The sequence below is a fragment of the Gilliamella apis genome, from assembly GCF_002142155.1.
Classification (GTDB): domain Bacteria; phylum Pseudomonadota; class Gammaproteobacteria; order Enterobacterales; family Orbaceae; genus Gilliamella; species Gilliamella apis.
Genome location: NZ_NASD01000022.1, coordinates 1 through 44,870 on the forward strand (window position 1 = coordinate 1; position 44,870 = coordinate 44,870).

At 34.8% G+C, this 44,870-nt stretch carries 34 protein-coding genes and 1 riboswitch; of the genes, 26 read left to right on the top strand and 8 right to left on the bottom strand.

Annotated features, from left to right (window positions below; translation table 11 throughout):
* Window positions 1–193: 193 nt before the first annotated feature.
* From B6C84_RS09550 to cspE, 4 genes are all read left to right on the top strand, one after another.
* Window positions 194–1,570: a hypothetical protein gene (locus B6C84_RS09550; protein ID WP_133052742.1), complete on the top strand. Its 1,377-nt coding sequence runs from the start codon at window positions 194–196 to the stop codon at window positions 1,568–1,570.
* Between the two features lie 141 nt (window positions 1,571–1,711).
* Window positions 1,712–2,266 carry a hypothetical protein gene (locus B6C84_RS09555; protein ID WP_131798795.1) on the top strand — a complete coding sequence of 185 codons (555 nt, stop codon included), beginning with the start codon at window positions 1,712–1,714 and terminating at the stop codon, window positions 2,264–2,266.
* Between the two features lie 71 nt (window positions 2,267–2,337).
* Complete coding sequence (gene proC / locus B6C84_RS09560) at window positions 2,338–3,147, top strand: pyrroline-5-carboxylate reductase (RefSeq protein WP_065579253.1); 810 nt, start codon at window positions 2,338–2,340, stop codon at window positions 3,145–3,147.
* A gap of 294 nt (window positions 3,148–3,441) precedes the next feature.
* The gene (cspE, locus tag B6C84_RS09565; RefSeq protein ID WP_065579252.1) at window positions 3,442–3,651 is read left to right on the top strand and encodes a transcription antiterminator/RNA stability regulator CspE; all 210 of its coding nucleotides are present in this window, start codon (window positions 3,442–3,444) and stop codon (window positions 3,649–3,651) included.
* Between the two features lie 426 nt (window positions 3,652–4,077).
* Here cspE and B6C84_RS09570 read toward each other — a convergent pair whose 3' ends face one another.
* The 3 genes from B6C84_RS09570 to B6C84_RS09580 all read right to left on the bottom strand — a co-directional run bounded on the left by B6C84_RS09570 (window position 4,078) and on the right by B6C84_RS09580 (window position 6,950).
* Window positions 4,078–4,560 carry a thermonuclease family protein gene (locus B6C84_RS09570; protein ID WP_065613298.1) on the bottom strand — a complete coding sequence of 161 codons (483 nt, stop codon included), beginning with the start codon at window positions 4,558–4,560 and terminating at the stop codon, window positions 4,078–4,080.
* A 93-nt stretch (window positions 4,561–4,653) separates the two neighbouring features.
* Window positions 4,654–5,175, bottom strand: a complete 522-nt coding sequence (gene fabA, locus B6C84_RS09575) for a bifunctional 3-hydroxydecanoyl-ACP dehydratase/trans-2-decenoyl-ACP isomerase (RefSeq protein ID WP_065579250.1) — start codon at window positions 5,173–5,175, stop codon at window positions 4,654–4,656.
* 137 nt (window positions 5,176–5,312) lie between these two features.
* On the bottom strand, window positions 5,313–6,950 hold the full coding sequence (locus B6C84_RS09580; protein WP_425319289.1) for an AAA family ATPase: 1,638 nt from the start codon (window positions 6,948–6,950) through the stop codon (window positions 5,313–5,315).
* 328 nt (window positions 6,951–7,278) lie between these two features.
* Here B6C84_RS09580 and B6C84_RS09585 point away from each other — a divergent pair, with 328 nt between their 5' ends.
* A complete protein-coding gene (locus B6C84_RS09585) occupies window positions 7,279–9,051 on the top strand; it encodes a DUF3413 domain-containing protein (protein ID WP_086354246.1) in 1,773 nt (590 codons plus the stop codon).
* Between the two features lie 25 nt (window positions 9,052–9,076).
* On the opposite strand, the gene lipA is transcribed toward B6C84_RS09585, so the two are convergent.
* Together lipA and lipB are read right to left on the bottom strand one after the other, a co-directional pair.
* Complete coding sequence (lipA, locus tag B6C84_RS09590; RefSeq protein WP_065579248.1) at window positions 9,077–10,036, bottom strand: lipoyl synthase; 960 nt, start codon at window positions 10,034–10,036, stop codon at window positions 9,077–9,079.
* 10 nt (window positions 10,037–10,046) lie between these two features.
* Window positions 10,047–10,667, bottom strand: coding sequence for a lipoyl(octanoyl) transferase LipB (lipB, locus tag B6C84_RS09595; protein WP_086354245.1), 621 nt, complete (start codon window positions 10,665–10,667; stop codon window positions 10,047–10,049).
* Between the two features lie 376 nt (window positions 10,668–11,043).
* Between lipB and aceE the strand changes: the two genes are divergently transcribed.
* The 8 genes from aceE (at window position 11,044) to B6C84_RS09635 (ending at window position 24,518) form a co-directional block, all read left to right on the top strand.
* Window positions 11,044–13,710: a pyruvate dehydrogenase (acetyl-transferring), homodimeric type gene (gene aceE, locus B6C84_RS09600; protein ID WP_086354244.1), complete on the top strand. Its 2,667-nt coding sequence runs from the start codon at window positions 11,044–11,046 to the stop codon at window positions 13,708–13,710.
* A 13-nt stretch (window positions 13,711–13,723) separates the two neighbouring features.
* Complete coding sequence (gene aceF / locus B6C84_RS09605; RefSeq protein WP_086354243.1) at window positions 13,724–15,316, top strand: pyruvate dehydrogenase complex dihydrolipoyllysine-residue acetyltransferase; 1,593 nt, start codon at window positions 13,724–13,726, stop codon at window positions 15,314–15,316.
* A gap of 16 nt (window positions 15,317–15,332) precedes the next feature.
* A complete protein-coding gene (gene lpdA, locus B6C84_RS09610) occupies window positions 15,333–16,757 on the top strand; it encodes a dihydrolipoyl dehydrogenase (protein WP_086320196.1) in 1,425 nt (474 codons plus the stop codon).
* A 423-nt stretch (window positions 16,758–17,180) separates the two neighbouring features.
* Entirely contained in the window at window positions 17,181–18,266 is a 1,086-nt protein-coding gene (gene prfA / locus B6C84_RS09615) for a peptide chain release factor 1 (protein WP_065579244.1), read from the top strand.
* Entirely contained in the window at window positions 18,263–19,099 is an 837-nt protein-coding gene (prmC, locus tag B6C84_RS09620) for a peptide chain release factor N(5)-glutamine methyltransferase (RefSeq protein ID WP_065579243.1), read from the top strand. Before prfA ends, prmC begins: the two co-directional genes overlap by 4 nt.
* Window positions 19,100–19,116: 17 nt before the next feature.
* Window positions 19,117–19,971: a 3-deoxy-8-phosphooctulonate synthase gene (kdsA, locus tag B6C84_RS09625; protein WP_086320205.1), complete on the top strand. Its 855-nt coding sequence runs from the start codon at window positions 19,117–19,119 to the stop codon at window positions 19,969–19,971.
* A 443-nt stretch (window positions 19,972–20,414) separates the two neighbouring features.
* A complete protein-coding gene (locus B6C84_RS09630) occupies window positions 20,415–21,830 on the top strand; it encodes an OprD family outer membrane porin (protein WP_086320195.1) in 1,416 nt (471 codons plus the stop codon).
* Window positions 21,831–21,839: 9 nt separating this feature from the next.
* A complete protein-coding gene (locus B6C84_RS09635) occupies window positions 21,840–24,518 on the top strand; it encodes a beta-N-acetylhexosaminidase (RefSeq protein WP_086354242.1) in 2,679 nt (892 codons plus the stop codon).
* 67 nt (window positions 24,519–24,585) lie between these two features.
* Here B6C84_RS09635 and rraB read toward each other — a convergent pair whose 3' ends face one another.
* Window positions 24,586–24,981, bottom strand: coding sequence for a ribonuclease E inhibitor RraB (gene rraB, locus B6C84_RS09640; protein WP_065579240.1), 396 nt, complete (start codon window positions 24,979–24,981; stop codon window positions 24,586–24,588).
* A gap of 70 nt (window positions 24,982–25,051) precedes the next feature.
* Between rraB and rnm the strand changes: the two genes are divergently transcribed.
* The 7 genes from rnm (at window position 25,052) to B6C84_RS09675 (ending at window position 33,324) form a co-directional block, all read left to right on the top strand.
* Entirely contained in the window at window positions 25,052–25,882 is an 831-nt protein-coding gene (rnm, locus tag B6C84_RS09645; RefSeq protein WP_065613484.1) for an RNase RNM, read from the top strand.
* Window positions 25,883–25,984: 102 nt separating this feature from the next.
* Window positions 25,985–26,605, top strand: a complete 621-nt coding sequence (locus B6C84_RS09650; RefSeq protein WP_065613282.1) for an L-threonylcarbamoyladenylate synthase — start codon at window positions 25,985–25,987, stop codon at window positions 26,603–26,605.
* 71 nt (window positions 26,606–26,676) lie between these two features.
* Window positions 26,677–27,681, top strand: a complete 1,005-nt coding sequence (rluB, locus tag B6C84_RS09655) for a 23S rRNA pseudouridine(2605) synthase RluB (protein ID WP_086354241.1) — start codon at window positions 26,677–26,679, stop codon at window positions 27,679–27,681.
* A gap of 284 nt (window positions 27,682–27,965) precedes the next feature.
* A complete protein-coding gene (locus tag B6C84_RS09660; RefSeq protein ID WP_086354240.1) occupies window positions 27,966–29,351 on the top strand; it encodes a hypothetical protein in 1,386 nt (461 codons plus the stop codon).
* A gap of 28 nt (window positions 29,352–29,379) precedes the next feature.
* On the top strand, window positions 29,380–30,543 hold the full coding sequence (locus tag B6C84_RS09665) for a hypothetical protein (protein ID WP_086354239.1): 1,164 nt from the start codon (window positions 29,380–29,382) through the stop codon (window positions 30,541–30,543).
* Between the two features lie 25 nt (window positions 30,544–30,568).
* Window positions 30,569–31,963 (top strand): hypothetical protein, encoded by a 1,395-nt coding sequence (locus tag B6C84_RS09670; RefSeq protein WP_086354238.1) that lies wholly within the window; start codon window positions 30,569–30,571, stop codon window positions 31,961–31,963.
* Between the two features lie 11 nt (window positions 31,964–31,974).
* The gene (locus B6C84_RS09675; protein ID WP_086354237.1) at window positions 31,975–33,324 is read left to right on the top strand and encodes a tetratricopeptide repeat protein; all 1,350 of its coding nucleotides are present in this window, start codon (window positions 31,975–31,977) and stop codon (window positions 33,322–33,324) included.
* A 97-nt stretch (window positions 33,325–33,421) separates the two neighbouring features.
* Here B6C84_RS09675 and B6C84_RS09680 read toward each other — a convergent pair whose 3' ends face one another.
* Window positions 33,422–34,438 (bottom strand): amidohydrolase family protein, encoded by a 1,017-nt coding sequence (locus B6C84_RS09680; protein WP_198197751.1) that lies wholly within the window; start codon window positions 34,436–34,438, stop codon window positions 33,422–33,424.
* Window positions 34,439–34,879: 441 nt separating this feature from the next.
* Here B6C84_RS09680 and B6C84_RS09685 point away from each other — a divergent pair, with 441 nt between their 5' ends.
* A complete protein-coding gene (locus tag B6C84_RS09685; RefSeq protein WP_086320186.1) occupies window positions 34,880–35,173 on the top strand; it encodes a putative quinol monooxygenase in 294 nt (97 codons plus the stop codon).
* A 59-nt stretch (window positions 35,174–35,232) separates the two neighbouring features.
* Here B6C84_RS09685 and argS read toward each other — a convergent pair whose 3' ends face one another.
* Window positions 35,233–36,966 (bottom strand): arginine--tRNA ligase, encoded by a 1,734-nt coding sequence (gene argS / locus B6C84_RS09690; RefSeq protein WP_065651861.1) that lies wholly within the window; start codon window positions 36,964–36,966, stop codon window positions 35,233–35,235.
* 161 nt (window positions 36,967–37,127) lie between these two features.
* Window positions 37,128–37,236: riboswitch (TPP riboswitch) on the top strand.
* A gap of 40 nt (window positions 37,237–37,276) precedes the next feature.
* Between argS and thiB the strand changes: the two genes are divergently transcribed.
* The 5 genes from thiB to B6C84_RS09715 all read left to right on the top strand — a co-directional run.
* A complete protein-coding gene (gene thiB / locus B6C84_RS09695) occupies window positions 37,277–38,275 on the top strand; it encodes a thiamine ABC transporter substrate binding subunit (RefSeq protein ID WP_086354236.1) in 999 nt (332 codons plus the stop codon).
* Between the two features lie 13 nt (window positions 38,276–38,288).
* Window positions 38,289–39,869 (top strand): thiamine/thiamine pyrophosphate ABC transporter permease, encoded by a 1,581-nt coding sequence (thiP, locus tag B6C84_RS09700; protein ID WP_086354235.1) that lies wholly within the window; start codon window positions 38,289–38,291, stop codon window positions 39,867–39,869.
* Entirely contained in the window at window positions 39,847–40,548 is a 702-nt protein-coding gene (gene thiQ, locus B6C84_RS09705; RefSeq protein ID WP_086320183.1) for a thiamine ABC transporter ATP-binding protein ThiQ, read from the top strand. The genes thiP and thiQ overlap by 23 nt, the downstream gene beginning before the upstream one ends.
* Window positions 40,549–41,475: 927 nt before the next feature.
* Window positions 41,476–42,861, top strand: coding sequence for a hypothetical protein (locus B6C84_RS09710; RefSeq protein ID WP_086361342.1), 1,386 nt, complete (start codon window positions 41,476–41,478; stop codon window positions 42,859–42,861).
* A 1,042-nt stretch (window positions 42,862–43,903) separates the two neighbouring features.
* The coding region (locus B6C84_RS09715) for an AbiH family protein (protein WP_086361343.1) at window positions 43,904–44,870 on the top strand (967 nt) is incomplete at its 3' end.

A 44,870-nucleotide genomic window follows, 5' to 3' on the forward strand; every position in this document is an offset into this window, starting at 1 on the left:
ATTTTTACAAAAAAAGATAGTTTCAAAATTTAATACATATCTATTTTCAATATTTAATTCTAACATCTATTTTTTATTCAGTAGCTTTCTGAGCGACAAAATTTATAAATTTTGCTTCATATTGCAAAAAAGGGGGGAAAATAAGCGAAAATTTTCAATTGCATTATTTATCTTACTATTACTAAACTTATTAATGATAGAAGAGGTATTTGCTTTAACTTCCCAAACTGCGAATGTGGTACATGGTAGTAGCCCTTATATTAGTTTTGACGGAGGATATACAGCTACGGATTCCGTCTTACCATTAATATCAATAACATTACCAGAAAATAAGGTAATAAATTCTGTAGAGGATAGATCAACACCTTCAAATCCAATATTTATAAATAAAGTATCTCCAATATTCAGCGATATTAATACTTATTTGCCCCATGATAAATACCCATCAGTGGGGTTGTCTAATATAATATTAACTAATGATTTTTGGGCTGATAATGATGGAGATGAATTAAGTTTTATTACCGGAAATTTCAATGTGAAATGGCAAAATTCATTAGGTGAGGATGTAACTGAGTTTATCAAATCAAATCCAAATAGTGATTTAGACGCTTGTAAATCTCCTTATAAATTAACAATTACTGTAGATGACGGAATTTTGGTTAGCAATTATGGTATTCCAAAACAAGGTAATTTTAATGGAGGTAGCCATAGTTATTATATTTCTACAAATTCACCGAAAGCATGTTATGCAAAACCAAGTATTTTAAATGGTACAGGAGTTTTTTTAGGTCCTCCTGAACAATGGGATGCAAATAAAGGTTTTAAACGTCAAAATATTGCAATTCCTGATAGCAATTTTCCGACTACTGGTTCACATGGTTTAGATTTTGAACTATTACTTGAGGGAGTAACTTCTCAACAAGTGATATTAGTTAATGGTACAACTATTTCGCCGATATTAGGAAATGGTGTTTCTATATTATTAACACCTAAAAGTAATAATGTTCTAAATATTAAATTACTTGGCCCTAATCATAAATCAGCATCTAAAATATTTTCACCATCATTATTTAAAATTTATGCTGATAATGCAAAAAAACAGCTATTGTATAGTTTTAATCTATCTCGTTGGTATATAGCTAATCCTGAAGGAGCAAGAGAAAAAGGGGAAGTCAATACAACCTTTGAGACTGCTAAAATTTATTGTCAGCAGTTAGGCGCCTATCGATTACCTAGTGTTCGAGATTATAGCAATGGTAATAGTGTAGACTGGCATGAAGGGATACCTAACTTTAATCATTTTGAATATCAACGCCGCATTAGTTATAAAAACACTCAATCACAATGGGTTGGTGGCATTTTTAACGAATGGGGGATGACTTATACTAATGAAGGTGAATATATAGATAGTGATTGGCTTTATTGGCATGGCTATTGGAGTAGTGATGTATATGTTGATGGAAATCCATATTATGTAGATCCAAGTGTTTTAGGTGGAGGTAGTGGTATTGTTCATGCCTATCCTGCTACTTATCCAAATATCAGAGTTGCATGTGTAAATGCATATTAGTATATCAATTAGTAAGCTTGTAGTGCGTAGCACACCAAGCATTGAATTTAGTAACAAATGTATTACGAACCTTATTGTGCATAGCACGGTAAGGTTCGCCATGTCATCTACTTAAAAAATATACAGTTAAAATAATTAGTAATGAATATTGAAGATAAAATTAAATTAACAGAACAATCTTTAGCAATATACTTTATCAAGGATAGTGGGATATTTTGTCGAATGTATAATGAGTCAGCGTATATAGTGACCCATTTACTAAAGCATAAACTAAAATTGCAAGTCAAACAAATTAAAAAAATGAATAACCAATTTATTATAAGTTGTGGGCTTCCAATAGATAGCGTTTTAAGCCGTTTTCCTGATGTAAAACAGACTGACTGGGGATATATTTTATCTAAAAAGTTTGATATGAGTTGTTATCAGGACTGGCGTTTATATCAAATTCATCAGGCTAAAGCTAAAATGGTAAAAGATAGCCAATACTCTCAATATGAGAACATATATAATAATCAAAAAATCAATGGGATAGAGTTATTAAGTGAAAACTTTAGATTAACAGCGGAACAAGTAGTATATTTATTAAAGCGAAAAGAGGGTAAGTATCCAACCAACTTTGATCATAACTTTTTATCGGAGCTAGCATTAAATATTAGATCATTTTCTCAAAAACATTTATCGGGTAAAACTAAATAGCAAACTTTGAGTATTTATTGAAAAATGTACTATAATTATCCAACTGACTTTTTTGATAGAGGTGTAAATAAATGGAACAGCGCATAGGTTTTATCGGTATAGGTAACATGGGGAATGCTATTTTACAAGGTATTTTGGTAAGTAATATTGTACCTGGCTCGCAAATTTATGTTTATGACCCTCACCTTGAAAAAGGCCAAGCTTTAAATCAGTCTTACTCAATTAATAATTTGGCTTCGGCAAGGGATGTGGCACGAGAATCGGATATTGTCTTTGTTGCCGTCAAACCTAACATTATTGCTGATGTATTAAGTGATATTCAAAAAGAATTAAAAAAGAATACTATTGTTATCTCCATTGCAGCTGGTGTAACAATTAAAACTATAGCGAAATGTGTTGGTTATGAGCAAAAAATAGTGAGGGTAATGCCAAATACTCCAGCATTAGTCAATGCCGCTATGTGTTCAATAACACCTAATACAGAAGTTACTGATGAAGAATTAGCTATTGTGCAGAAATTATTAAATTGTATCGGTGAAACAGAAGTCGTACCTGAATATTTAATTGATGCCGTAGTAGGAGCAAGTGGTTCCTCTCCCGCTTTTGTGTTTATGTTTATTGAAGCGCTTGCTGATGGAGCAGTTAAAGGTGGTTTATCTAGAAAACAAGCGTATAAATTTGCCGCACAGGCAGTATTGGGATCGGCAAAATTACTACTTGAAACAGGTAAGCATCCTGGCGAGTTAAAAGATATGGTTTGTTCACCTGCTGGTACGACAATTGAAGGTGTACAAATGTTAGAGGCAAAAGGATTTAGGGCTGCCATCATTGAGGCTGTAGATGCTGCTATTAAAAAATCTAAAGAATTAGCAGAAAAATAAAAAATTAATATGTTTAATAACAATTGGTTACTAATCATGTTAGGAAAATTTACAAATTAAAAAAAACATTGCTTGTATTGTTCATCTTTTTATGAGTTAATAGTCGCCAGCATATTACATGCAGATTTATTTTGTAACATTTAGATTTATGCAGTTTGTAGTTTACTTTAATCACGTTTGTATTAGTTTTCTTCAGTCTTGTCTTCTCTTTGTTAATAAGTAGTCTAGGTTTTATGTTTTCAAGTATTGCCTTTTATGGTAGAGATTAATTTATTTATTTATAGGAAGATTATTATGTCTAAAAAAACTGGTCAAGTTAAATGGTTCAATGAAAGTAAAGGTTTTGGTTTTATTTCTCCTTCAGACGGAAGTAAAGATGTGTTTGTTCACTTCTCTGCGATTTCTGGTGATGGTTTTAAAACTCTAGGCGAAGGTCAACAAGTAGAATTTTCTATCCAAGATAGTGCTCGTGGTCCAGCTGCTGCTGATGTTACAATCATCTAACTGATTGTTTAATCTTGCCAGTAATTTTTTACTGGTAAGATTCTCTTCTATTATAGAACTTACCTTATTCCATTCTTCATTCTTATATTATCCCAATAACATCAATAAAATTTTAATTTCATAAAATTAGTAATTTAGAAATAAAGATTCAAAAAAATAAGTCCTATTTTAACTTTATTTGGTTTATCTTCGGTCTGTATGGCTGAATTAATTGAAAATTGTAAAACTTATTTTGATAAAGTGGATAGTATCTGATGATGAACTTAATTAACGACAAACGGCTTTGATTGAGCAAAATTTAGAATTATCCAAATAACTGTTTTCGGCGATTCCAGCTGAAAAACAAGGGGAAGGTTATAATCAGACAAAAGAAACATTACAACCATTTGAAGCTATGTTATCTAGTAAAAAATAAAAAATTTAAAATCATTTATTACGATAACGAAATTCCCACGGCGCTATAGGATGTTTATCTTTCCATAGTCCTTTTTTATTTTGTTTAGCTTTTGACTCAAGTTTCAACATATCTTTATTTTTTACGACGCCTTTATAGCGATAAGCCCATGCAAAACCATTTTCTACCATTTTTGCATTAATATTGATTTTTGCTAGGTATATGGTTCCCAGTGTACGCTGATAGATATCTTTATTGCTTTCTTGAACAAAAACATTTTTTCCGGCAATTAATGAAGCTAAATATTTTCTTGACGCATTACCATATGCTTGACGGCTTTCTGGTGCATCAATATCAAGCAAACGAACGCGTATTTTTTGTTTTTTTAGCGTGAGTATATCTACAGTATCACCATCAATAACTTTAACCACTTTACCGTTAAAATCAGCTTGAACTTGACTAATTACAATTAAGGATAATACAAGTGAGAGTAAAAATTTTCGAAAAAAGTACATTATAGGCCAGCTTTAGAATAGCAAATAAAAAAATACTCCCTGCTAATATTCAGTTAATCACTGACACTAAACAAGGAGTTATATTTTCAGGAATTAAAATTCAGAAGTATCTTTAAATAAACCTACTTTAAGATCAGTTGCTTCGTAAATTAATTTACCATCAACATAAACTTCACCATCACCGATACCCATAATTAATTTACGGTTAATAACGCGTTTAAAATTAATTTTATAAGTAACTTTTTTATTATGAGGTAATATTTGGCCTTTTAATTTTAATTCACCAACACCAAGTGCCCGACCTTTACCTTTACCACCAATCCAGCCTAAATAAAATCCGACTAATTGCCATAATGCATCAAGCCCAAGACAACCAGGCATTACTGGATCATTTTTGAAATGACATTTAAAAAACCATAAATCAGGATTAATATCTAATTCAGCTTCAACATAGCCTTTACCAAAACTACCACCGTCTTCGTTCATTTCGATAACACGATCCATCATTAGCATTAAATCAGAAGGTAATGGCGGTCCATCATGGCCAAATAATTCACTATTGCCTGATTTAATCAAATCTGCTTTATCATACGAAGATTTACGTTCAAATGTCATAAAAAAACCTTTTATTTTGTTGTCATTACATGATTGCATATAAAATAATTATTAAATATAAAACAAATAATTATTATAATCTGTAAAATTTTACATTAATATTTGATTGATTCCATCAATGGAATTTGGGTTTCAGTTTATTGTGTATTGTTACTTTTTGCAATTTTTTTCCAGCGACTGAGCCAACCATCGTGTTTTCTATCTTGAACTAACATTGATTGCATACGCGCATGGATCAATTTATAAAGACTAATTTTGTTTTCATCCTTAAAAGGAATACCGGTTAATAAATAGAGTGCCTCAGCGACATGTTCTACAGCCCAAATTGAAAATTTATCATTGTTAATAGCCTCAATAACCTCATCACTTAAACTCAAATGACGTTGATTACTAGCAGGAATAATTACACCCTGTTGACCAGTTAAACCTTGATGCTGACAAACAGCAAAAAAACCTTCGATTTTTTCATTTACGCCACCAATTGATTGAACATGACCAAATTGGTCAACCGATCCTGTGACCGCTAATTGTTGATCGATAGGTTGATTAGACAGTGCGCTAATAAGAGCGCAAAGACCGGCAAGAGAGGCGCTATCGCCATCAATTTCACTATATGATTGTTCAAAAACCAAAGATGTAGAAAATGGCAGTTGATGATTAATGGCAAACTCCGACATAACAAATGCTTGCATAATCATCATTCCTTTCGAATGAATATTACCTGCAAGATCGGTTTTACGTTCGATATCAATCAATTCACCGTCACCAAAATGAACTAAACAGCTTAAACGTGTTGGTTCGCCGATGGCTTTAGGATAGCCCGGGTACTCAATAACCGATAAGCCATTAATCTGGCCAACTACTTGCGATTTAGTATCAATCATGATTTGATTGGTAAAGAATTCATCATGGAATCGCTCGGTTAAATAATTTTCTCGCCATGTTTGCTGTTCTAAAGCTTTGCTGACTGCTAATGTATCAATATTCTCATTTTGTACAAAATAAGATGAATTTATTAATAATGATTGAATCCACTCAATGCTGAGCGGTAGATAATACTGATCACCTGTATATCTTGTTGCATGCTTGTAAATTTTAGCAAAAGCTGTTTTTTCAATTTTTGGTAATGCTAGTTGGCGACTAATAAATTGTAAATAATTCATCCAATCATTGATTTGCCGAGATTCAGTTACTTTTAATTCACTTTCAAATTCAGCATAAATAGAAGATGAATAAAATTCAGGTTCAAATTCCTGTAATTCTGCTAAAGATAATCTATCACCAACTAAGATGATGCGTAGATCTAACGGCATGGCTGGAATCAATAATGGTAATGGGTGCGAATCATCTGCTGAAAACCATTCAAAGGTTTGCGACATAACCATTTGTTTTAATTTAGTCCAAATAATTGGTTGAGCAAGCAGAGAACGTAAGCCTAAAATTAAAACGCCACCATTAGCTTGGTGAACTAATCCCGCTTGTAATTTAATTGGACTGTTTTCTGGTTGGCGAACACAACCAAAAAGTTTTTCAATGTCAACTACTGTTGCCGTTAAACAGTCATCTTGAACAGCAAAATTATCTTGTTTACTTTTCGCTTGCGTTAATGTGATTTTATTTTCACTAAAGTAATAACTATAACCTAGCGTTGTAGCAGTTAAACTTGGTTTAACGGATTGTTTAAGGAGATCGAAAAAAAGTTCGCTTTCAGAGGCTTTTAGTAACATAAAACGCGAACGATAATGTGTATTACTATTTTTACATAATAGTGACACGGCAGCGGCAACTCGAGGTTGCCATGATAGTACATTTGTTAATCCTTCACTGAATAAATCGGTTTTAATATCGTTATTATTTAAAATGTAATTTATATCAGGTTGGACTTCTTGAGAGTTGAGTTGTTTGATTGCCAAAGTATTGTCTTTTCTATTAGCTATATTATTAAATTAAATTATAACAAGTATCGATTATAACGCCAACAAATAACCCATCCCTTTGTGCTAACAAATAAAAAAATTACAGAAAGATTTTTAAAAATCAGTTAAACTGTAGGGCAAATTTAGTTTAGTTTTTCTTGATTACTACCACTAACAACAATTAAATATGCTCAAACTCAAAAATAATCATATCAAAGACGACCAAACCTCGCAGATAGTCAGTTGGGGGCATTGGTTTACCCTATTTAATATTTTTGTTGTTATTGTCCTTGGTAGTCAATATTTGTTAATTGCTGACTGGCCTCGAACTTTTATGGGTCGTTTTTATGCAATCATTAGTGCTATAGGACATTTTAGTTTTCTCACTTTTATAGCCTATTTAATTTTACTGTTTCCACTAAGCTTTTTTATTCACTCTTCTCGTTGGCAGCGAATCATTGCTACTGTCGTCGCTACAATAGGAATTAGTTTACTTCTGATTGATATTGAAGTGTTTTCTCATTTTAGAATGCACCTTAATCTATCTATATGGCAATTATTTACTTCGGACAAAACCTCTTTTTTAAATAGTGCTTTTATTCTTATCCCTTTTATTCTTTTAATTGAGATATTATTTGCCATTTGGAGTTGGAAAAAGTTACGTAGCTTAAGTAAACGGAAACGTTATGCTAGACCAGTTGTTATCGGTTTTATTCTTTGTTTTGTTTCATCACATTTAATTCATATTTGGGCTGATGCTAATTTCTATCGCCCAATAACTATGCAACGTTCAAGTTTACCGCTCTCTTATCCATTAACTGCTCGTCACCTTTTGGAGCGTTATGGATTTATTGCCGAAAATGATTACCGAAATAGAACTATTCAGGAAGGTAATCCATTTGCAATTGCTATTGAATATCCATTGGATAGAATTAGTTTTGATGAAAAGCAAAATAAGAAGAATGTTTTAATAATCAATATTGATGGTTGGAATAATCAATTATTAGCGAACAATATGCCTTGGCTTAAGGAATTTGCTAATCAGAATATTAATTTTATTAATCATTATGCTGCCAGTAGTCAGGCTTATTTAAATAATTTCTCACTATTTTATGGTTTAGATCCTAATTACTATAATAGTATCCTTGCTGGTCATAAGACGTCGGTTTTATTCGATACAGTAACCAAACAGCATTATAACCTCGGTTTATTCTCTGCTGACGGTTTTTCTGAACCTCTTTATCGTTATGCATTATTGTCTAACTTCTCAATCCCTGATGGTAAAAAACAAAGCAATAAGCTTACTACTGATTATTGGATGGCATGGCATGACGAACAAAACAAACTTGAGAATCATGCGCCTTTATTTTCTGTCATACAATATTCTCTTGTTACTAAAAATAAAAAAATACCAGTAATGGAATTAGAATCAGAGGCTAAAAAACTCGATCAATATTTAGAATCTTTGATTGCTTATTTAAAATTATCCAATGCATATGAGGACACGATAATAATTATTACTGGTTCAAATGATCTAAAAATAGATGAAGCCAAAAAATTAGTATCGCATAATACTGAAAATAGCTTTAATCGTGAGGTATTGAAAGTGCCATTGATTATTTCATGGCCAGGTAGGGAAATAAAACAAATTAGTACTATTACCTCACAAACAGATATCTTAAGAACATTAATGCAAGATGCATTTAATGTTACCACTCCAGCGCAGCAGTACAGTCAGGGTCGAAATTTATTTAATCAGTCTAATCGGGAATGGATTTTAGCGGGTAGTGAAAATCAAATTGCTGCGCTTTATGATCATAATACTGTGGTTATTGATGCATTTGGGCGGTCTAAAATTTATGATTTAAACGGTAAACAATTGAAAGGCGAAAAAATTAGCTTACCAATCTTCTTACAAATTGTTACCGAAAATCGTCGCTTTATTGTTGTTGATAATTAATTGCTAAATTTGTAAGAGGTGATATTTATTTCACCTCTTTTCCCATTGCTTGCAAATCGGCATGATAAGAAGAACGGACAAACGGCCCACAAGCAGCATGAGTGAATCCCATTGCCAAAGCAGTCTGTTTTAATTCTTCAAATTCTTGAGGTGATACATAACGCTCCACTGGTAAATGATATTTACTCGGTTGTAGATACTGACCTAAAGTTAACATAGTCACGCCATTACTGCGTAAATCTTTTAGTACTTGAATGAGTTCTTCATTTGTTTCACCTAATCCAACCATTAAACCTGATTTTGTTGGAATATCTGGATGTCTTTCTTTGAAAGAAGCAAGTAATTTTAGCGATCCTTCATAATTAGCTCCAGGACGAATTTTTTTGTATAAACGAGGAATGTTCTCCAAATTATGGTTAAACACATCTGGTGGATTTTCGCTTAAAACCTCTACCGCTTCATCAATACACCCTCTGAAATCAGGTGTTAATGTTTCAACTTTGATATTCGGACTTAATGCGCGAATTTCTTGAGTACAAGATGCAAAATGGCTAGCCCCTCCATCTTTTAAATCGTCTCGGTCAACAGATGTTATAACTACATAACGTAATTTCATCTCTTGAATCGTTAATGCAAGTTTATTTGGTTCTTCACGGTCAGGTGGTAATGGACGCCCATGAGCAACATCACAGAAAGGACAACGGCGAGTACAAATATCGCCTAAAATCATAAAAGTTGCTGTACCGTGATTAAAGCATTCGGCCAAATTTGGGCAAGATGCTTCTTCGCACACTGAATGTAATCCATGCTTACGCATAGTGTTTTTAATATGGGCAATATTATCGTTATGAGCAGATAATTTAATTCTCATCCAATCAGGTTTTTTTAATGGAGCGACTTCCTCAACCGTAATGGTTGGGATGAGACGCGTTTTATCAGCGTCACGATATTTGGAACTACGGATTTGATTTTCAGTATTTTGCATATTTAATATCTTAGTTGTTTGGTAACTGATTAATAAAATTATCAGTTAATAACCGGTTAATCTCTTGACGATCAATTTGTGCAATATGATGCTTCATATGAGTCATTTTTAAACCTGCATAGCCACACGGATTGATATAATTAAACGGTGTTAAATCCATATCAATATTCAGCGCTAAACCATGTAATGTACATCCATGCTTAATATGTAATCCTAGTGAGCAGATTTTTTGTTGATTGATATAGACGCCAGGTGCATCCGATTTTGAATAAGCGGTAATGTTATAGTGTTGTAAAGTTTGAATAACACTATTTTCTAAATAACTAACCATATCTCGTATGCCTATTTTACGTCTTTTTAAATCAAACAAAATATACATAATTTGTTGGCCAGGGGCATGATAGGTAATTTGACCGCCACGATCAGTTTGTACCACTGGAATGTCAGTAGCGGTTAGTAAATGTTCAGGTTTACCAACTTTACCTTGAGTAAAAACCGGTAAATGCTCAACAAGCCAGATTTCGTCAATAGTTTGCGCATTACGCTGATTAGTAAAATTGTGCATAGCTTGATAAGTTGACAAATAGGGCATCGTTCCCAACTGTTTAATTATCACGTTGTTATTTGGCATAGTTTGCGTTTATTCAGTCATCATTTATCAATAAATTAACAACTATATAGCAGATTTTACTATAACTTGACAACCGCTAAGTATTCAAGGTATAACTCACAGGGTAATATTCTTTCCAATCTCATGAGTTAAATTGACTTATATCAAATAATTATCTATTAATCTAAATTAATGATTGAAATAGTTGATTGTTTTAATAGGAATTAACATTCTTTTCTAGACGGTGGTTTGCTTTACTTTTTAATGGAAAATGGCAGACTTATATCATTAAAGCATCCGTAATGCGAAAGTTGGAGCTTGTAATTTTAGTTATGGCGTCTGTTATAGCTAAGGATAGCAAAAACTGCATTTTTTAAAACAAAAAAGAGGTTTTTATATGTCGGACATGCAAATGAATGATATCGATCCAGTTGAAACTAAAGATTGGCTGGAAAGTTTAGATTCTATTATTCGTGAAGAAGGCGTCGAACGTGCCCAATATATTATTGAGCAAATTGTCAATAAAGCCAGAGATGGTGGAGTTCCTTTACTTTTCGGTTCATCAACTAGTAACTATATTAATACTATCCCTGTCGATGAACAACCAGCCTATCCAGGTGATTGGGAAATTGAAAGACGCATCCGTTCCATTGTTCGTTGGAATGCAATGATGATGGTTCTTCGAGCTTCTAAAAAAGATTTAGAACTGGGTGGTCACATGGCATCATTCCAATCTGCAGCGACATTTTATGAAGTCTGTTTTAACCATTTTTTCCGTGCTCGCAATGAAAAAGATGGTGGTGACTTAATTTATTTCCAAGGTCATATCTCTCCAGGTATTTATTCTCGGGCATTTATTGAAGGCCGATTAACCGAAGAACAATTAGATAATTTCCGTCAAGAAGTGCATGGTAAAGGATTATCATCTTATCCTCATCCAAAATTAATGCCTGAGTTTTGGCAATTTCCAACTGTTTCAATGGGATTAGGCCCAGTTAGTGCTATTTACCAAGCTCGCTTTTTAAAATATCTGAATCATCGTGGATTGAAAGATACCACTGAACAAACCGTTTACGCATTTTTAGGTGATGGCGAGATGGATGAGCCAGAATCAAAAGGTGCAATTACAATTGCTACACGTGAAAAATTGGATAACTTAGTATTTGTCATTAACTGTAATTTACAACGCTTAGATGGTCCAGTTACCGGTAATGGCAAAATTGTTAATGAATTAGAAGGCGTATTTGCTGGTGCTGGTTGGAATGTAATTAAAGTGCTTTGGGGTGATCGCTGGGATAAATTATTACAAAAAGATAAATCAGGAAAATTAATTCGCTTAATGAATGAAACGCTTGATGGTGATTACCAAACCTTTAAATCTAAAGATGGTGCTTATGTTCGTGAGCATTTCTTTGGTAAATATCCAGAAACTGCAGAATTAGTAAAAGATATGTCTGATGAAGAAATATTCAGACTTAATCGTGGTGGTCAAGATCCTGAAAAAATGTTTGCAGCATTTGCTAGAGCAAAAGAAACCAAAGATCGTCCAACAGTGATTTTAGCACATACTATTAAAGGTTATGGTATGGGTGCAGCAGCAGAAGCTAAGAACATTGCGCACCAAGTGAAAAAAATGAATATGGATGGTGTTCGTCATGTTCGTGACTTCTTCAATATTCCAGTTACTGATGATGCACTTGAAAAATTACCTTACATTAAATTTGAAGAACATACTCCTGAATACAAATATATTCATGAACGTCGTCAAGCCCTACATGGTTATGTGCCGTCAAGATTGACTAAATTCTCAGGAACTGTATCAATTCCTCCTTTAACTGAATTTGCACCATTACTTGAAGCGCAATCGAAAGAAATTTCAACCACAATTGCCTTTGTTCGTGCACTTAACATTATGTTAAAAGATAAAGAATTAGCGCCTCGTTTAGTGCCGATTCTTGCTGACGAAGCTCGTACCTTTGGGATGGAAGGCTTATTCCGTCAGATAGGGATTTATAATCCACATGGTCAACAATATACGCCGCAAGATAAAGAACAAGTTGCTTACTATCGTGAAGACGAGAAAGGCCAAATCTTGCAAGAAGGCATTAATGAATGTGGCGCAACTGCATCATGGATTGCCGCGGCAACATCGTACAGCACTAATGATTACCCAATGATTCCATTTTACATCTATTACTCAATGTTTGGTTTCCAACGTATTGGTGATTTGATGTGGGCAGCTGGTGATCAACAAGCGCGTGGCTTTATGATCGGCGGTACTTCTGGCCGAACAACCTTAAATGGTGAAGGCTTACAACATCAAGATGGTCATAGTCATATTCAAGCGTTAACTATCCCTAACTGTGTATCTTATGATCCGGCTTATGCATATGAAGTTGCTGTTATTATGCAAGATGGTTTACGTCGCATGTATGGTGAACAAGAAAATGTTTACTATTATATTACTACACTTAATGAAAACTATGCTCAACCTGCAATGCCAGAAGGGGCAGAAGAGGGTATCCGTCGTGGTATTTATAAATTAGATACTGTTGAAGGACAACAAGGTAAACCTACTGTTCAATTATTAGGTTCTGGTTCAATATTACGCCATGTTCGTGAAGCTGCAGATATTCTAGCTAAAAATTACGGTATTAGCTCAGAAGTGTATAGTGTAACTTCGTTCACCGAATTAGCTAGAGATGGTCAAGATTGTGAACGTTACAATATGTTACATCCGAGTGAACCAGCGAAAGTTCCTTATGTTGCTCAAATAATGAATAATAATCCAGCAGTTGTTTCAACTGATTATATGAAACTTTATGCAGAACAAATTCGTGGATTTGTACCCGCAGAAAGCTACAGAGTATTAGGTACTGATGGATTTGGTCGCAGTGACAGCCGAGAAAATTTACGTCATCATTTTGAAGTCGATGCATCTTATGTTGTGATTGCCGCATTAGGAGAACTAGCTAAACGTGGTGATATTCAAACAAGTGTTGTTGAAGACGCGATTAAAAAGTTCGACATCAATGCTGATAAGCTCAATCCACGTAATGCATAAGAGGTAAAAAATAATGACTATTGAAATAAAATTACCCGATATCGGAAGTGATGAAGTTGAAGTAACAGAGATTTTAGTTAAAGTTGGCGACAAAGTGGATGTAGATCAATCGCTATTGACCGTCGAAGGTGATAAAGCGTCAATGGAAATTCCTGCTCCACAAGCAGGAATTGTAAAATCAATCATTGTTAAAATCGGCGATAAAGTTACCACTGGTGTAAGTATTATGGAATTTGATGACAGCGAAACAGAGGCTGCAGCAGATAAACAACAAACGACCGCACCAGTTGCCGCATCATCAGCAGCCCCAAGCGCAAGCCAAGTGGTTGATGTTAATGTACCTGATATTGGTGGTGATGAAGTTGAGGTCACTGAAATTTTAGTTAAAGTTGGTGATTCAGTTTCCGTTGATGATTCTCTTATAACAGTAGAAGGCGATAAAGCCTCAATGGAAGTGCCTGCTACTATTGCCGGTGTTGTGAAAAGCATTTCAGTAAAAATTGGTGATAAAGTTAAAACTGGCTCAAAAATTATGGAATTTGAGACAGTAGCTAGCAGTGCACCAGTAAAAACTGATGTCGCACCTGTGGCAGCAGAAAAACCAGCTACTGCAGCTCCAGTTGTGAATACTAACAATAATTCTGCTGCGCCAGCCACACCTGCAAATACCAATGAATTTGTAGAAAATGATGCTTATGCACATGCAACTCCTTCTGTTCGTCGTTTAGCTCGCGAGTTTGGTGTTAACCTTGCTAAGGTACAACCGACTGGCCCTAAACATCGTATTTTACGTGAAGATATTCAAGCTTACGTAAAAAATGCTGTCAAACAGGTTGAAAATGGTGGCGCTGGCGGTGCATTACCTGGCTTATTACCGTGGCCAAAAGTTGATTTTAGTAAATTTGGTGAAGTTGAATCATTGCCATTAACTAAAATTCAAAAAGTATCAGGTGCCAACTTACATCGTAATTGGGTAATGATTCCACATGTTACTGAGTTTGATGAAACAGATATCACTGAATTAGAAGCTTTCCGTAAACAACAAAATGCCGAAGCGGAAAAGAAAAAACTGGATCTGAAAATTACGCCACTAGTGTTTATTATGAAAGCAGTAGCCAGCGCTTTAACCGCTTATCCTCGTTTTAATAGTTCATTGTCTGAAGATGCACAAACTCTTATCATCAAAAAATACATTAATATCGGTGTAGCCGTTGATACGCCTAATGGTTTAGTTGTGCCGGTATTTAAAGATGTGAATAAAAAAGGCATTATTGAACTTTCTCGGGAACTTGCAGAAATTTCCAAAAAAGCTCGTGATGGCAAACTAACCGGTAGTGATATGCAAGGTGGTTGTTTCACCATTTCTAGCCTTGGTGGTATCGGAACGACTTCATTTACACCAATTGTAAATGCACCTGAAGTAGGTATTTTAGGTGTATCTCGTTCTAGTATGAAACCAATTTGGAATGGTAAAGAATTTACACCACGTCTAATGTTACCTTTATCATTATCATTCGATCACCGAGTAATTGACGGGGCTGATGGTGCACGCTTCTTAAGCCATATTGTTAATGTTTTATCCGACTTACGTCGATTAGTGATGTAGTGGGGGGAAATTAATTATGAGTCAAGAAGTTAAAACACAAGTTGTTGTCTTAGGAGCTGGTCCAGCGGGTTATTCTGCTGCCTTCCGAGCAGCCGATCTTGGATTAGATGTTACCTTAGTAGAACGTTATTCAACTTTAGGTGGTGTTTGTTTAAATGTTGGTTGTATTCCATCTAAAGCATTACTCCATGTTGCCAAAGTAATGGATGAAGCAAAATCATTGACTGAACATGGTATTCATTTTGGTACGCCTAAACTTGAATTAGATAAAGTTCGTGGTTGGAAAGAAAAAGTTATAAATCAACTAACTAATGGACTTGCAGGCATGGCTAAAATGCGTAAAGTCAATGTTATTCAAGGTGAAGCACAATTCACTGGTAGTCATACCATGGATGTTACTTCATCCAAAGGTATAACTAAAATTACTTTTGATAATGCTATCATTGCCGCTGGTTCAAGACCGATAACTTTACCATTTATCCCACATGAAGATCCTCGCATTTGGGATTCGACAGATGCATTAGCATTAACTACTATTCCTAAAAAACTACTTTTAATGGGTGGTGGTATTATCGGTTTAGAAATGGGGACGGTTTATCATGCATTAGGCTCAGAGGTAGATGTGGTTGAAATGCTTGATCAGGTCATTCCAGCAGCCGATAAAGATGTGGTGAAAGTCTTTACTAAACAAATTCAAAAGAAATTTACTTTAAGATTAGAAACTAAAGTAAGTACTGTTGAAGCAAAACATGATGCAATTTATGTCACCATGGAGAAAAAAGACGGAACCATTGAAACTCATACTTATGATGCGGTACTAGTGGCAATAGGTCGTACTCCAAATGGTAAACTGATCAACGCTGAAAAAGCCGGTGTAAATGTGACTGATCGTGGCTTTATCGAAGTCGATAAACAGATGAGAACGAATGTGCCTCATATTTATGCTATTGGTGATATTGTTGGTCAACCGATGCTAGCGCATAAAGGTGTTCATGAAGGTCATGTGGCAGCAGAAGTTATTGCTGGTAAAAAACATTATTTTGATCCAAAAACTATACCATCAATTGCTTATACTGAACCTGAAGTTGCTTGGGTAGGTTTAACTGAAAAAGAAGCAAAAGCAAAAGGTTTAGATTATGAGGTTGCTATATTCCCATGGGCGGCATCAGGTCGAGCGATTGCTTCTGATTGTTCAGAAGGGATGACTAAATTAATCTTTAATAAAGCTGATAATCGTCTTCTTGGTGGTGCTATCGTAGGGGCAAATGGTGGTGAATTGCTTGGTGAAATTACCTTAGCTGTTGAAATGGGATGTGATGCAGAAGATATTGCCTTAACCATCCATGCTCACCCAACGTTACATGAATCAATAGGTTTAGCGTCTGAGATTTATGAAGGATCGATAACTGATTTGCCGAATGCGAAAGCAGTTAAAAAATAGAGACTTTTTATTTTATTGTTATCATTGAAATAATGCCGTTAGTTTGCTAACGGCATTTTATTTTTCTAATCAAGATTTTTAAAAATTTAAAATATTCAATATATTGGGTTATGGCTTAAAAAGCATCCAAATCAATAACATCATCAATCATAATGATGTTCATCATAGGGATAAACATTAAAGCCAAATTAAATACTACAGAGTCCTACGAAATTATCTGTACCAAACTCATTTAATCTTAATAGAAAATTTTGAGGAAAGGGGTTTTTTAATCAAAAATAACCAACTAATTTTAAAATAAATATAAAAAATAACCTTATATTAATGATTATTTCGCTATTATAAGTAGGAACTGTATTTTAAAGGCAATTAAGTATATAATGCCGGGCTAATTCATTTAATCATTAGCCAAAATACAGAGTTATGAAACCTTCAATTATCAGCAAGTTGGAAACGTTACAAGAGCGTTACGAAGAGGTTCAAGCATTACTATCTGATGCAGCGGTTATAGCCGATCAAAACCGATTTCGTACCCTTTCAAAAGAATATGCGCAGTTAACCGATGTGGTTAAATGCTTCGCTAATTGGAAGCAGACACAAGAAGATATTGAAACTGCCAAAATGATGCTTTCTGATCCAGAAATGAGTGAAATGGCTCAAGAAGAGTTAAACGAAGCATTAAGCCAAGTAGAACAGCAAGAAAAACAATTACAAGTTCTATTGTTACCTAAAGATCCAAACGATGATTACAACTGTTTTGTTGAAGTCCGAGCCGGTACTGGTGGTGATGAAGCGGCTATTTTTGCTGGTGATTTAGCCAGAATGTATACTCGCTATGCTGAATCTCGCAATTGGCGTGTCGAAATCATGAGTTCAAATGATGGAGAACATGGCGGATACAAAGAAGTTATCATGCTAGTGAGTGGTGATGGTGTATATGGACAGTTAAAATTTGAATCTGGTGGCCACCGAGTTCAACGTGTACCAGAGACTGAATCACAAGGACGAATACACACATCGGCCTGTACTGTTGCTGTTTTACCAGAAATTCCAGAGGCTGAAATGCCAGAAATCAATCCTGCAGATTTGAAAATTGATACTTATCGATCATCAGGGGCAGGTGGTCAGCATGTTAATACTACTGATTCAGCAATTCGTATTACCCATATTCCAACTGGCATTGTAGTTGAATGTCAGGATGAACGTTCACAGCACAAAAATAAAGCTAAGGCGATGTCGGTATTGGCTGCCCGTATTCAAGATGCTGAAATGCGTAAACGTCAACAAGAGGAAGCATCAACCAGACGTAATTTACTTGGTTCAGGTGATCGTTCAGATCGTATTCGAACTTATAACTATCCTCAAGGTCGAGTTACAGATCATCGTATCAATCTTACTATTTATCGTCTTGATGAGGTCATGGAAGGTAAATTGGATATGTTGATTGAACCAATTGTACAAGAATATCAAGCAGATCAACTTGCAGCGTTAGCGGAACAGGATGAATGACCTATTTACAATGGCTTAAATCTGCATCACAAACTTTAACCGACAGCGAAAGTCCAAAACGTGATGCTGAAATTTTATTAAGTTTTGTCACACATAAAACACGAACCTTTTTGATGGCTTTTAGTGAAACATTATTAACTGATGATGAACTAATTGCTTTAGATGGTTATTTAAAAAGACGTCAAGAAGGGGAACCCATTGCCTATATCACTGGAGAAAAGGAATTTTGGTCATTGAAGTTTAATGTTTCCAATTCGACCTTAATTCCAAGACCAGATACGGAAAAAGTTGTTGAATTAGGTTTAGAGTATTTGCCTAAAGTCCCTTGTGAAGTTTTAGATTTGGGAACAGGAACCGGTGCTATCGCGATTGCTATGGCCACTGAGCGACCAGATTGTTTATTTACTGCGATTGAGAAAAATAAAGATGCTTTGATTTTAGCCCAAAAAAACGCCAATCAAATAGGCGTGAACAATGTTTATTTTTTGCAAGGTGATTGGTATAAACCAATTAAAAATCGTAAATTCTCAATGATAACCAGTAATCCTCCATATATTGAGCCAACTGATATTCACCTATCTCAAGGCGATGTTCGCTATGAACCAAGAAGTGCCTTAGTTTCTGAGGATGATGGCCTTGCTGATATTAAAGTAATAATTCAAGGGGCTACCAAGCATTTAAATCAATATGGTTGGCTGCTTATCGAGCATGGCTGGAAGCAGGGCTTAGCGGTACAAACTATCTTTAAACAACATGGATTTCAATTAGTTGAAACCATAACCGACTATAGTGGCAATGACAGAGTCACCCTAGGTCGTTGGTTTAAACCTTAACTAGGAATAAATTTATGATTAAACAAAAAAGAGTAAAAGTCGGTAATATTACGGTAGCTAATGATTTACCATTTGTATTATTTGGTGGTATGAATGTGCTTGAATCTCGCGATTTAGCGATGAGAATATGTGAGCACTACGTAACAGTAACCGATAAATTAAATATTCCTTATATCTTTAAGGCTTCTTTTGATAAAGCGAATCGTTCATCGGTTCACTCTTATCGAGGACCAGGATTAGAAGAAGGAATGAAAATATTCCAAGAATTAAAACAGCAGTTAGGGGTTAAAATTATTACTGACGTGCACACTGAAGAACAGTGTCAACCAGTGGCTGATGTTGTTGATGTTATTCAATTACCGGCTTTTTTAGCAAGACAAACTGATTTAGTTGTTGCAATGGCTAAAACAGGTGCTGTAATTAATGTAAAAAAACCTCAATTTGTTAGCCCAGGCCAAATGGGTAATATTGTCGAAAAATTTGAAGAAGCAGGTAATGACCAAGTGATTCTTTGTGATCGTGGTAGCTGCTTTGGTTATGATAACTTAGTGGTTGATATGCTTGGCTTTAATGTCATGAAGAAAGTCAGCCATGGATCGCCAGTGATTTTCGATGTAACTCATGCATTACAATGTCGTGATCCAATGGGGGCAGCATCAGGTGGTCGTCGTGGTCAAGTTACTGAGCTTGCTCGTTCGGGAATGGCCGTTGGTATTGCAGGACTATTTTTAGAGTCTCATCCAGACCCGAGTAGTGCAAAATGCGATGGACCTTCCGCATTACCATTAGCCAAACTCGAACCTTTCTTAAAACAGATGAAAGCCATTGATGAACTCGTTAAAAGCTTTGCAGAGCTTGATACTGAAAACTAATTTAACTTCAAAATGACTAATTATTAAGAGAAATGCTATGCATTTCTCTTTTTTATTGCCTGTTTTTTATCAACGACTTGTTTTTAATTATTACTCTTTGCTAATTCCTTTCTTAATGTCATCGCCATGTCATCACTCCAAAAGTTATAAAAAATAATTAATTTATTCTGTAAAAAAAGCGTGGCGAATTTCACAAAAAAAAGCCAAATTTTTATTTTTTTGGTGATTCAGATCACGAATTTAGATTAATTAATTTGCGAACTAAAATATGTTTATGCATTATAAAAATACATATTTATCCTATTTCTACCTTAAATATGTTTCAAAAATGTTGTTTAGATAGCAATTCAATGTAGTAATAAATTCAGTTTGACTTATAAAAACCAATTAGCTATTAGGGAATTTAGTGGTCAGTTACACAGTATAATTTTAGGGAAGCAACTATGAATCATAATAATTTACCGGTTTTACCCTGTCGTTTTAATCTTTTTACTAAACTTTTTTTATCTATAACTGTTTTAACCAGTATATGCCCAGCACAAGCTGAGTATGTCAGTAATTTTGTCGATGATGCATCATTAACTGGAAACATATTTTTCTGGAATCGTGATCGGGAAAGAAAAAACCTTGACGAACATAAATACGAAAAAAACCTCAGACATTCATCATTTAATACCAATTTAGACTTTAGGTCAGGTTATATTGCCGATCGACTTGGTATTGAATTAGGTGGTTATGGCGCTTGGGAAGTCAGTAATGGCGGTAACGGGCATCCAAATGAGATTGGTTTTAGTGGTGCTAATACTCGTTGGAATGAAGATTGGAAAAAAGATGTTAGTGGCTTAAGTTTTTATAAAGCACAACTTAATTTTAAACTTGATGAGTTGTTTTGGATCAAGGCCGGTTATATTCAACCTTCTGGACAAACTTTATTAGCTCCGCATTGGAGTTTATTACCAGGTACTTATCGGGGAGCAGAAGTTGGCACCGTACTTGATTTTGATGCTGCTGGTGCTTTATCCATGTCCTATATGTGGACAGATAAATACAAAGCGCCTTGGTATAAACGCCTCTATGAATTCAAACGCTGGGGAAAAGGCAAAAAAATCGATTTTTTACACTCAGCCGGTATGAAATATGATTTTAAGAATGATCTTGTACTCGAAAGCGCCTTTGGCCAAGCTCAGAATTACATGAATCAATTTTTTGCGAAAGCTTCTTATAAAACAGATGTGTTAAATAATCCACTAACCATGAGTTATCAGTTTTATGGTGCTAAAGACCAATCTCATAAAGGCGCCAATGTTTATGATGGTTTAGCGTGGTTACAAGCAGCTACTTTAGGTTACCAAGTTGGTCCTGTTGGTTTACGACTTGAAGGTGTGTCTGTAAAAGCAGAAGGGGAGCAAGGATTCTTCTTACAACGTATGACGCCTGATTATGCCTCATCTAATGGGCGATTAGATGTTTGGTGGAATTCTCGTTCTGACTTTAATGCCAATGGCGAAAAAGCCGCATTTTTTGAGGTGACATATGATTTAGGCCATCTAAATCATTATTTGACTGGTTGGAAAACCGGCGCATCTTATGCTTATGGTTGGGATGCCAAACCAGATTCAAAAGCAAAAAATCAAAAAAATCGTTTAGTAGAATCGGCTTATAATTTTGATTTAGGTTATACAATTCAAGATACATGGGCTAAAGATACTTCATTCCAATTACACTACACTAAATATAACAACCATGAAAATCATATCAACAGCTGGGGCGGTGGTTATGGCAACATTTTCCAAGATGAACGTGATATTAAATTTATTGTTACTTTCCCTTTCACCATTTTCAATGCTAAACAAAAATAGGTAACCGATATGAAAAAGTTTAAATCAGCTATACTTGCTACTTCGATCACATCATTATTAACTCTAGGAGCCAGTCAATCGGTTAATGCATCACAACAAATAGTTGATACGATGAGTTCACAACTGCGTTTAAATTATCAAATAGTCGATAATAATGCCGTTAATGATGGGGTAGATTGTGCAGCATTGGGCGCAGATTGGGCTTCTTGTAACAAAGTGACCCTAACGCTTAAAAACAACGGTCCAGCAATAACCAGTAAAGATTGGGCTATTTACTTTCATAATATTCGTATGATTTTAGCGGTTAATAATGACCAGTATAAAATTACCCACGTCACCGGTGATTTGCATAAATTAGAACCAACAGAGAAATTTACCAAAATTCCTGCTAACTCACAGGTAACTATCCCAATTATTGGTGAATATTGGCAAATAAGTGAAAGTGATGTGATGCCTCGCTGGTATGTAACTTCAACTGATGCTAAACCTAAAATAATTGCCAACACCAATACTGATTCTGATAATTTATCGGCATTTGTGGCTCCATTAGGTGAACAATGGAAGATATCACCTAATGACCATAATATATTAATGACCCCCAAAAACCGCTATCAACGAAATAATGATATTCAAAAAATTGATGCTGATTTATTAAAAGGTCAAATTTTACCAACACCAGTTAAATTAACGGTTGGTAAAGAATCTATTACCCTAAATCAAAGTGGTGTTAATCTCATACTTAATGGCTTAGCAAAACCAAGCCAATTAGTGTTAGAAAAGCATTTCAAACAATTAAATATTGCTGTGACAAAGCAAGGGTTTAAAGTCAATGCATCAATTGATAAAACTGCATTTGAAAAAGGTGTAAATGGCAGTTATAAACTAGATATAACCCCACAAGGTGCAACTATCGTAGCATTTGATGAAAGTGGAATTTTTTATGCTGTAGAATCGATATTATCGTCAATAACAGTTAGTAAACCGCAAATTATTAACACACTTTCAGTTGAAGATGCCCCTCGTTTTGATTATCGAGGTATGATGCTAGATACCGGTCGAAATTTCAAAAGCAAAAAAGCGGTATTACAGTTACTTGATATGATGTCGAAATATAAAATGAATAAATTTCATTTTCATTTAAGTGATGATGAAGGTTGGCGAATTGAGATCCCCGGCTTACCAGAACTCACGGATTTTGGTAGTAAACGTTGTCATGATTTAACTGAAAAACAGTGTCTATTACCACAACTTGGATCTGGGCCAAATAGTGATAATAATGGCAGTGGCTACTTTACTCGCGCAGATTATATCGAAATCGTTAAATATGCCAATGCGCGATTTATTGAAGTTATTCCAGAAATCGACATGCCAGCCCATGCCAGAGCTGCTATCATGTCAATGGAAGTGAGATATCAACGCTTAATGAAGCAAGGAAAAACCGAAGCTGCGAATGAATATCGATTACTTGATCCTACTGATACTTCGAATACTACTACGGTGCAATTCTACAATCGCCAAAGTTATCTAAATCCATGTTTAGATTCTTCGAAAAAATTTGCTGATAAAGTAATTAGCGAAATAGCCAAAATGCACGTTGAAGCTGGACAACCGATTTCAACATGGCATTTTGGTGGTGATGAGGCTAAAAATATTCACTTCGGCAACGGTTACCAAGATATTCATGCCGCGCAAAAAGAGGCGGGTAAAGGTTTAATCGATCAAAGTATCGAAGATCATCCATGGGCAAAATCACAAGCGTGCCAAACTTTTGTTAGTAAAGGTGTTGTAGAAAATATCGAGCATTTGCCAAGTTATTTTGCTATTCAAGTAAGTAAAATCATCAAAAATAATGGTATTAATCGCATGCAAGCTTGGCAAGATGGCGTAAAATTTGCTTCCAACGCCAAAGCTTTTGCTACCGATGAAGTGGTGGTCAATTTCTGGGATAACTTATATTGGGGAGGATACGATTCAGTCAATGAGTTTGCCAATAAAGGCTACAAAGTGATAGTTTCAAATCCTGATTATGTCTATTTAGATATGCCTTATGAAGTTAATCCAAAAGAAAGTGGTTACTATTGGGCTTCACGCTTTAATGATGAACGCAAAATATTCAGTTTTGCACCGGATAATTTACCGCAAAATGCGGAAACCTCATTCGATCGCAACGGTGACGCCTTTGCAGCCAAAGGTACCATGGATTGGCCAGGCGCCTATGGCTTATCAGCACAAATCTGGACGGAAAATATTCGCACCGACGATAAATTGGCCTACATGGCTTATCCTCGACTATTGAGTGTTGCCGAACGTGCATGGCATAAAGCTGATTGGGAAAATAATTATCAAAAAGATCGCGAATTTGAAAAAGGTAAAACACAATATGTTGATCAGCAAAAACTGCTAAATGATTGGAATCAATTTGCTAATTTAATTGGCCAACGAGAATTAGCTAAATTAGATCTTGCTTCAATTAACTATCGCCTTCCTGTTCCTGGAGCGAAGATTGAAGATGGCAAATTAGTTGCTAATGTTGTTTTTCCTGGCTTAACTATCGAATATTCAACCGATAAAGGCGAAAATTGGCAGGCTTACAATGGCCCTGTAGCGATAAATAACAACGCTTCGGTTTCGCTTCGTACAGTAACGGCTGATCATAAACGAACTAGCCGTGTTGAACAATTAAATTAAATGTTAACACTGTTCTTATCCGTCTGGTGGCGGATAAGAATAGTCATAATTAACCGCTGATTATTTATTAATGAATGGTCTCGCTAACGTCATCTTCATCGAATTGGTCATCACTACCATCTTCAAAATAGGTTCCCCAACCGTCATAATTAACGTTAAATTGGTTTGCCAGTGTAATGATTTCGGCGATTTGCGCATTAATTAATTCAGCATTTAATGGACTTTCAGTAATAATATCAAAACCAATTACCACATTACCTGCATCATCAACATCTTCGTCAGGATCGGTTGCCTCATAGCCTAATTTATAAGCTTCAACAGCGACTTTTTCTAGTTTATCAAAGTTTTGTGATGAAATATGATGTTCAATAATATACAGCGCATGTGGATCACTTCCATCTTCTAAAAGTTCTTGAATAATAGCTAGCGTATCTTGCTGAGCAAGCTGAATTTGATCTTTCATAATATACCTTTTAGTGGTCGTGCAAATTGTGTGGTATATTACACGTTTAAAAATAATTTTCGAGAAAAAAGTGATCGTTGACTTACATTCGCACACAACTGCATCAGATGGAATTTTAACGCCAAGTGAACTGGTCAAAAGAGCTGTTGATAATCAAATCAATATGCTAGCGATTACCGATCACGATACTATCAAAGGCTTGATAGAAGCGAAAGCGACCATAGAACGAGATAATTTGCCAGTTAAATTAATCTATGGTGTTGAAGTGTCAACAATGTGGAAGAATAATGAAATTCATATTGTTGGTTTGAATATCGACATTGAAAATTCTCACTTGCTTGAATTATTAACTGCACAAGAACAAAGTCGTATTGATAGAGCAATCAGTATTAGTGAAAAATTAGCTAAAGTGAGCATCGACAATGCTTATGAGCAAGCCCAACAATTTTCTAAAGGTGATATTGTATCTCGAGCTCATTTTGCCCGCTTTTTAGTCGCTAATAATTATGTTAAAGATATTAAACGCGCATTTAAAAAATATCTGGGTAAAAGTGGTTATGCCTACGTTCCTGCCAAATGGTGTAGTATTGCTGATGCGGTTAATGCGATACATGCAGCAGGTGGACAAGCGGTGTTAGCACACCCGACACGCTATGATTTGACCTTAACTAAACTAAAATTATTAATTAGTGAATTTAAATCATATGGTGGTGATGGTATTGAAGTTTCTCAGAGCCGCCAAACTCAAGATGATTTACAACGATTAGCAAAATTGGCTAATGAATTTGAATTACTTGCATCACAAGGTTCGGATTTCCACGATTTGCTTAATTACCTTGATCTTGGTAAAACTACACCATTGCCTGGTAGTGTTACACCTATTTGGCATAACTGGATATAATAAATATATTAAACTAAAATAGTATCAATTAGCGCTATAAACCGTGATGAAAAAGCCCTTTCCTCACATTTTTTTAACCTGCTATCAATAAAGAAGAATATTATGAGCCAAACTTTTTATATTCATCCTGATAACCCACAAACAAGGTTATTAGATCAAGTCGTCAAAATATTAAATGATGGTGGCGTCATTGCATTTCCTACTGATTCAGGTTATTCGCTAGGTTGTTTACTTGATAATAAATATGGTGTAGATCGTATTTGTCAAATCCGTAATCTGGATAAACACCATAACTTTACCTTAATGTGCCGTGATTTATCTGAGCTTTCTTCTTATGCTTTTGTTGATAACACTACTTTTCGATTATTAAAAAATAATACCCCAGGTAAATATGTTTTTATCTTACAAGCGAGCAAGGAAGTACCACGACGTTTGATGAATGAAAAACGCAAAACGATTGGACTGCGTATTCCTGATAATAAAATTGATTTAGCGCTTCTTGAATTATTAGGACAACCTTTAATGACAACTACGCTTATTTTACCTAATGAAAATGAAGCTCAGTCTGATCCCGAAGAAATTGAAGATAAAATTGGTCACCAACTAGATGCTATCGTTCATGGTGGTTATATTAGTGAACAGCCAACAACAGTAATTGATTTAACTAACGATTATCCAGATATTATTCGTCAAGGTAGTGGTGATATCAGACCATTCGAGTAAACAAATTAATAATATATCAATGAGTTATTGAGTTAATAAATGATACCTGAGAAGGTAACAGTGAGGATTATATGAAACAAAATAGATCTGCATTTTCCAAAAAACAACGTGGAGCAGATAAACTAATTGAGCAAGAAAGTGATATCGCTCGTAAAAAAAATACCAAATTAACCCAAACGTCGAATCGTAAAAGTTCACAATCAGATAATACTGAAAAATTACAAAAAGTATTAGCCAATCTAGGTAATGGTTCACGTCGTGAAATTGAAGCTATGATAGTGGCTGGAAAAATTAGTGTTGATGGTAAAATCGCGACTTTAGGTGATCGCGTAGATGTCAATGCCAGTCCAAAAATTCGTATCAATGGTCATTTAGTTCAGTTAAGAAGTAAAGAAAAAGAGGTTTGTCGTGTTCTAGCTTATTATAAACCTGAAGGCGAAATCTGTTCTCGAAATGATCCGCAAGGGCGAGCAACAGTGTTTGAGCGATTACCTCGCTTAAAAAATGCCCGCTGGATTAACATTGGTCGACTTGATATAAATACATCGGGTTTATTGCTATTTACAACGGATGGCGAATTGGCAAATCGCCTTATGCATCCAAGGCATGAAATTGAACGTGAGTATGCTGTTCGAGTATTTGGTAATATTACCGATCAACAACTTAATCAACTTCGTAAAGGTGTTCAGCTTGAAGATGGTCCCGCTGCATTTAACTCCATCAAACCACAAGGTGGTGATGGACTAAATCAATGGTTTAATGTGGTTATTACTGAAGGTCGTAATCGAGAAGTCCGTCGTATGTGGGAAGCAATTGATGTTCAAGTTAGTCGCTTGCTACGTATTCGTTACGGTAATATTACTTTACCGAAAGGCTTATCTCGTGGCACATGGATGGAATTAGGTATTGATTCTGTTAATTACCTACGCGAGTTAGTTGGCTTACCAGCTGAAATGAAAAGTTTTACAACAAAATCATCGTTTGACAAACGTATTGTTAGACCAAAGCGTATCAAACTCAATCAGTCTAGTCGAACTGCTCGTCAAAAAACGAATAAAAAACCAACACGAATGTAAAATTTTGCTAACCCTTAAATAAAAATGATTATTTTATTTAAGGGTAACATCATCCCGCCAATTAATTTTAAACATTTACCAAAACCACTAATAGCATTTATTGTTAATAATTAATAACGAAACGTAAAAAAAGTAGCAATAAAAGTTAATAATTAGCTAAAAGTTTAGCATAAACTCAACCAACAGTTTTTTAATAAACTGATAAAAATAGCCATTTTTATATAAACATCAAAAAATGGATATGAAATAACTAGTAATAAAAAAGAAGTAAAGAAAGGAAGTTTATGCGCACGATTATTGCTATTTTTTGTATATTTTTATTAACGGCATGCCATACGCGAACAGCCGAAGATGCATTTAAGGAAGGTCGCTATATAGAAAGTATCAATCTTTTAGCTGCCAGTTTGGATGAAAAAGGGCCAGCAAAGTTTGATCAACAGGACGCTAAGCGCCTGCAAACTATTGTTAGTAATGTAATGCAGTTTTACGAAAAAGACCTAAATTACTTCCATCAATATGATTATCCACAAAAAATAGATGCATATAAGCATTTATTAACTATGAAAGAGATATTAAGTAATCGCTTTTATTCTGATCACATCAGTTTTTTCAATGACAAATATGACACTAGGCAATTAAAGCAAACTCTTGCTAAAGAGTATTATGATTATGGTAATTACATCACTGGCACTGACAGTGAAAGTTATCGAACAAAAGCCGAATTATATAAAAATAGTTTGTCATACGACAATTATAAAAATGCCGCCACTTTATATAAAAATGCCAATACTAAATATATGCAAATGGCAGCCAAAAATTACTATGACCAAGGTAAACAATTCGAACAACAGGGAAATTATAAAGCTGCTGCTCAAGCCTTTAGTCAGGCTTCATCGATATACAAACCACTAGGTAAATATAAAGATAGTGACAAACTTGCGAAAGATAATGACAAAAAATATGCTACCCAGCAGGCTCAAGAGGCTTATCAACAAGCTAAACAACTGGCAATGAATGCGACAAAGCGTTATGAATATCGAGAAGTTGCCAAGTATTATGCGCAAGCAGCATCTATATATCAGCCATATGGACAATATTTTGACGCCAGTTCATTAGCTGATACTTATGCTAAAAAAGGCATAATTAAAGTTTATTACTATGGTTCAAGTTTCACCGATGAAATAAGAGATAAATTAAGTGCAAATTATATTCAATTTGCCAATTACTCGAGTGGTGCAGAGATAGATATTCGAATTGACTTTAAAAGTGATTTTGTCGATCTAGATAAATCAGAAACCAATGAAACTAAGATTGAGCAAGTCTTTGATAAATATATTGAAGCAAAAGATAAAAACGGTAATACAACTCAAATCAAAACTTACAAAGATCAACGATATAATTTACAAACAGTAACTCATAGTAACAAATTAACCCTAACGGCTAGCATTGAGGTTCACGGTATCTATAGTTATAGCAAATCGTTTAAAATTGAAGAAACCTCAGTTAAACATGACTATATTTATAGTGGTAATGTACCTGCCAAATTTCATAATCACAGTGATGGTCGCTTAAAATCGAAAGATGATTTATATACTCAAGCCAAAAGAGATTTATTATCCGAGCTAAACTCAAGATTAGACGATATAGCCAAAGATCTTTCATACCTATAATGGACAATTTTTAATAAGGAAAAATAAAATGAGAATTATTATTGCAAGTTTATTAATGTTTTTATTAGTGAGTTGTACTCACGAACGCACATCTCAAAATGCTTATGCTGAAGGGAACTATCTTGAAAGCATCAATCTATTAGCGGCAAAAATAGAGGAAAAAAGTGAAGCAAACTTTAAGCAAACTGATGCCGAAAAACTCAGTAAGCTGGTTAATGATGTGATGAACAAATATGAGGATGAATTAGCTAGCACCAATAATACTGATTATAAAAAACGCATTGAAATCTATGAAAAACTGTTAGAGATGAATAAGCGCTTAACTAACCGTTTTTATAGTACGGAATTAGTAAACGTTTTAGATAAATATCCTGCTGAAAGTTTGAGGCAAAACATTGCTAAAGATTTGTATGACCAAGGGGTAAATTTCGAAACCCAAAACGACTATAAAGCTGCAGCTGAGGCATTTAGTCAAGCATCATCAGTATATCAACCTCTAGGTAAATATAAAGACAGTGACAAACGTGCGTATAATAATGGTAAAAAACAGGCTACTTTAATGGCAGAAGAGGCTTATCAGCAGGCAAAAATGCTTTCAGAAATTGCAATGCAACGCCTAGAATTTCGTCAAGTTGCCAAATATTATGAGCAAGCCGTGGATGCTTATCGTCATTATGGACGTTATAAAGATGCTACTTCTTTAGCTAATACCTATAAACGCAAAGGGATAATAAAAGTTTATTGCTATGCTTCCGAATACTGCTCTGAGGTAAAATTGTTACTAAATAAGGATTATGTCACCTTTGTTTCTTCTCCAGTTGGTGCTGATCTCAAAATTAAAATAACTGTTGATAAAGAATATAACAGTACAAGATCACAGATTGACATACCAAACACCCGAAAAGTATTTGATAAATACATAGAACATATCGATGCTCAAGGGAATAGGATTCAAATCCCAACGTTAAAAGATGAAACTTACTATACGAAATTGGATACTAATAACAATAGTTTAAGTCTAGAGACAGTAGTAAGGATGGAAGGAATTATTGACTTTTCTGACACTATCTATGCAAGAGCTTCAAGCTATTATGAAAATGATGATGATTTACTACCAGTAGCAAAAAGAGAACTGATCACTAAATTAAGATCATTGCTAGAAAGTACTGCTCAAGATCTTTGTTCCCTTTAATGGACAATTTTCAACAAGGAAAAACATGATAAGAATTATTATTGCCGGTTTATTAATGTTTTTATTAATGAGTTGTACTCACGAACGCACATCTCAAGATGCTTATGCTGAAGGGAACTATCTTGAAAGCATCAATCTATTAGCGGCAAAAATAGAGGAAAAAAGTGAAGAAAACTTTAAGCAAACTGATGCAGCCCAGCTGTGTCAGTTAGTCACTGATGTAATGAATAAATATGAGGATGAGTTAGCCAGCACCAATAATACTAATTATAAAAAACGCATTGAAATCTATGAAAGACTGTTAGAGATGAATAAGCGCTTAACTAACCGTTTTTACAGTGCGGAATTAGTGAACTTTTTTGATAAATATCCTGCTGAAAGTTTGAGGCAAATTATTGCTAAAGATTTTTATGATTATGGTAATTCAATCACAGGTACTGATTCTGATAGCTATCATACAAAAGCTGAGTTATATAAAAGTGGTTTGTCTTACTACAGTTATAAAAATATTGCTACTTTATATAAAAATGCTAATAGCAAATATATGCAGATTGCCGCTAAAGATTTCTATGATCAAGGTAGAAATTTCGAAAAACAGAAAGATTATAACGCTGCGTCTGAGGCATTTAGTCAAGCATCATCAGTATATCAACCACTAGGTAAATATAAAGACAGTGATAAACGCGCTTATGATAATGCTAAAAAACACGCTACTTTAATGGCCGAAGAGGCTTATCAAAAAGGAAAAAATCTGGCAAAAGGCGCTGACAGACGCTCAACTTTTCGTTCAGTTGGCGAATATTATAGGCAAGCCGCAGACGTATATAGTCGTTTTGGACGTTATAAAGATGCAGCTTCTTTAGCTGAAAAGTATCTTGATAAAGGTTTAATATCGGTTTATTTTCATTCAGACGATCACTGTTCTGATGTAAGCTCAGCTTTTTCTGCTAATTATCTCTCCTTTGTCAGTTCTCCATCTGGTGCAGATATCATAATTAATGTGACTTGTAATAGCCGTTATTATTCCCCTCAACAATCGTATAACATGGAAATAAAACGCGAAAAAGTATTTGATAAATATGTAGAACAGACCGATGCTCAAGGGCATACAACTCAGGTCGAAACTTTTAAAGAAGTGTCTTACAACGAGTCAACCAGAACTTATCGCAATAGCTTAACATTATTGACTGAAATAAGCGTTACAGGACTTATTAATTCAAGTAGCTCATTTACTATAGAAAAATCTTCAGAAAAATATGAGGTTCATTATTGGGGTGGAGATGTACCTTCACATGTACATGACTATAACGAAGGTGTTTTAGAATCTCCACATGAATTAGAGCAAAGAGCTAAAAGCGAACAAAGTGCTGAATTAAGATCAATACTTGATAGTATTGCTCAAGATCTTTCATACCTATAAAGGGAAACTTTATGAAAATTAAAAAATTAATGAAAATTATTTTGGTTTCTTTATCAATATTTTTATTAGTTGCTTGTGCGCACCAACGCACATTTCAAGAAGCATACGCTGAAGGAAGTTATATTGAAAGTATCAATTTATTAGCGACAAAAATAGAGAAAAAAAGTGAAGCAAACTTTAAGCAAACTGATGCCGCCCAGCTGCGTCAGTTAGTTACCGAGGTGATGAATAAATATGAAAATGAATTAGCTAATACCACAAAGGCCAATGATGAACAACGCCAAGAAATATATGAGAAATTATTAGAGCTTAATCTACGTTTGAGTGATCACTTTTACAGTTCCGAATTAGCATTCTTTTTGGATAAATATCCTAGTGAACGTCTAAAACAAAATATTGCTAACTTTTATACTCAACAAGCAAATGCTATCCCAACTAATTCTGCTGGTGATTATGAAGAAAGAGCAGCGTTATATAAAAAATCTTTAGATAGATATTACGATAAAAATATCGAAAAAGCCTATATTCATGCGGATACTAAATATAGGCAGCTTGCGGCACAAACATTATACAATCTTGCTAAACAGGAAATACGGAGTGGTGATTATAATGCAGCGCTAGCTTGTTTTAGAACTATTAGTGTTATTTATAAGCCATTAGGTCAATACAAAGATACTGAAAAATTAGCTCGTTACTATGAAAAAAAAGCGAGAAACAAAGAAGCGTTTGATTCTTATTCTCAAGGTGAAAAAATAGCTAAAAATGCGACTCGAAGTTATCAATATCGACAAGCAGCAACAAATTATCAACATGCCGCGAATACTTATGCAAAATATGGTAATTATCGAGATTCGGAACAAAAAGCAATAGAGTATACCACCAAGGGTCAAATAAGACTATATGTGACAGGTAATACAAATGCATTTTCTAATTTTGTTGAAGATTATTTCAAAAATGATGATGCTATTATATTAGTTAACAACAGTACTAGTAGTGACATTACTATTAATCTTAGTGAAGATGAGCGATATTCTGAAGATGGCGGTTCAGTAACAAATGACACTAAAAAGAATGGTGAAAAAGAATATAATTTACAAACTGAAACATTAGTAAATAATTATAGTTTAAACCTTAGCGTAACTATTTCTGGATTAAGTGGTTATTATGACAGATTTTCAGCTGAAAAAAGTTCAAGACAAGTTAAGTATACCTACACTGGTGATAAACCTAGTTACGAATTTGATAGTACAGACGGTAATTACTATTCTCGTAGTGAATTAAGACAACAAGCAGAAGATGATATAAAATCAAGTCTTAGCAATTACCTTTCTAGGCTTTCTTCAGCAATTCATGAATTATAAATAATAATCAATAAATATAATCCCACTCAGTTATTCTCTAGGTGGGATTTTTATTTTTAAAGATGATTAAATCTCAGTTAAATTTTTAATCAGACAATTATTCAATGCCTAATACCATACGCCCATTTTTGGTGGCAACATTTACCACATTATCTAAATCTGTATAACGACAGCCAGTGACTAATAATTTAAGCTCTTCCCACATATTACCGGTTGAAAAAGGTAACATATAATCACTGACGTTATCTGTTCCAATAGCAACAGGTATCCCGGCGGCAGCAAGTTCATCGACTGGCGTTAATGAATTGCGGGTAGGGCCATGTTCTTCACGGCGCGGGCTATCGATCCAAGCAAATGGGCAAGCAATTACCATCATTTTAGCTTCTTTCATTTTTTGGTAGAGTTTTTGACGATATTCCAAACTATGAGCGGTAATTGAAATACTATGAATAGCCACCACGCGACCATGCATACCATGCTCAATGGTTTTATCAGTAAGTTGCTCGGTTTCGATTTCATCTGATGAGTTAAACTGGTCAACATGGACATGTACCATTTTGCCTAATGCTTTACCGGTTTGCATTAACACATCTAAATGTTTTAATCCCATTCCTTCACCATGATCTCGCTCATCTCGACGAGGCAAACCACCAATAATATCTACTAAATCAGCACCTTTATCAAACCAGTATCGGGCTTCTTTATCAATAACTCCTTTAAGAGTTTGATTAACTAATTTAATCGTAATATCGTTTTTATATGTTTCACGAGCTCGTAGCGCACCTCTAATTGCTCGCTCTTCGGCAATCGGATCAATGTCAACAAATGAACCCATGGCAGTTACACCTTGTTCAATCATACGCTCAACCGCCATGCTAAAATGCCGATAATAATCGTCTTCGGTCATTGCTGCTTTCACTTTATCAAGCGTGTCCCATTTTTCAATTAAAGTCTGTTTTTGATAGACATCAAAACTATCTACAGTGATAGTAAAAGCACGATCAGCATGCATATGTGAATTAACCCAACCACCATTTTGTTTAATTTTGTTCATCAAATATGCTTTCAAGCTCTGATCTCGACTAGTTGATAACATTTGTTTATTATCGGTCATAATGCGCCTCTAAAATTTGGTTACTATTAAGTATTAATAAAAAATGGATAAAAAAAATCCCCCAAAAAGGAGGATCAAAATAAACCTGTTAGGATATTTCTTATAGCAATGAAAACACAAGTTGTCATGGAAGTTTACACTTTATTATTTTTCCGAAGTGGGAAAGATTTTAATGGATTCATTGTTAAGATCAAGTATTTTAATTTTAAAAATATTTAAATAAATGAAAAGGTTAAAGTATTATTTTTTAGATTTTTCAAACTAAAAAAAGTCTATTTATACTCTTAAAGAGTAAACTTTTAAATTACATATGCCTAACTTACTATTTAATAATAAATATAATGGTCGAAAAAATGAGATTAGCATGGTTATTAAAAGCTGTTTATTCTTAACAGTAGGATTTCAATCATTACAAAACAAATTTGCTTATAAGGGTAAAATATGTCACAACTAAACATTATTGCCACCATTACGATAAAACCAGAGTATCATGAAGCATTTAAACCTATATTTAAACGATTAGTTATCGGTAGTCGAGCTGAACACGGTTGTGTTCGGTATGAGCTGAATCAAAGTATTGAGAATCCCAATATTTATATAGTAGTAGAAACATGGCAATCACAGCAGGCGATTGACTTACATAATACAACGCCACATTTTGTTGAATTTGCTAATTTTGCCAAGGAGCAGGTTGATGGATTATCGATTTGTATAGCTAAACAGGTTGATGTCTAAGCGGATAACTAAATACCAACAAAACCACCGATATTTAATCATATCGGTGGCAAATAAGCTTACATTTTGTCAACGGTTTTAATACCAAGCATATCTAAACCCGTTTTGAGCGTTTTGGCTGTTAATGAGGCCAGTTTCAATCTGCTAACTTTCAAACTTTCATTTTCGGCGGCCAAAATAGGGCAATGTTCATAAAAACTTGAAAATAGGGTAGCGATATCATACAGATACGCACAAAGAACATGTGGGGTACCTTCGGCGGCAACAGTTGTGATTGTTTCATCAAATTGATTCAAACGAATTGCTAATGCTCGTTCCTTTTCAGTACCTAAATCGATATGACCATCTAAATTGTCTTCATTGATATTCGATTTTTTAAATACTGAAAGTACACGGGTATAGGCATACTGTAAATAAGGTGCTGTATTGCCTTCAAATGACAGCATATTATCCCAATCAAATACATAATCAGTTGTTCTATTTTTGGATAGATCAGCATATTTAACCGCACCAATGGCAACTGCATCAACCACTTGAGCAAGCTCGGCATCAGAAAGATCAGGATTTTTGCTTTTAATTAATGTTGCGGCTCGCTCTGTTGCTTCATCGAGTAGATCATTTAGTTTAACGGTATCACCTGAACGCGTTTTAAAAGGTTTACCATCTTTACCTAACATCATACCAAACATATGATGTTCAAGTTTTAAAGATTCTGGGACATATTTTGCTTTATGCACAATCGCCCAAACTTGTTCTAAATGTTGATGTTGACGTGAATCGGTATAATATAAAATACGATCCGCGTGTAAGGTTTCATAACGATATTTTGCACAGGCAATATCGGTTGTTGCATAAAGATAACCACCATCTCGTTTTTGGATGATAACACCCATTGGTTCGCCTTCTTTATTTTTATACTCATCTAAGAACACAACGATAGCGCCTTCGCTTTCAACGGCTAATTTTTTCTGTTTGAGATCGGCAACAATGCCCGGAAGCATACTGTTATAGATACTTTCACCCATGGTATCTTCTAGTGAAAGTGTGACATTGAGTCGTTTATATGTGGCAATATTTTGCGTCATGGTAATATCAACCAGTTTTCGCCACATTTCACGGCAATACTCATCACCACCTTGAAGCTTAACGACATAATTACGGGCTTTTTCAGCAAAGACTTCATCTTCGTCATAATGTTTTTTGGCTGCACGATAAAAAGATTCTAGATCCGATAGATCCATATCGTTGGCCTGTTCATTTTGCATTTTTTCAAGGTAAGCGATTAACATACCAAATTGGGTTCCCCAATCTCCAACGTGATTAGCTCGAATCACATTGTGACCAAGAAAATTTAAGACTCTAACACTCGCATCACCAATAATAGTTGAGCGTAAATGACCAACATGCATCTCTTTGGCTACGTTTGGTGCTGAGTAATCAACCACAATAGTTTGTGGTTTAGCTGGTAAGGTGATATTCAATTTATCGCTACTTAACGCTACTTCGTTCTGCTCGGCAATCCAACTATTTTTTAAAAAGATATTAATAAAACCCGGGCCAGCAATTTCTACTTTATCGGCAATATCTTCAATATCCAGATGTTGTAATACTTTTTCTGCCAATGCGCGTGGTGGCATAGCCAATTTTTTAGCGGTAGCCATGATACCATTTGCTTGATAGTCACCAAATTGAACTTTGGCTGATTGCTTGATTAAAGCATCACAGTTTTTATCTGCACCAGCCATAATCATTGCTTGCGAAACTCGTTGCGTTAATAGTTGTTGAATGTTCACATTGTACCTAATCAATAATCATAAAATGAGGCATATAATACCGACAAACACAACAATTGTCACTGATTGCCTGTAATCTTACCTTGTTTTAATTTGTCTAAATTTGTATTTATCAACCCCTCGCCTGTTTACAATTCTATTTGCTACCACTAAACTACTCATCGTTCTCAACGGGGTGCCCTAAAGGGCTGAGAGTGTCAGAAAAACTGACATAACTCGTCGAACCTGAACTGGATAATACCAGCGGAGGGATTTGAGTTATTATATCTGCTCAAACCTTTTGTCTTTTACACATTACTTTGGAGGCAAAATGTTTCGTAAAAACTTTTTACTATCTGTTATATTTTCATTTTCACTATTTAGTCATCTAGCTAATGCACAACAACCAACTCTAACCGTTTATAGTTACAACTCATTTATGTCACAATGGGGGCCGGGTGAAGCAATTAAAAAAGGCTTCGAAGCGCAATGTCATTGCCAACTTGATGTTGTCACATTGGGGGATGGCGTATCTGTTTTAAATCGCATTCGCCTTGAAGGCGACAAAACAAATGCGGATGTTATTTTAGGATTAGATAACAACCTATTAGCACAAGCCAAGCAAGCGGATATCTTAATTCCGCATCAAATTAGTAAACCCGATAACCTCAATACCGATTGGTGGGATGATAGTTTTATTCCTTACGATTTTGGCTATTTCGCTTTTATTTATAATCAAGATAAGATCAAAAATCCTCCTCATTCATTACATGAATTGGTCGAAAACCAAGCTAATTGGAAAATCATTTATCAAGATCCTAGAACCAGCACTCCAGGACTAGGTTTATTATTTTGGATGAAAAAAGTCTATGGTGACGAGGCGGCAAATGCGTGGCAACAAGTTGCTAAACATACAGTCACAGTAACTAAGGGCTGGAGTGAAGCTTATGGTATGTTCCTAAAAGATGAGGCTGATTTGGTATTAAGTTATAGCACATCGCCGATAGCACATATTATTAATGAAAATAACCATAGCTACGCAGCCGCGATTTTTGCTGAAGGTCACTATCGCCAAGTCGAAGTGGCTGGCATCATTAAATATAGCCAAGAAGTCGATTTAGCTCGACAATTTTTACGTTACTTACTAACACCCGAGATACAACGACAATTTGCTGAAAAAAATGTGATGTATCCAATTATTAAAACCGATCTACCAGATGCCTATAAACAAATTAATACCATTGATAAATCGCTAGAATTTACACCGGAAGAGATTGAAAAACATCAAAAAGGCTGGATTCGTGAATGGCAGTCAGCAATAAGTAACTAGTTAAGTATTATTAATGTTAAAATTCAGATCATTATTACCAGGTATCAGTGCTGCTAGTTTAATTTTAATCATATTAAGTTCAGCACTTCTCGCTATCTGGAAATTTGCCTTGCAGTCAGGAAATTTAACCATCTATTTTGATAGTTACATATTGCATATTATATGGATAACTTTTTACCAAGCTGTATTGTCGACGTTATTATCACTAATCGCAGCTATATTAATGGCTAAAGCATTATCTTTAGTGGATTTTAAAGGTAAAAAGTTGTTATTGAAAATAATGCCTATTACCTTTATCTTACCAACACTAGTTGTTGTGACTGGTTTACTATCGGTTTACGGGCGACAAGGTTTATTATCAAATATCTGCCAAATATTACACATACCATTCTCATTTTCAATTTATGGTTTACACGGCATTTTATTGGCGCATGTATTCCTGAATTTTCCTTATGCCTGCTGTCTATTTTATCAAACCTTACAAAGCGTACCTATTGAACAAAAACACTTAGCTGCGCAATTAAATTTTAGCAATGTAACTTTTTTTAAAATTATTGAATGGCCATTACTTCGTAGACAAATATTACCTATGGCAGCATTAATTTTTATGTTATGTTTTTCAAGTTTTGCCATTGTTTTAGCATTAGGTGGCGGGCCAAAATATACCACGCTTGAAGTTGCTATTTATCAAGCAATTCGTGATTTTGATCTGTTACAAGCAGCATTACTTGCCTGTTTACAATTAGTTTGTTGTATTGCCTTCATTGGATTAATGCAAAAGATAAACAGAATCGATAAAAAATTAACGCTAAAATTTACCCAAACAGACTATCGTTTACCTCAACCCAAAGGATTAAAAATTGTTAGTTCAGTGCTAGTTTTGATTGGTGGATTATTTATACTGTTACCGATGCTGACCATCCTTTTTCAAGGTATCTATTTCTTTCAATTTTCACTGTTGACCTTCTCATTACAGCAAGCTTTACTTTTTTCAATCATTATTGCTATTGGTTCATCAATTATTGCCATGACACTAGGGTTACTATTACTTTGGACCAACAGTCGACTACTGATAAATAGACAACCGCGATTGAGTAATGGACTATTATTAATTGCATCACTGATTCTAGCCATACCAAGTATGGTATTGGCATCAGGATTATTTTTATTACTATTTGACTATAGTAATAATACCGTTTTTATCTGCTTATTGATGATGGTTTGTAATGGATTGATGGCGTTACCATTTATTATAAAAAATCTTGCCGTTCCAATGTATGATATTACTGCTCAATATTGGCGACTTACCCAATCACTGAATATTAATGGTTTAACTCACTTTTATCTAATTGATTTTAGAGGGTTAAGAAGAACAATATTAATGAGCTTTGCATTTGCTGGCATCTTGTCATTGGGCGATTTTGGTGTAATTGCTTTATTTGGTGGGCAGTCAGTCACCACTTTACCTTATTATTTATATCAGCAGATATCGCATTATCAATACAAAGAAAGTATAGTAACAGCAGCAATTTTATTAATTTTATCATTTAGCTTATTGGTTGTTATGGATTATGATCGAACTTCAAAAAACTGAGTATCAATATGATAACTTCAACATGCACTTTGTGCTTAATATTGCTGCTAAAGAAAGAGTAGTGATTGTTGGCCCAAGCGGTGCAGGCAAAAGTACATTACTCAGTTTAATTGCCGGATTTATTTTTCCTCATTCAGGGCAAATTATCCTAAATCATCAAAACGTCACCACGACTTTACCGGGTAAACGGCCGGTATCGATGCTATTCCAAAACAATAATTTATTTAGCCATCTCACTGTCGAACAAAATATAGCGTTAGGTATTAAACCATTATTAAAACTTAGCCGAGCAGAACGGACAATAATTGGTGACATATTAGTGCGTGTCGGATTAGAAGGCTTTAACCAACGTTATCCCGAACAGCTCTCAGGTGGACAACGGCAACGCGTTGCACTGGCACGCTGTTTAATACAACATCGTCCAATTTTACTCCTTGATGAACCATTTTCTGCGCTTGATCAAGCATTACGTTTTGAAATGCTAGCTCTTGTTAATCAAGTATGTAGCGAATTCAACCTTACTTTAATGATGGTCTCGCATTATTTAGATGATTCTCTTCACCACTTCTCACGTTGCCTTGTTATTGATAATGGAAAAATTATTTTTAATGCAGCACCAAAACAGTTATGGCATTCGGAAAATCAAAAAATTGCCAATTTATTAGGCATTGAAAGTTAGAATTTTAAGTTGAAAAATTTTGAGGAACGGGGTTTTTAAAGCCTAAAATCCATCCAATAAATCGCTAACGTTAGTTATAACATCAGCTAGTTCCAATAATTAAAGTGTATTTTGGCAAATAAGTTTGGTGTATTTAATTTAGCGACATTCGCAATGTGCTGACAACTGAGTGAGGTTAGCATGGCAAACAGGGATGTTTGCCAAGGCGGTGCTTTGTCAGGAACAAATCACAGCCGGTGCGTTAAGAGCGAACGAAGGCGGAAGGCAGTCACATCGTGACCACTTGCGTGGTCGCCGCGGGAGATTGTAAAGAGGGTTCGCGCCAACCCTCTTAACTCGGACGTAATCACCGTATAGAAATAACCACAAAACAACAAAACGTCCGAAACTCAAACAACCAAAAAAAGTTGAGGAACGGGGTTTTTAAACGCAAAATACCTTCTAAAAACGATTATAAAATTGTCAAAATCAAAAACCTAATCTGCAAATTATTAATATTAAAAATGGTGATTTTTTAAGAGGGGATAAAGGGGATATTATTTCTAATAAACAACAAATAACCGATGCTATTTTCGGGCTAGCAGTATTCTTCTTTACAAAAGTTAACAATTAAACCGTCAAAAAAAGTTGCATGGTTTTTTGCAATCACTATACTTTTATAGCATATTTATACGAATGGATAAATTTTATGCCATTAGGCTTAAAATTTTAAATAAATCATAAAATTGGATTGACAAGGATATCTGATATGGATTATAATTTTCAACACACAACACACAACACACAACCTGCCCAACTTATAATTTCACCTCTCTAAAGTTAAGCTCACATCGTTTATTATTTCACTGCAATTTATTATTTCGGCAATTTCCGCAATTCTGGCATAATTTTTCAAAATTTCTTGGTTTAGTCTTTTTATCTCGGCAGATGGTTTTGGTATTAACCGTGGTTGTTTTACAGTCTATCTCTTTTGCTAATTATGCATTAACCACTACAACGACCAATATTATTTATGGCTCAGCACCTTATTTAACCTTTGATGGTGGTCGTACCCGGGTAACCAATACCGAAGCGCTACTTGGGATATCCCTTTCTGATGGTAGAGCATTTACTCCCACAAACAATAGTTCAATAGACAATCCTATTGAGTTACCTGTTGCTGGTCAGAGTTTTAATGATATTGGTATGTTAGTACCAAGGGATACTGATTCTATTGCATTAAGTTCACTTATTGGCACACCGTATAATTATTGGGGTGATGATGATGGAGATGGTCAGGGAGTTAATGGCGTCACCGCTACCGGTAGTTTAAATTTATCTATTGTTGATAACTTCAATAATCCTGTTACCCGTAATGAAGTGCTTAATATTTGTAGAGCGCCATATAAATTAACCTTATCTAATGGTAGTGGTAGATTAACAACACGTTATGGTGTGCCTAATGAAAGTCGTTTTACGGCAGGTAATGCCACTTATTATATTAATCCTAAGCCATCGCCAGTGATTTGTTTTGCTAAACCTAGCTTGCTCAAAGTTTCACATAACAACACTGCTGGTCCTGTTAATATATGGAACCCTGAGAAGGGTTTTCTAACACAGTCAGTTACGCCGTCGTCTTATGGTTTAAACTTCCCGACTACGGGTGCTAATAATTTGTTTTTTGATTTAGATATTGTTGGTGTTAGTCAAGCCTTATCTTGGGCGCCGGTTTCTCATGCTGGTATTACGGCGACGATGACCGATTCAACAAGTACCGGCGTTCGAGTCACCCTAACGGGTCCTTTTGCTACATACTCGCAACAGCAATCAGAGCGAAATGGAATCGCCAGTCCATCTTTACCGCAGGTATTTGAGTTAGTCGGTCGTGATAGCAGTGGTAATGCGGTGGTCAAATATGGATTTAAGTTAAAGCAGTGGTTTGTTAATCGTGGTCATTATAGAAGTGACTATTATAAAATGGCGGTTTGGTGTAGCTACCATATTCCAGAGGTCAAGGATTTAACTAATGCGTCTTGTCAGGGAGCGTATTCAGGTCCTCACTGTCAAGGTGCAGAAGGTGCAAGGCCTTCGTCACCTGATAATCATTACCGTCGTCACATTGGTGGAGGATTGTTCTCGGAATGGGGGGTGATGACCTATTACACTGGAGCCGACTTCATCAACGGCATAAACAACGATTGGGTCTATTGGTCGGTTATTATTAATCGACCTAATTCGCTTTACGATACCAATTATGTAATTGTCTCAAACGGAGGTTTAATTTCGACCAAGGAGTCGCGTAGAAGCTACTTCGGACTCTGTGTCTATCCTTAGCTATTATTTCTTAGCTCTTCGTCCTTGAACTAAAGAGCTAGGTATATGAAAAGAAGCGTTAGGACATTAAACAATCATTGCCCTGCCAAGGCAATGGTGTTGACGTTGACGAAGTCGGCGATAAAAACGATTTTGTGGCGCGACTTTCGCAACGTGCTGACAACTGAGTGAGGTTAGCATGGCAAACAGGGATGTTTGGCAAGGAGCGTTAAAAGCGAACGAAGGCGGAAGGCAGTCACATCGTGACCACTTGCGTAGTCGCCGCGGGAGATTGTAAAGAGGGTTCGCGCCAACCCTCTTAACTCGGACGTAATCACCGTATAGAAATAACCACCAAACAACAAAACGTCCGAAACTCAAACAACCAAAAAAATTGAGGAACGGGGTTTTTGAAGCCTAAAAATCCCCCTAAAGTTTCTCCGAAATCGGTTTTAAAACTAAAATTAGCTTGCTATAAACATAAGAGTTTATTTTGGCAAATAAGTTTGGTGTATTTAATTTAGCGACATTGGCAATGTGCTGACAACTGAGTGAGGTTAGCATGGCAAACAGGGATGTTTGCCAAGGCGGTGCTTTGTCAGGAACAAATCACAGCCGGTGCGTTAAGACCGAACGAAGGCGGAAGGCAGTCACGCAGTGACCACTTGCGTGGTCGCCGCGGGAGATTGTAAAGAGGGTTGGCGCCAACCCTCTTAACTCGGACGTAATCGCCGTATAGAAACAACCGCAAAACAACAAACGTCCGAAACTCAAACAATCCAAAAAATAAAGAACTAAAAAAATTTGAGGAGAGGGGTTTTTGAAACGCTTATTCTACTTTTCTTTCATAAGCATCAAGTTATTGTTTTTAATTGATATATAATAAAAAAAACTAAAATATTACAGTTTTTATTACAGTTATAAATGCGATAGCATCGTAATATAAGTTCAATTTTACTTAATAAAAATTATAATATTTTTTATTTTGTAGGTTAAGGTTATTTCTTGGATAATTGAAATTAATATTAAGGTAGAAATCATAAAATTATATAGAAGGGATAAAATGAGTGAAGTTAAAATTAATAGGTTGATATTAATTGGCAATGGGTTTGATCTTGCTCATGGATTGAAAACATCTTTTTATGATTTTATTAACTTTATTGTATATGAAATTGTTTTATATATTGAGAAGCAAGTTAATAATCCATCAGGTATCGATAATAATATTTTTGAGACAGATTTTGTCGTTAGAACTAATTACCAAAAGTTATTATCTTTTATTATAGAAAATAAACAAACAATTCCATGTGTAATTGAAAATAATGAAGTTTTAGAAAAAATACAAAAAATTCCAGATAAAATAGAAAATAAATATGATGATGAATATGATTATATAGAAAAGTATTCTTCATTATTTGATGAAAGTTTTTGGGTGGATGCAATAAATTATTTGTTAAAACTTAATCCTAATTCCGGAAATACTACAGGAATAAAATTAACACTAAACAGGATTTTATCTGGAAAAAAATTATTAAAAAATAAATTATTTGAAATTATTTTCAAAAATGCAATACCCCGTAATGAAAAGAGTAAAAACTGGGGAGGAATTGAACATGATTTTTATCAAACTTTACTTCACGTTGATAAAATTTATGAAGGAACTAATTCACAAGAAAAAATAGATAAACTAAATAAAGAATTCCAAAATATACTTGAATTTTTTATTTATTATATGAAATCGATTGTATATAAACAAAAACCAAGAACGATGAAAAAGATTGAGAAACATCTTTATCAACCAATCAAAATAAAAGAATTATCTATTAACTTAGCAAAGAAAATTTATCAAGAACCTATCATTGTAAATGAAAATTTATTTTTAAGTTTTAATTATACAAATACTATAGAAGAATATATAACCAAATATCCAGAAAAATGGAGGGAAAAGTATATTCAAATACATGGAAATTTAAATGATAATTTAAAATCAATAATTTTTGGATATGGTGATGAAATGGATGGTTCATATA

Coding starts and splice junctions, on each gene's coding strand:
- B6C84_RS09550 (WP_133052742.1), top strand. CDS start 194: ATGATAGAAGAGGTATTTGCTTTAACTTCCCAAACTGCGAATGTGGTA.
- B6C84_RS09555 (WP_131798795.1), top strand. CDS start 1,712: ATGAATATTGAAGATAAAATTAAATTAACAGAACAATCTTTAGCAATA.
- proC (WP_065579253.1), top strand. CDS start 2,338: ATGGAACAGCGCATAGGTTTTATCGGTATAGGTAACATGGGGAATGCT.
- cspE (WP_065579252.1), top strand. CDS start 3,442: ATGTCTAAAAAAACTGGTCAAGTTAAATGGTTCAATGAAAGTAAAGGT.
- B6C84_RS09570 (WP_065613298.1), bottom strand. CDS start 4,560: ATGTACTTTTTTCGAAAATTTTTACTCTCACTTGTATTATCCTTAATT.
- fabA (WP_065579250.1), bottom strand. CDS start 5,175: ATGACATTTGAACGTAAATCTTCGTATGATAAAGCAGATTTGATTAAA.
- B6C84_RS09585 (WP_086354246.1), top strand. CDS start 7,279: ATGCTCAAACTCAAAAATAATCATATCAAAGACGACCAAACCTCGCAG.
- lipA (WP_065579248.1), bottom strand. CDS start 10,036: ATGCAAAATACTGAAAATCAAATCCGTAGTTCCAAATATCGTGACGCT.
- lipB (WP_086354245.1), bottom strand. CDS start 10,667: ATGCCAAATAACAACGTGATAATTAAACAGTTGGGAACGATGCCCTAT.
- aceE (WP_086354244.1), top strand. CDS start 11,044: ATGTCGGACATGCAAATGAATGATATCGATCCAGTTGAAACTAAAGAT.
- aceF (WP_086354243.1), top strand. CDS start 13,724: ATGACTATTGAAATAAAATTACCCGATATCGGAAGTGATGAAGTTGAA.
- lpdA (WP_086320196.1), top strand. CDS start 15,333: ATGAGTCAAGAAGTTAAAACACAAGTTGTTGTCTTAGGAGCTGGTCCA.
- prfA (WP_065579244.1), top strand. CDS start 17,181: ATGAAACCTTCAATTATCAGCAAGTTGGAAACGTTACAAGAGCGTTAC.
- prmC (WP_065579243.1), top strand. CDS start 18,263: ATGACCTATTTACAATGGCTTAAATCTGCATCACAAACTTTAACCGAC.
- B6C84_RS09630 (WP_086320195.1), top strand. CDS start 20,415: ATGAATCATAATAATTTACCGGTTTTACCCTGTCGTTTTAATCTTTTT.
- B6C84_RS09635 (WP_086354242.1), top strand. CDS start 21,840: ATGAAAAAGTTTAAATCAGCTATACTTGCTACTTCGATCACATCATTA.
- rraB (WP_065579240.1), bottom strand. CDS start 24,981: ATGAAAGATCAAATTCAGCTTGCTCAGCAAGATACGCTAGCTATTATT.
- B6C84_RS09650 (WP_065613282.1), top strand. CDS start 25,985: ATGAGCCAAACTTTTTATATTCATCCTGATAACCCACAAACAAGGTTA.
- rluB (WP_086354241.1), top strand. CDS start 26,677: ATGAAACAAAATAGATCTGCATTTTCCAAAAAACAACGTGGAGCAGAT.
- B6C84_RS09660 (WP_086354240.1), top strand. CDS start 27,966: ATGCGCACGATTATTGCTATTTTTTGTATATTTTTATTAACGGCATGC.
- B6C84_RS09665 (WP_086354239.1), top strand. CDS start 29,380: ATGAGAATTATTATTGCAAGTTTATTAATGTTTTTATTAGTGAGTTGT.
- B6C84_RS09670 (WP_086354238.1), top strand. CDS start 30,569: ATGATAAGAATTATTATTGCCGGTTTATTAATGTTTTTATTAATGAGT.
- B6C84_RS09675 (WP_086354237.1), top strand. CDS start 31,975: ATGAAAATTAAAAAATTAATGAAAATTATTTTGGTTTCTTTATCAATA.
- B6C84_RS09680 (WP_198197751.1), bottom strand. CDS start 34,438: ATGACCGATAATAAACAAATGTTATCAACTAGTCGAGATCAGAGCTTG.
- B6C84_RS09685 (WP_086320186.1), top strand. CDS start 34,880: ATGTCACAACTAAACATTATTGCCACCATTACGATAAAACCAGAGTAT.
- thiB (WP_086354236.1), top strand. CDS start 37,277: ATGTTTCGTAAAAACTTTTTACTATCTGTTATATTTTCATTTTCACTA.
- thiP (WP_086354235.1), top strand. CDS start 38,289: ATGTTAAAATTCAGATCATTATTACCAGGTATCAGTGCTGCTAGTTTA.
- thiQ (WP_086320183.1), top strand. CDS start 39,847: ATGATCGAACTTCAAAAAACTGAGTATCAATATGATAACTTCAACATG.
- B6C84_RS09710 (WP_086361342.1), top strand. CDS start 41,476: ATGGTTTTGGTATTAACCGTGGTTGTTTTACAGTCTATCTCTTTTGCT.